At 38.0% G+C, this 50,428-nt stretch carries 38 protein-coding genes, 10 tRNA genes and 1 pseudogene; 11 read left to right on the forward strand and 38 right to left on the reverse strand.

What is annotated here, in order from left to right; all coding sequences use genetic code 11:
* From LRP83_RS10945 to pulA, 6 genes and pseudogenes are all read right to left on the reverse strand, one after another.
* A partial coding sequence (locus tag LRP83_RS10945) for a fibronectin type III domain-containing protein (protein ID WP_230496736.1) occupies positions 1 to 1,061 on the reverse strand: 1,061 nt, incomplete at its 3' end.
* 98 nt (positions 1,062 to 1,159) lie between these two features.
* The gene (locus LRP83_RS10950; RefSeq protein WP_230496737.1) at positions 1,160 to 5,620 is read right to left on the reverse strand and encodes a S8 family serine peptidase; all 4,461 of its coding nucleotides are present in this window, start codon (positions 5,618 to 5,620) and stop codon (positions 1,160 to 1,162) included.
* A gap of 476 nt (positions 5,621 to 6,096) precedes the next feature.
* The gene (locus tag LRP83_RS10955) at positions 6,097 to 7,272 is read right to left on the reverse strand and encodes a toxic anion resistance protein (protein WP_230496738.1); all 1,176 of its coding nucleotides are present in this window, start codon (positions 7,270 to 7,272) and stop codon (positions 6,097 to 6,099) included.
* Between the two features lie 37 nt (positions 7,273 to 7,309).
* Positions 7,310 to 7,924 (reverse strand): 5-bromo-4-chloroindolyl phosphate hydrolysis family protein, encoded by a 615-nt coding sequence (locus tag LRP83_RS10960; protein ID WP_230496739.1) that lies wholly within the window; start codon positions 7,922 to 7,924, stop codon positions 7,310 to 7,312.
* A gap of 737 nt (positions 7,925 to 8,661) precedes the next feature.
* A pseudogene (locus tag LRP83_RS10965) lies at positions 8,662 to 9,823 on the reverse strand (IS3 family transposase).
* A gap of 205 nt (positions 9,824 to 10,028) precedes the next feature.
* A complete protein-coding gene (gene pulA / locus LRP83_RS10970; RefSeq protein WP_230496740.1) occupies positions 10,029 to 17,654 on the reverse strand; it encodes a type I pullulanase in 7,626 nt (2,541 codons plus the stop codon).
* 318 nt (positions 17,655 to 17,972) lie between these two features.
* Here pulA and LRP83_RS10975 point away from each other — a divergent pair, with 318 nt between their 5' ends.
* A complete protein-coding gene (locus LRP83_RS10975; protein ID WP_230496741.1) occupies positions 17,973 to 18,758 on the forward strand; it encodes a metal-dependent hydrolase in 786 nt (261 codons plus the stop codon).
* 77 nt (positions 18,759 to 18,835) lie between these two features.
* On the opposite strand, the gene LRP83_RS10980 is transcribed toward LRP83_RS10975, so the two are convergent.
* Positions 18,836 to 19,312, reverse strand: a complete 477-nt coding sequence (locus tag LRP83_RS10980; RefSeq protein ID WP_230496742.1) for a VanZ family protein — start codon at positions 19,310 to 19,312, stop codon at positions 18,836 to 18,838.
* A gap of 333 nt (positions 19,313 to 19,645) precedes the next feature.
* Entirely contained in the window at positions 19,646 to 20,593 is a 948-nt protein-coding gene (trhO, locus tag LRP83_RS10985) for an oxygen-dependent tRNA uridine(34) hydroxylase TrhO (RefSeq protein WP_230496743.1), read from the reverse strand.
* 250 nt (positions 20,594 to 20,843) lie between these two features.
* Between trhO and LRP83_RS10990 the strand changes: the two genes are divergently transcribed.
* A complete protein-coding gene (locus LRP83_RS10990) occupies positions 20,844 to 21,140 on the forward strand; it encodes a DUF4359 domain-containing protein (RefSeq protein WP_230496744.1) in 297 nt (98 codons plus the stop codon).
* A 35-nt stretch (positions 21,141 to 21,175) separates the two neighbouring features.
* Here the strand turns inward: LRP83_RS10990 and LRP83_RS10995 are convergent, their stop codons facing one another.
* Positions 21,176 to 22,144, reverse strand: coding sequence for a proline dehydrogenase family protein (locus LRP83_RS10995; protein ID WP_230496745.1), 969 nt, complete (start codon positions 22,142 to 22,144; stop codon positions 21,176 to 21,178).
* 70 nt (positions 22,145 to 22,214) lie between these two features.
* Here LRP83_RS10995 and LRP83_RS11000 point away from each other — a divergent pair, with 70 nt between their 5' ends.
* Positions 22,215 to 22,364, forward strand: a complete 150-nt coding sequence (locus tag LRP83_RS11000) for a hypothetical protein (RefSeq protein ID WP_230496746.1) — start codon at positions 22,215 to 22,217, stop codon at positions 22,362 to 22,364.
* Between the two features lie 107 nt (positions 22,365 to 22,471).
* A complete protein-coding gene (locus LRP83_RS11005) occupies positions 22,472 to 23,560 on the forward strand; it encodes a helix-turn-helix domain-containing protein (RefSeq protein ID WP_230496747.1) in 1,089 nt (362 codons plus the stop codon).
* 625 nt (positions 23,561 to 24,185) lie between these two features.
* On the opposite strand, the gene LRP83_RS11010 is transcribed toward LRP83_RS11005, so the two are convergent.
* The 4 genes from LRP83_RS11010 to LRP83_RS11025 all read right to left on the reverse strand — a co-directional run bounded on the left by LRP83_RS11010 (position 24,186) and on the right by LRP83_RS11025 (position 27,316).
* Complete coding sequence (locus LRP83_RS11010; protein WP_230496748.1) at positions 24,186 to 24,653, reverse strand: hypothetical protein; 468 nt, start codon at positions 24,651 to 24,653, stop codon at positions 24,186 to 24,188.
* 212 nt (positions 24,654 to 24,865) lie between these two features.
* Positions 24,866 to 25,804, reverse strand: a complete 939-nt coding sequence (locus LRP83_RS11015; RefSeq protein WP_230496749.1) for a hypothetical protein — start codon at positions 25,802 to 25,804, stop codon at positions 24,866 to 24,868.
* Entirely contained in the window at positions 25,801 to 26,340 is a 540-nt protein-coding gene (locus LRP83_RS11020) for a sigma-70 family RNA polymerase sigma factor (RefSeq protein ID WP_230496750.1), read from the reverse strand. Before LRP83_RS11020 ends, LRP83_RS11015 begins: the two co-directional genes overlap by 4 nt.
* Before the next feature lie 187 nt (positions 26,341 to 26,527).
* On the reverse strand, positions 26,528 to 27,316 hold the full coding sequence (locus LRP83_RS11025; RefSeq protein WP_230496751.1) for an RDD family protein: 789 nt from the start codon (positions 27,314 to 27,316) through the stop codon (positions 26,528 to 26,530).
* 77 nt (positions 27,317 to 27,393) lie between these two features.
* On the opposite strand from LRP83_RS11025, the gene LRP83_RS11030 reads away from it, so the two are divergent.
* The gene (locus LRP83_RS11030) at positions 27,394 to 28,365 is read left to right on the forward strand and encodes a stage II sporulation protein M (RefSeq protein WP_230496752.1); all 972 of its coding nucleotides are present in this window, start codon (positions 27,394 to 27,396) and stop codon (positions 28,363 to 28,365) included.
* Here the strand turns inward: LRP83_RS11030 and LRP83_RS11035 are convergent.
* The 9 genes from LRP83_RS11035 to LRP83_RS11075 form a co-directional block, all read right to left on the reverse strand.
* On the reverse strand, positions 28,346 to 29,704 hold the full coding sequence (locus tag LRP83_RS11035) for a DUF58 domain-containing protein (protein WP_230496753.1): 1,359 nt from the start codon (positions 29,702 to 29,704) through the stop codon (positions 28,346 to 28,348). The genes LRP83_RS11030 and LRP83_RS11035 overlap by 20 nt on opposite strands.
* Positions 29,655 to 30,587, reverse strand: a complete 933-nt coding sequence (locus LRP83_RS11040) for an AAA family ATPase (RefSeq protein WP_230496754.1) — start codon at positions 30,585 to 30,587, stop codon at positions 29,655 to 29,657. The genes LRP83_RS11035 and LRP83_RS11040 overlap by 50 nt, the downstream gene beginning before the upstream one ends.
* A complete protein-coding gene (locus tag LRP83_RS11045) occupies positions 30,584 to 31,726 on the reverse strand; it encodes a DUF4350 domain-containing protein (RefSeq protein WP_230496755.1) in 1,143 nt (380 codons plus the stop codon). Before LRP83_RS11045 ends, LRP83_RS11040 begins: the two co-directional genes overlap by 4 nt.
* Entirely contained in the window at positions 31,723 to 32,376 is a 654-nt protein-coding gene (locus LRP83_RS11050) for a DUF4129 domain-containing protein (protein WP_230496756.1), read from the reverse strand. The genes LRP83_RS11045 and LRP83_RS11050 overlap by 4 nt, the downstream gene beginning before the upstream one ends.
* 9 nt (positions 32,377 to 32,385) lie before the next feature.
* Positions 32,386 to 33,417: a hypothetical protein gene (locus LRP83_RS11055; RefSeq protein WP_230496757.1), complete on the reverse strand. Its 1,032-nt coding sequence runs from the start codon at positions 33,415 to 33,417 to the stop codon at positions 32,386 to 32,388.
* Between the two features lie 209 nt (positions 33,418 to 33,626).
* Positions 33,627 to 34,010 carry a hypothetical protein gene (locus tag LRP83_RS11060; RefSeq protein ID WP_230496758.1) on the reverse strand — a complete coding sequence of 128 codons (384 nt, stop codon included), beginning with the start codon at positions 34,008 to 34,010 and terminating at the stop codon, positions 33,627 to 33,629.
* On the reverse strand, positions 34,007 to 35,404 hold the full coding sequence (locus tag LRP83_RS11065; RefSeq protein WP_230496759.1) for a sensor histidine kinase: 1,398 nt from the start codon (positions 35,402 to 35,404) through the stop codon (positions 34,007 to 34,009). Before LRP83_RS11065 ends, LRP83_RS11060 begins: the two co-directional genes overlap by 4 nt.
* Positions 35,401 to 36,096: a response regulator gene (locus LRP83_RS11070; RefSeq protein WP_230496760.1), complete on the reverse strand. Its 696-nt coding sequence runs from the start codon at positions 36,094 to 36,096 to the stop codon at positions 35,401 to 35,403. Before LRP83_RS11070 ends, LRP83_RS11065 begins: the two co-directional genes overlap by 4 nt.
* Before the next feature lie 119 nt (positions 36,097 to 36,215).
* On the reverse strand, positions 36,216 to 36,839 hold the full coding sequence (locus LRP83_RS11075) for a hypothetical protein (RefSeq protein ID WP_230496761.1): 624 nt from the start codon (positions 36,837 to 36,839) through the stop codon (positions 36,216 to 36,218).
* A gap of 316 nt (positions 36,840 to 37,155) precedes the next feature.
* Between LRP83_RS11075 and LRP83_RS11080 the strand changes: the two genes are divergently transcribed.
* From LRP83_RS11080 to LRP83_RS11095, 4 genes are all read left to right on the forward strand, one after another.
* Positions 37,156 to 37,713, forward strand: coding sequence for a competence protein ComK (locus LRP83_RS11080; protein ID WP_230496762.1), 558 nt, complete (start codon positions 37,156 to 37,158; stop codon positions 37,711 to 37,713).
* Between the two features lie 265 nt (positions 37,714 to 37,978).
* Positions 37,979 to 38,494, forward strand: coding sequence for a sigma-70 family RNA polymerase sigma factor (locus LRP83_RS11085; RefSeq protein WP_354002340.1), 516 nt, complete (start codon positions 37,979 to 37,981; stop codon positions 38,492 to 38,494).
* A 274-nt stretch (positions 38,495 to 38,768) separates the two neighbouring features.
* Positions 38,769 to 39,170, forward strand: coding sequence for a hypothetical protein (locus LRP83_RS11090; RefSeq protein WP_230496764.1), 402 nt, complete (start codon positions 38,769 to 38,771; stop codon positions 39,168 to 39,170).
* A gap of 206 nt (positions 39,171 to 39,376) precedes the next feature.
* Entirely contained in the window at positions 39,377 to 41,212 is a 1,836-nt protein-coding gene (locus LRP83_RS11095; RefSeq protein ID WP_230496765.1) for a sensor domain-containing diguanylate cyclase, read from the forward strand.
* 89 nt (positions 41,213 to 41,301) lie between these two features.
* Here LRP83_RS11095 and LRP83_RS11100 read toward each other — a convergent pair whose 3' ends face one another.
* The 4 genes from LRP83_RS11100 to LRP83_RS11115 form a co-directional block, all read right to left on the reverse strand.
* The gene (locus tag LRP83_RS11100) at positions 41,302 to 42,210 is read right to left on the reverse strand and encodes an HD domain-containing phosphohydrolase (protein ID WP_230496766.1); all 909 of its coding nucleotides are present in this window, start codon (positions 42,208 to 42,210) and stop codon (positions 41,302 to 41,304) included.
* Positions 42,211 to 42,319: 109 nt separating this feature from the next.
* Positions 42,320 to 43,006, reverse strand: coding sequence for a hypothetical protein (locus LRP83_RS11105; RefSeq protein WP_230496767.1), 687 nt, complete (start codon positions 43,004 to 43,006; stop codon positions 42,320 to 42,322).
* Between the two features lie 235 nt (positions 43,007 to 43,241).
* Positions 43,242 to 44,231 carry a 3'-5' exoribonuclease YhaM family protein gene (locus LRP83_RS11110; RefSeq protein ID WP_230496768.1) on the reverse strand — a complete coding sequence of 330 codons (990 nt, stop codon included), beginning with the start codon at positions 44,229 to 44,231 and terminating at the stop codon, positions 43,242 to 43,244.
* A gap of 150 nt (positions 44,232 to 44,381) precedes the next feature.
* On the reverse strand, positions 44,382 to 45,113 hold the full coding sequence (locus LRP83_RS11115; protein WP_230496769.1) for a DUF4230 domain-containing protein: 732 nt from the start codon (positions 45,111 to 45,113) through the stop codon (positions 44,382 to 44,384).
* Between the two features lie 267 nt (positions 45,114 to 45,380).
* Here LRP83_RS11115 and LRP83_RS11120 point away from each other — a divergent pair, with 267 nt between their 5' ends.
* Entirely contained in the window at positions 45,381 to 46,637 is a 1,257-nt protein-coding gene (locus tag LRP83_RS11120) for an ATP-binding protein (protein WP_230496770.1), read from the forward strand.
* A gap of 48 nt (positions 46,638 to 46,685) precedes the next feature.
* Here LRP83_RS11120 and LRP83_RS11125 read toward each other — a convergent pair whose 3' ends face one another.
* Both LRP83_RS11125 and LRP83_RS11130 read right to left on the reverse strand, forming a co-directional pair.
* On the reverse strand, positions 46,686 to 47,420 hold the full coding sequence (locus tag LRP83_RS11125; RefSeq protein ID WP_354002341.1) for a DUF2161 domain-containing phosphodiesterase: 735 nt from the start codon (positions 47,418 to 47,420) through the stop codon (positions 46,686 to 46,688).
* A gap of 130 nt (positions 47,421 to 47,550) precedes the next feature.
* Positions 47,551 to 48,393, reverse strand: a complete 843-nt coding sequence (locus LRP83_RS11130) for an aldo/keto reductase (RefSeq protein WP_230496771.1) — start codon at positions 48,391 to 48,393, stop codon at positions 47,551 to 47,553.
* A gap of 215 nt (positions 48,394 to 48,608) precedes the next feature.
* Between LRP83_RS11130 and LRP83_RS11135 the strand changes: the two genes are divergently transcribed.
* Positions 48,609 to 49,109, forward strand: a complete 501-nt coding sequence (locus LRP83_RS11135) for a DoxX family protein (protein ID WP_230496772.1) — start codon at positions 48,609 to 48,611, stop codon at positions 49,107 to 49,109.
* A gap of 86 nt (positions 49,110 to 49,195) precedes the next feature.
* Here LRP83_RS11135 and LRP83_RS11140 read toward each other — a convergent pair.
* The 10 genes from LRP83_RS11140 to LRP83_RS11185 form a co-directional block, all read right to left on the reverse strand.
* A tRNA-Asn gene (locus tag LRP83_RS11140) sits at positions 49,196 to 49,270 on the reverse strand.
* Between the two features lie 62 nt (positions 49,271 to 49,332).
* Positions 49,333 to 49,409 (reverse strand) — tRNA-Ile (locus tag LRP83_RS11145).
* Positions 49,410 to 49,412: 3 nt separating this feature from the next.
* A tRNA-Gly gene (locus LRP83_RS11150) sits at positions 49,413 to 49,486 on the reverse strand.
* A 43-nt stretch (positions 49,487 to 49,529) separates the two neighbouring features.
* Positions 49,530 to 49,604, reverse strand: a tRNA-Gln gene (locus tag LRP83_RS11155).
* Between the two features lie 29 nt (positions 49,605 to 49,633).
* Positions 49,634 to 49,709, reverse strand: a tRNA-His gene (locus tag LRP83_RS11160).
* Between the two features lie 25 nt (positions 49,710 to 49,734).
* A tRNA-Tyr gene (locus tag LRP83_RS11165) sits at positions 49,735 to 49,818 on the reverse strand.
* A gap of 34 nt (positions 49,819 to 49,852) precedes the next feature.
* A tRNA-Phe gene (locus LRP83_RS11170) sits at positions 49,853 to 49,925 on the reverse strand.
* Between the two features lie 46 nt (positions 49,926 to 49,971).
* Positions 49,972 to 50,048, reverse strand: a tRNA-Asp gene (locus tag LRP83_RS11175).
* 35 nt (positions 50,049 to 50,083) lie between these two features.
* Positions 50,084 to 50,157 (reverse strand) — tRNA-Met (locus LRP83_RS11180).
* Positions 50,158 to 50,335: 178 nt separating this feature from the next.
* Positions 50,336 to 50,428: transfer RNA gene (locus LRP83_RS11185), tRNA-Ser, on the reverse strand.

A 50,428-nucleotide genomic window follows, 5' to 3' on the forward strand; every position in this document is an offset into this window, starting at 1 on the left:
GCAAAGCTTGTTGCTGCACCAGTATAGATTACTTCACCATTTCGTCTTAGCTCATAGCTTTCTGCTCTTTCAGCCGCATCCCATGTTAAGCTGATGCTAGTTGTTGTAGCAGTAGTAGAGGTTAGATTTGTTGGTGCAGTTGGTGCTACTTTAATTGTTTTAACAGTAATGGTGGATGGAGTGGTTTCTCCACCTGCATTGCTTGCTACCAATTCATAACTATAGTTTGTATCAGGAGTTAGCCCGTTATCAGTGAAAGTTAGGGCTGATCCTTCATACACGTTCACGCCATCACGTTTTACAATATATCCAGCTGCCCGCTCAGAAGCATCCCAAGTTAATGTGACACTTGTCGTTGTTGCTGTACCAGTAAAGTTCGTGATTGCATTTGGTGGTTCTGGACTTACATTAAAGGTTGTAGTGTTCTTAATGCCCATTGCTGCAACTTCAACTGTATAAACGCCCACCTCAACAGATGTTGGAAGGAAGTACATAGAGTTATAAGTGCCATTAGCTGCAGTCTTAACTTGATCAATAGACTTAATTACTTGATTACCATCAGTAATTTTTACAGTTACATCAGTATTACCTACTGCTGCACCGTTCCAATTTACAAGACCGGAAATAGAAACTGTTTCGTTTTCATAATAAAGATTTTTATTTGTTGTTACTAAAATTTGCCCACTAGGTACAACTGTGAAACTTAATGTTGCTAATGAATCTCCTGCACGAAGGACAACTGAATAGTTTCCAGTAATTGCATTCTCCACTAAATTATAAACCGTAGTAAAAGAGCCATCGTCTCCAATATCTTGAGGCGCATTCCATTGGTAGGAATAGATATAGTTCCCTTGTGGGTCCGTAACAGTCATTGTAGGACTGACCGCTTTGGTTGGAGCACCCTCTTTAAAGATTTTACCCGAAATCGTAATTGCAGACCCCGGAACAGCAGTGCTCTTATTTAATTCAGCTTGGAGAGAAATTACTGAAGCCGCGTGTGCTGGAAGAACATTTAATATAAACAGCATGGCTACAAGTATATAAGAAAGTAATTTCTTCAATTTATTTTGCTCCTTTTTAAAGTTTATTCGAATCTGAATAAAACTTTTAGTACAAAAGGGAGGAGAAATGCCTCCTCCCTTTCATCTTGAAAAAACGATTAATTTACTGTAAAGGTAACAGCAGATTTTTTCGCTTCTGCAAGTGGAGCCATATCCCAGCCAGTCCATACGAATACGTCCACAGAGTAGGTTCCTTTTGCTAGCTTGTCTAATTGCACCTGCATACCTAATCCATTGCTATCTTCTGGATTCAGCTTCGTTAAGTTTAAGAATGATTTTTCAACAACGCGGTTGTTGCTGTCCTTCACTTGGATAATTAACATTGGCTTTTCAATGTCAGAACCAAAGTTCTTGATTGTTGCTTGAATGTTAGCAGTGCCAGTCTGAGCGAATGTCGATTTAGCATTACCTAACTGATCTGTTACTGCTACTTCTTCAACAACGATTGGGTAATTATGAACAGTGAACGTAGCTTCCTTAGACGCTACATTTACATTTAATGCATTTACACCACTGAATACAACTGTGTATACGCCATTTTCATCATATTGTCCTGGTTTGAATGTTGCATTGTAGCTTGTTCCAGTGGATGCTGGTAACATAGATTCCTTGCCGCTTGGGCTAACTACTTTTACATTCCAAGTAATTGCCTCATTAGATGTTGCGTTAATTTCAGTTGCTTTTTTATAGCTTACATAATTATTTGGAGCAACTGTTGTAGCTTGTATTTCAGCTATTACAGGAGTTTCTCCAGCTTTTAATTTGTACACATTTACTGTTTTAGTTGTAACGAAACCTGCTAGATCTACTGCACGAACAGTAAATGTATTGTTACCTTCTTTTAAAGTAACTTCAGAAGTAAATGATTTAGAGTAAGGTGTTGGCTCTACCCAAGAAGCTGGTCCAGAATTGGATAGCACTTCGTTATCGTTTACATACACACGAATCTGGTCATTATTATCTGAAACAGAAATTTCAAGATTTGTTTTTCCAACTGTATTTTCAACGTATTGCGGTGCAGCTACAGTTAATGTTGCAGCTGTTGTATCAACAAATACAGGTCTTCTTGAAATTTGAACTTCATTTCCAACGATATCTGTAGCCTTAATGATTAAGTCATGGACACCTTCAGCTAATGTTAAGTCAGTACTAAAGCGATAACGCTCTTCATTAGCCTCCATAACACGGTTAAATGCTACAGAAGTTCCATTTACGTAAATAGAAGCAATTGGAGACTCATCTTTTACATAACCTTTAACTGTTACTACATTCTTATTATGAATCGATCCATTAGATGGACTTTCTAACGTAATTACCGGAACATTCTTTTCAGTAGATGTAGTTGTTAGACTTGCTTGTGTAGTTGAGATATTATTTGCAAAGTCATAAGCAACAACTTCTACTTTCGCTCCAGCTGGTGCTGTTACATCTAACGATCTTGAAGCAGGAAGATACAATTGACCTGCAGGTAAAACACTTACCCCATCTACCTTAACTAGGAAATGCTGAATTCCAACTCCATCTCCGTCAGTTGCTGTCCAAGTTAATTTTTTCGCAGCAACATCATAAGCAGCCGTTACAACCGGTGCTTTCGTATCAACCTTAAATGGAATTAATTTACTTTGCCAATCTGCTTCTCTATGGCTCATATCTACGCGGGCTTTCACTTCATAGAAGTAGTTGCCATCAGGAACTAATTCACCATTTACTTTTCCATCCCATGCACGTGCAGTTGAGTACGTATATTGGGAGGTAGTAGTTGAATAATAATGCTTTCTTTGATATGTTTCAGTTCGAATTGTTCTAATATTGTTCTTATCCGCATCTAAAACATTGTACTGTACATCTTCTGCTCCACGAAGGAATGATAAAATTGGCACAATCGTGTCAAACATACCATCTCCGTTTGGAGAAAGTGAAAATTTACTTACTGCATTTGCATACCCGTTTACTGGGTCAAAGCCAATGTATGTTCCACGATTGTCAACAACACCAGCTTGTGGTTGTGACCCAGTTGCTAAAGTGAAATATGCCTTGCTATCTAGATTGCGCATTCCGTCTAGAATACTTGGGCGATCCCAGTCACCATAGAAACCAACATAAGGTACTACAAGGTCTGGTTCTACATCAGAAGAATCTGTTAAACGAACAAAACCTTCAACAAAAATGTCTTCTTTTAAATCAAGTTCTGTTGGGGTTTTTCCATCAGCTAAATAACCAGGGATCTTAGCATTTGTAAGATCGATTTTTACAGGAATTTCAACAGTACCACCAGCCGGAACAGTTACTGTGGCAGGAGCTGTTACTACTACATTTTTTAATGATTCTGAGCCACGTAGATGTGGGTTGTCAGCTGTTGGAGTAACAGCAGCTGTCCAATTCGTATCTATAGTGGTTGATTTTTGAATAGCGTCTGTTAATACATCAACATTTACATTGTAAGTTATTGCTTTTCTACTAGAATCATTGATTGCTTTAACTTTAAATTCAACGACTTTAGATGTAAAATCTCTTAACTCAACTTTTGCCTCGTTTGTAGTTGGATTTACAACACGTACAGGTGTCAAAGTCGCATCAGCAATTTGCATCATACCTGCACCTTGTAAACGAGGTGAGAAAGGTTGTCCATTTGTTCCGATTGTTTGTTCTGCTGTATTCATTAATAATACTTTTGCCAAATGAGCTTGATCTTTTAATGACCAGTTTTTATAGATAGCATGTTCTTTAATATATTGCATAACTAACGCAGATCCACCAGCAACGTGAGGAGCAGCCATTGATGTTCCGCTCATTAACCCGTATTGATTGTTATTTAATGTAGAAAGAATGTTTCCACCTGGAGCCATGATCTCAGGCTTAATATCTAAGCTTGGCGTTGTTCCCCAAGAAGAAAACTCTGTTGGGCGTCCAGCTTGTGGGGCCGGGATATGACCAGTCATTGTGTAAGAAAGTTTTGTTTTTCCAGCAGTGAATGCTGCATGTAATTGATCTCCGGCAGGCTTTGAGATAAAAATGATCGGAACTGCAAATCCACCAAGATCATAGTAGAAAACAGCACCTGGAGTACCTGCATCTTGAACGATAATAGCTGCAGCTCCTTGTTTTGCTGCTTCAGCAGCTTTATCGATAAATGGACCAGGAGTACCGCCACGTGTTACGGCTACAACTTTACCCGCTACGTCTAAACCTGTGTAATCAGCTGGCGCACCAGGTTTACCAATTAATGAAACAAGATCATATTCTTTATTACCTAATTTTTCAATCCAGTTATCACTTCCATAACCAAAAGGCTTATCTGGATCATTAATAACCGTTCCACCTAAAGAAAGAGTGTAATTATACCAAGTTTGCTTATTTCCAGAAGCTGCTACTTGGATAGAATCATAAGATAATCCAGGAGCTCCGACCACGCCGATATCTGGGTTTTCAGCATATGGGGTTTTATAACCTCTACCAATATGGCGAGAGTTACCTGCAGAAACGGAAGCAACTACTCCATTATCTACTGCTCTTGTAATCGCTAAGTTAGCAGGATCTTCAGGGCTATAGAAAGAAGCAACAGAACCTAAACTCATGTTAAGGACATCTGCTCCTAATTTAATAGACTCATCGATTGCTACTAAGTAGATATCTGAAAAAGTAGATGCATATCCAGGGTCATTACTAAATACCTTCATCGCTAAAAGCTGCGCTTCAGGGGCTACCCCTTTTATTCCTCCATTATCAGGGTCACCATTTGCTGCTACTGTACCTGCAACGTGCATACCATGGTTTGATCCACCTGGAACTAAATCGCGTACTTCAGTTGAATGATCAAAATAGTTGTAACCATAAGGTACTTTAGTTGTAAAGTGCTTTCCTAATAAACCTTGTTCAGCTTTTAGTGTATCTACCTTAGCTTGTGAAAGGTCAACTGCAGTATTCGGGCTTACAACCATATCACGATGAGTGTGATCAACTCCGGAATCGATGATAGCAACTACCATTCCTTCTCCTTTGTATTTGCCATCTAACCATGCTTGATAAGACTGAATAAATTCGTGGCTAGTAGCCATATTTGGTTCAGTGACTGGTCTTTCATATTCATTAGCTAAGTAAACGCCTTTTACATTTGGTAGATTTTCAATTTCTAAAATGTCACCATATTGAACTTCACCACTGAATCCGTTAAATACTGTAGTAAAGTTATATTCATAGCTCATGTCGATATTGTTTTCAGCAATATCTTGTTTTACTTCTTCCTGAGCATTCGTTGCTTTTTCTTCTAAGGCAGCTTGAGTAGACTCAGAAAGATCAGAATATTGAACTCCTTTTTCTGTTGCGAATTCAATTGCAGCCTGTTGTTCTAATTCAACAATTACCCTTACTTTTTCGTTATCTTCAAATGGTTGTTGTGAATCTATTAAACTTATAGACTCTTCACCATTTACTGCAGATGTAGCTTGCCCAAGAATCTCACTGCTAGCTTCGCTTGGTGCAGCATACGCAAAATTTGAAACTGTTAGAAGAGAAGTTAAGCCTATAGCGACACTTTTCTTCATTTTTTGCAACTTACGCATTCCAAAACCCCTTTTCAGTTAGTCTATTAAAAATAAAAAAGTTATTGCAGGTTAACTAAAAATCAACACCTCCATAAAGAATTAATAATTATTTCTAAACCAGATAATTATATCTTTATAACTATCCTTCTGATACTAATGTACCACATAAACATGCTGAAATTTCTGAATAATTCCTCAATAACTTGTTTTTTATTCACATTTTTTATAAATTCTAACATTTTTTAATATTTTGAAAGAATCGGTAGTTTCGGGAGCAAATCTTACAAAATGAATGAAAAAATGACAAAAAGTTACATTTCATATATTTTACAAGGATAATTTTGTAAAAGAAAACTATTTCTACTACAATTCCATTCTTAGCTTCATAGAATAATAATAATATTATTATGTAACAAATCGGGAGTATGTTCACATAGCTATGCCCCTGTCTAGCACAAAAAGGCGATGGAGGATTGTCCCCATCGCCATATCAGTTATTCTCCTTTGATTTCGAGCAGTTTTACTCGTAGTTGGTTTTCCATTGTTGCTAGTTCGTGTTCGGCTAGGCGGCGTTTGTTGCGGCCTTCTTCTTGAATTTTTAATGTTTCTTCTAGTGTGGAGACTAGGCTTTCTTGTGTTTTCTTTAATGTTTCGATATCCACAAGTCCTCGCTCATTTTCTCTTGCTGTTTCAATTGTGTTCGTTTTTAGTAGTTCGGCATTTTTAAGTAATAGCTCATTCGTTGTTTTAGCCACTTGCTTTTGTGCTTCTACTGCTGAACGCTGTCTTAATAAGGTTAGGGCTATCGCTACTTGGTTTTTCCATAATGGAATCGCCGTTACGATAGAGGATTGAATTTTTTCCACTAACACCTGATTCGTATTTTGAATTAATCGGATTTGTGGTGCACTTTGGATTGTGATTTCTCGGCTTAATTTCAAATCGTGAAGGCGTTTATCTAAGCGGTCGGCGAACTGGATCATATCGTTCACTTCTTGGAACTTCATTTGATCGTTAGTGTCTGCCGCTACTTTTTTCATTTCAGGTATCGTCTTCGTATGCAACTCTTCTAACTTAATCTCCCCTGCTGCAATATAGACATTTAGCGCATGGAAATAGTCTTTATTCGTTTCATAAAGCTGCTCAAGCATCGCCACATCGGATAAAAGCAGATTTTTACTGCGGTCAAGCTTCACACTAATGCGATCAATTTGCGCACCCGTTTTTTGGTATTTGGAAAGGACCTCTTGGACCGACCCGGAAATTTTTCCAAACATCCGACCGATTAAGCCTGTCTTCCCTGCCTTTAGTTCGTCAGGATTGACTTCATCTAGCTTCTTCATCAGCTCTGAAATAATTTCGCCAACCTCACCGACATCCTTCTTTTGAACATGGTCAAGCATTGCATGTGAAAAAGACAGTAGTTTCGTTTGTGCCTGTGATCCGTATAAAATCATCGACTGATGGTTTTTAGGATCGATTTGTTCGGCAAGCTGATAGGCTTTTGCTCGGTTTTCTTCTGGGATGACGTCAATGAGTCTTACTGGTTTATCATCCTGGTGTTGCACGGTGGGAACTTTCACATCTTGGGTATCTCCAAACGGATTGGCCAAGATATCGTCCATTATATTGCTTGTATTTTTTAAAACATTTGAATTATTTTCGTTCATGATTACGACCTCCTAATTGGTGGATGCTAGAAGTTCACTATTTTTTTAGAGAATTCTTAGCAACATCGATTTCAAAGTTCAAGTTATCTATATCATCCGACAGAATGTAGTATAAGTCCTGTTCAACCTTTTCAGTGAGTTCGTTTAATGTTCTTCTGGTTTCGGATAAAGAATGTTCAAGTTCAAGACTAATTTTGGGCTGGGAAGATAAGAACGTATATTTTTCGGTTAATTCCAAAACAGAATCTAAATGAGAAAAATAAAATCGCTCTGCCTTATAAAACCGCTTTGGTTCCTTTTTCGTCAAACTGTAAATCTTATTCGTGATGCGTAAAACATCAACCCGCTGTTTTAAAGAAGAGATATGACGTAAAGAAAAAAGCATTTTATTTAATCGATTTATTTTCTGTTTTGCTTCTTTTAAATTTTGCTTAATATATCGATATTCTTTTCTTGTAAGTTGATTCTTTTTAAGAAAACGCGAAGTGGTATAGACGCCTGTGAGTAAATAGGCGATGCCTCCACCTACTAGAGCCACACCAGATGAAAACCAAAATGTTTGGGCAAGGCCGAAAAAACTAACTAGCCAAACGGTTCCAGTTGCAGGGACGGCTACAAACGATCGTATAATAAATTGTAAAAACGGGTTCATCGTGCATCGACTCCTATATTTATTAGCTAAAACATGGGTATTGCAGCCCGTTAATCTGTGAAGCCACTGTACATTAAATACGAATGAATGGAAACAAAGTTTCATTTTATGCGAGAAATGGTGTGTTAGTTTTTTCCATTAAGAGTTTAAAAAGTGAAACCTACTCAATTCTCTAATTATATCCGTTCAAATGCAAGTTAAAACGCTGCGCACCCCTTAATTTAACAATACATTATGCAAGTGGAAGTTCCTATAGACCCTGAGTGTAAAATTTTCTAGGTCTTGAGGCTTAGACTTGCGAATAATATATGCTGAATATTTGATAAAGTTGTGCTTAACTGTTCCAGAAATGTAAAAGATGTCCATTCCATGCAGATTTCGACGCATAATTGTGAAGAATATGCGCAATAAGGTCCCGTTTTCGGTGTTATGAGCGAAAAAGATGGTGATTTGAGTGGAAAGTTCAATGATCTGTACGAATAACTTGGTGATATGTGCGGTAAATTCAATGTTATGTGCGGTAAACTCAATGATATGTGCGGTAATCTCAATGATATGTGCGGTAAATTCAATGATATGTGCGGTAATCTCAATGATATGTGTACCTACGTCAAGAAAACGGACAAAATAAATTGGTCATTTTTTAATCTAGATCCTACCGCGCTGTCGCTTGGTGGCCTGGACAAATGGTGAGTCAACTTACGTTCCCTCACCATTCATCCAGGAAAAGGTTAAAATCAGGAAGTGCGCTTTTTCAGGATATATACTTTTTCAAACTCCATTGGCGAAAGGTACCCGTTGGTTGAATGTATGCGCTCAGGATTGTAAAAGCAGGTGATATATTCAAAGATGTCCTTCTTCGCTTCGGCCCTTGTGGTATAAGTAGTTTGATAGATTAATTCTTTCTTGATGACACTATGAAATGACTCTATACATGCGTTGTCATAACAGTTTCCTTTACGGCTCATGCTGATTTGAATCTGTGATTCCTTCAGCTTACTTGTGTATTCCGAAGAAGCGTATTGGCTCCCCCGATCCGAATGGTGGATGAGCCCTTCCTGCGGTGGCTGATGCTTCATAGCCCGTTCTAAAGCGGTGATGACAAGCTCCTTTTTAAGCCGTTCCCCCATATGGAAACCGATGATTTTGCGTGAATATAAATCCATGACAGAAGCGAGATACAGAAAGCCTTCCTTCGTCCATACATACGTAATATCTGCAACCCAAGCCTTGCCTGGTGCTTCCGTGGTAAATTTCCGATTAAGGATGTTAGGGTACACAGGGTTATCATGTTTGGAATTGGTCGTTTCCTTGAACTTTTTGGCAGTCTTCGAAACTACGCCCTCCTCTTTCATGATCCTCTGCACGGTGTGCTCTGAAACCTCGATTCCTTCCCTATGAAGCTGCTTGGTAATCTTAGGACTACCATAGATTTTACGTGATTTTTTATGGACCCTTTTGATATCCAACGTTAGTTGTTTTCGTTTCATTTCTTGCTTGCTAGGCTCCCGTTTGAGCCAGTCATAGAACCCGCTTGGTGAAACACCAAACAGATCGCACATCTTCGCCACCTGGAACACATTTTTGTGATCCTTAATGAATTGATAGGTTACTTGGGGTTTTTGGTGAAGATGTGCAAAGCCTTTTTTAATATTTCGAGCTCCTGTTTAAGATCTGAGTTCTCTTTCTGGAGGTCCTTGTATGGCTTTTGCTCGGGAGGGGTATTTCCACTACCTACGAAAGCTGATTTCTTCTTTTCCTTGTATGCCTGTACCCAGTTGCGTATAGTTCCGACAGGAATATCTAGGTCTCTCTTGCCAGTTGCGTTGCCTTTTTGCCATCCTCAACTACCATCTGTGCAATTTGAATTTTATATTCTAAATCATGGTGTTTACTCAATATTAGACACGTCCTTAAAATTAGTCTTTGTTATTAATTATAACGAAAGTGTCCAATTTACCGTGTCCGTTTTTTAGTCTAACATCATATGTGCGGTAATCTCATTGATATGTGCGGAGTTTTGGAGTATAAATCATAAAAATAGACGCATACATAAATAAAATGCCAGGTATTCCCGAAGGATACCTGGCATTTTATCATTTGTTTACATAAACCCAACAAATTTTAGGAATTCCACAGCGATTTTTGCTGCTTGGTCGCGTTTTGTTGATGCATTTGGATTGAAGGTTTGGGCTGGAGTACCGCTGATGATTCCAGCTTGAACGACTTTTTCAAGGTCGGTTGCTCCCCATGCCTCCAAGGCTTTCGCATCTTTAAAGCTCTCGATTCCTTTTGTTGTGTTTAGCTTTGATTCATCGTAGCCAACAAATTTCATTGCCCTTGCCACGATGATCGCAGCTTGAGCTCGGGTAATGGTAGCGTCTGGTGCAAAGCTTCCATCTGGTTTTCCTTGGATAATACCAACTTCATAGGCTGCAAGAATTTCAGCATAAGCTTTATGTCCAGTAATATCCTTGAAAGGAAGAATTTCAGCACCGCTAGGTACTAAACCTATACTGCGAGAAATCAACGATACAAATTCAGCACGAGTCATAAGGTCACCTGGTGAGAATAGCTCGTTTGTTTTTCCTTCGATTAGCCCCTTTGAAGCTAATGTTTCAATATAGCCTTCTGCCCAGCTCTTGCCGTTATCAATATCACGGAACGTTTTGTTTCCTTGAACTACTACGTAAGTGCTGTTCGTGCGGCTCTTCACGATTGCCTTACCATCCTTAAACACCGCGGGAACTGGAACAAATCCATTTTCCGTAAGTTTCAAGACAGCTGCTTTCGCTGGATTAACTGTGCCAGTGAATGAGATTGTTCGTTCCACATAGCCATTGAAGTTGTTGATGTACTCCGTTTTTCCTTCGCAATGGGCACCTACTAGGAATTCAACGAGGTTTGACATTACAACAAATCCACCTTTTTTGACTGCATCAACGGATTGTGTAGTTGTTTTTACCGTAATAAAGAATTCAACATTTTTGTCGCTTGAAACACCTAGCTTTGCACGTAATGCTTCAAGGTCAATTTCTTTAACCGTAATGGTGTAAGAACCTACACTATTCACTACTTCAATAACTGCTTTATTGTTTTTGCCGAATAATGCAGCTAATACAGAAGCTGGAAGGGTAAATTCTGTTGCTGAATCCGCATTTAAGATAAATTTGTTTATTTCTTTTGTATCTTTTATTGTTTGTAAAATTACTGCTTCGTTGACGCTCGCTTTTCCGTCTTTAACCGAAATGGCGTTTCCGCTAACCAGGATTTCGTTTCCTTTAACCTCTGGTTTTACTGGCGGAGCCGGCTGTGTCGGCGGATTTGGGTTCACAGGAGGTACGGTTGTTTCTTTTTCTATAAGAATGAATGTACCGCCGTTATCGCGCGATGCTAGTTCGATTGTCACTTTCTTGTCGGCGCTAACGGTATAGGTTTTGCCACTGTATGCGTCTGTTAGGACTTTACCTGGTGCGAAGTTTACTGTGAAGGTTGCTTGTTTGGCTTCTGTTGAGGTATTTAGTCCAACAAATGCCGTTTTCCCTTCAAATTCGCGTTTGATGACGACGAATTGGTCAGTGTTTCCTCCTGCTACTTTTGTTCGTGTACCTTTTGAGAATACTTTTGAGTACTGTTCTCGAATGTTTAATAGTTTTGCATAGTGGTCGTGTAGGGCTACTGTTGTTGCGTCACCACTTTCGTATTTATTCCATGGCATGCTGTCACGGTTTTGACCGAATTCAGTAACGACTTCGCCATTTTTGCTCCAGCTAGATTTCCCTGAGTTTCCTAGTTCTTCACCATAGTAAATAACTGGTTGACCTTTGGAGGTGATTTGCAGGGCGGCAGCTACCATGAGCTTGCCTACATCTCCACCTAAGTATTCGGTTAAGAAGCCGTCTTGGTCATGGCTGCTTAGGAATTGACCTAGCATGCTAGTGTTGTTGATTCTCGCATTACGATCTTGTAAATACGTTTCGACTCCTTCAATGTTTCCGTTGACGAAGTCTCTTGCTTTTTCTTTAAAATCGAAGTCTAATAGAGAATCCATTTGACCTGATTTCAGGTAGCCGCCGTCATTGTTTATTCCTGCTCCCCAATACTCGCCGATTAGCTTGAAGTCAGGGTCAATGGCTGTTAGGGCATTTTTAAATGCTTTCCATGTGGTTTCGTCTACGTGCTTAACGGTATCTACACGGAAGTAGTCAATGGTTTCCCCTTTGTCTGTGCGTGCTTTTTCTAACCAAGCGGTTTGCCATTCGATGATTTTTGCGCGAACAGCTGGGTCTTCGGTTTTGAAATCTGGAAGGCTATCTAATTCACCGCGAACAGTTGGATCTTCCATTTCGGTACGGAGCATGCCATCGAATACGGCGCGCTCAGCATCAGTTGGCAGGTTTTGTTCGTTTTGCCAGCTAGCGTCAATGGAATCCATTCCATAGCCAGCATGGTTCAGAACGACGTCGACCATGATTTTCATGCCACGAGTGTGAGCCTTATCGATTAATTCTTTAAAATCATTTATGTTTCCTAGATGCTCATCTAAGCTTGTAAAATCTTTTGCCCAATAGCCATGGTAGCCATATTGCTTTGCTGCCAGACCATCTTTTGTTTGGAAATCTACGCCTTTGTTGAAGTCAATATTATCAACGATTGGCGAAATCCAAATGGTGTTAATTCCTAAGTTATCTAGGTAGTCTAATTTGTTGATGATACCGCGGAAGTCGCCGCCATGGTAGGCTTCGTCATGTGTTGGGTCAAAGCCTACGCCGTTATTGCTCTTGTCTCCATCGTTAAAACGGTCTGTCAACATAAAGTAAATACGTGCTTCGTCCCAATCAAAGTCTAACTCGCCTTGGTACGTTCTCGGAGCGATTTCAACTTGGACTGTTTGTTTATGTTTGTTACCGAAAACGTCAGTAACAGTAACGGTTAGTTCTTTCACTCCAGCTGCGATAGAATCCTTTGCTGCAATGGTTGCCTTCATCAGAGCTGGGTCGATGATCATTTTTGCACTGCCGCCTAGTGGTGTTAAGTCAACTGACATTTCTTTGTAAGTCACCGTTTCTGATGATGTCACTGCTAATGATAGAACAGCATTTTCATTGTGGTTGATTTTCCCAGGTGCAATATTTGCTGCGATTGATACGTTTGGAACGGTATAGGTAATCGTTGATTTTCCGTTTACCGTGTTCTTTGGATCGGTTACTTCTGTTGTTTGACCAGCTTTTGTGACGTTGAAGCTATATTCATAGGTTCCTGGCTCTAGGCTTTCTTTTGTAAAAGTAAAATATTCATTGTGCGGTTCATACGTCATTGGGTACTCTTTGCCGCCGATTTTAAGGCTTACTGCATCAATCGTGTTCATTTGATCAGCTTGATATAAAGCTTCGTCACGATAGAAGAAAGTAGCATTCCCATCTTCTAACACCGGACCTTTTATCGTTGGTACTACTGTTTGACCAGCAACTCCTGTAACCACTGTTACCTTTGTGATTACTTCATCACGATCAATGCGAACGTTGTGATCATCACTGTCAGGGGAGATTTTCGCTGTATCCCAATCAGTACCTTTACGGATTAAAAATCCGATTGATTCGGTGGTTGGAGCGATTTCAATGTTAGCAATCGCTGTATCACCATTAAACTCAGTGAAATCAATTTGGTCATTTTTTACACCTGTATTCCAAACCCAAATATTCCAATCGGTAAAATTATGGTCTGGTCGTACGTATTTAAGACGAACATAAGGTTGAACATTTTCTTTCACTGTGATGGCATAAGTCGCAGTAGCTGTACCTGCCTTCGCTTCAATTGTGGCCGTTCCTGGTTTAATTCCGGTTACCTTTCCAGTTCCGTCAACGATTGCTACTTCCGTTTTAGTAGATGTCCAAGTTACCTTCGAACCTAGCATTTCTTGATTAAATTGATCGCGTACTACCGCAGATAGCTGTGTAGAGTATGTTTCATAAACGGATTTATCTCCGCTAATCGTAATAGTCGTTGGAACAAGTGTTGCGACCGTTACTTCAACTGTTGCTTGAACGGAACCAACCTTAGCGGTGATTGTTGCGGTACCATTTCCGACTGCTGTTACCTTTCCTTTTGCAACCGTTGCTATGGTCTCATCTGAAGAGCTCCATTCAATTGCTTCTCCTAGAATCGTTCTCCCCTTTTGGTCTTTCACAAGGGCGGTCACCGTCTTAGTAGTACCTGGGTTAATGGCAAACTGTTGAACATTTGTGTCAATGCTTGTAGCGACTGGAGTGTAGGCAGCTTCTGCTTGGTCATACAGAACCATCATGGATAATGGTGCTACCGTTGCTTTGTCTCCTGTAATCGTTCGAAGCGTTTCTGTACCTGCTGATTTTTCATCTACAACGACCTTCCAGTCATTGCTTGCTGGTAGCGTTACTTCTTTGGCAGCTTGATTTGCATTGTAGATGACAACGATATTTTTCCAGGTATCGTAATTAGCAAAATTCTTTAACTCAAATGCCACGATATTATCATCTGATTTGAAAACTTGCAGGTTTTGCTCAATGGCCGCTTTTGTGTTCATTTTGAAAGCTGGGTGAGCTTTTCTAAGTTGGATTAAGCCTTGATAGTAATCAAATACTGGTTTGTATTGATCTTTAAGCTCCCAACGAATTTGGTTAATGCTATCAGGACTCTTATAGCTGTTGTGATTTCCGAATTTACTTCTTAAAAATTCTTCCCCTGCATGTATGAAAGGAATACCTTGAGAAGTAAGGACAATTCCATTGGCTAATAAGCTTCGTTTGACATGCTGATTATCCAGAGGGTCTGCTTCAGTAATGATAGCATGCGGATTTGTTGTAATATCCTGACCTGCTACCTTCATGATTTTATCCCAAAGGTTTAAATTATCATGTGCGGTTACATAGTTAATGCTTTCAGATGGACGGTTGGTAAAATCCGTGATTGCACCTTTCACACCTGTAATAATGTCATTTTCTTTCCCAGTGGAACCAGTTGCGAATCCAGTGCTAACGTCATCACTTCCACCTTTAATAGCTCCGCGCAAATTATCATTAAATACAGCGTAACCTTGATCCTTTTGAGTACCTTTAAAGTTTTGCAATGCAGTGTCTAGGCTTGTTGATCCGCCAGTCCAAGGTTCACCGTAAATTAGAATCGAAGGGTCGACTTCTTCTTTTAATTCTTTCGTTAGTTCTGTCATCGTTTGACGGTCAATTAATCCCATTAAGTCAAAACGGAATCCGTCTACTCCGTATTCGGTTGCCCAGTATTTAACCGAGTCTTTAATGTATTTACGAACCATTGGGCGTTCTGAGGCTACTTCGTTTCCTGTCCCAGAACCATTCGTGATTTTTCCAGCATCATCCGTACGGTAAAAATAACCTGGGATGATTTTATCGAAAGGTGATCCACCGGAAAGTTGAGTGCTTTCTGGGATATAAGTGTGGTTGTATACCACGTCCATGACAACACGTATTCCTTCTTCATGCATCGATTGAACCATTTCTTTAAATTCGGTTACACGTGAAGTTGGATTGTGTGGATCTACTGAGTAAGATCCTTCCGGCACGTTGAAGTGGATCGGGTCATAACCCCAGTTAAATTTCGGATCCGTTGAATTCGGGTCATTGACCGTTAATTCGTTTACGGAACCGAAGTCATAGACAGGTAATAAGTGAACATGGGTAACACCAAGTTCTTTCAGCGAGGAAACCCCTGTTTTGATTCCATTTGGTCCGGTTGTATTTTTTTCCGTAAAGGCTTTGTACTTCCCTTTATTCGCCATACCGGAGTTCTCATCGATGGAGAAATCTCGTACATGTAATTCATAAAGGATTGCGTCAGTTGGTGATACGTATGCTGGCTTCTCTTCTGGTTGGAAGTTTGCCGGATTGGTACTATTTAGGTCAATGATGGCTGTTCTTTGCCCATTTGGTGATGTTGACCTTGCATAAGGGTCAACTGCATAATTCGTAGTTCCATCAGCAAATTCTACTTTATAAAGATAGTATTTGTTTAACAGGTCTTCCTGGACATTAATCGACCAAACACCGTTTTCTGCACGAGTCATCGGCGCTTCTATACCGTCCGTGTTATCTTTAACGAATGCCCCTTCATAGGTACCTTCGTCTTCGAAAAGGGCTAAGCTTACTTGTGTTGCAGTTGGTGCCCACAGCTTAAAGCTAGTTTGGGCAGACGTATAGGTGAATCCTAAATCCGTTCCTTCATAATAGAAGGAATCGTCATTTAATACGTTACGCATCGTAACCGTTTTGCTTGCAAAACCCGTTGCTTCTACTTCATAAATTTTTCTTACATCGATTTGCGAAGGGTCTGCAATTGTTAATTTCACTTTATTGTTTGATAGTTTTGTCTTGTTTGTAATGATTTCCTGGTTTGTTTGTATATCTTTTAATTTGAAGGTTACATCATCGGTTAGCTCTCGATTTACGCGTACGTTAATCTCCTTTTTGCTATCCATTAATGCCGCTTGGATGGAAGGTGAGATATCCGGCTTGGACTTGTATACCTCTTCTACATCCTGAACAATCCAGACTTCGATGGAATTGCCTTCAGCAATTTCAATTTTTCGAGTCATTTCTTGACTTGACCAATTACCCGGTCTTGTAATGACATTTAGAACGTTGGTTGAGAATTGTAGCGTTGTTTTGGCATAGCCATCCTCTGTTGTTTCTTCGAATGGATAGGCTGCCCCCTCTTTTTCATTTTCCCAAAGCCACATATCCCATTGTGATTGTTTTCCGTCTAGACGGTAGTAGTTAATGGTATAGGTAAACAGGCTGTTGAGGATGTTGATCGATTTCTCTGCTGTTTTTCCTTCATGTGTAGCGACAACCGTTACCTTATCATTGGTTTGAACTGCATATGATGGTGCAATCGTTAATTGATTATTAGTAAGAGAAATTCCCTCGCGAGCATCCTTTAAAGACCACTCTGGTGTGATGTCTTCCTCTAGACCATTTTCATTTAATGATTTTGCAGTTAGTGAGATGGTTTTTCCTTTTTCGATGTCATTTTGTGCGTTAATGATGATTCCTGGTACATAAAGTGCAGAATTACCATCTACATGGATCGGATTACCTGGATCGGTTATCCAACCGTTCTCTCCGATGATAAATTTGTATTGGTAGCTGCCTGGTTTTAATGGTTGGGTTAACTGCCATATACCTTCTCCATTTTTGACCATATCGATGGTCCCGTCACCCCAGCTTGTGAAGCTTCCAGCCACACGCACCCGTTCAGCATTTCCTAAGAATTGAAAGGTTACGGTGTTTGTAATCGTGTCGATAATCGGACTTTGGGCTACAGGTGCTGCGGCCCCAATGCGGAAGAAAGAGTTACCACTCGATTGGTCAGGATTGAGGGGATCTGTTGCGCTCTCATCCCAGTTTCTATTATTTAATAGGTATTTATATTGATAGTCGCCTTCTGGTAAACTATCAATTGTTGCAGTAAACACGTCATTTGAAAGCGTTAATTCTGGAGCTGTATTTGTGTCCCAATCATTAAAATTACCAATTACATATACAGCTGTTACATCGGGATTAACGTAATTAAACGTAACCTTATTATCGTCGTGGATAATCGGGCTTTTTACTTCGTCCGCAGCGCTAACGGTTGTGTATGTAGCTACACCAGAAAACAGCTGGAGCAATAACGCTACTACCATTACAATCGAAAATGCCTTCATTCTGGATTTCTTCAAATGTTTCACTCCTCTTTATGTATTTTTTAAAAAATTGAGGCGATCGGTTCGCACTTGATAGTGTAGAGCCTCAGTTGTCGTTCTGTGATGTGCAAACGCTTGCATTTTTCGACAAAAAAAGATGATGAATTGAATCCCATATCTAATTACGCTTCGTGCAACCGTTTTCACAACACTACTAATCTTAAGATATCATTTTCAGAAAAATTTATCAATACAAGAAATTAATAAGTCTTTTCTATAAAACTTCTAGAATACTTTTTCATGAAATTAAGTACAATGTTATGAAGTTTTGATTATTAAGTGGGGGGTTTTGGGGTGAAGGTTTTACGTTTAGGCCATGCAATGTACGTGTTAAAAAGCGAATCGGGAAAGAATTATTTAATTGATCCTTTTTTCGATTTAAATCCAGGTTTCCCTGAGGATTTTGATAATGAGAAATTCTACAAATCGATAAATGGAGTTTTCCTTACTCATGGTCATTTTGATCACACTAGCGGGCTTTCAAAATTAATTAAGCATAACCCTGATGTATTGGTGGTGGCCCAGTATGAGTTGGCACTTCTACTTCTCGGGCAAGGAATTAAAAATGTGTTTCCGATTAATTTAGGCGGTTCGGTTTCATTGGAGGATGTTCAAGTAACGATGGTTCAAGCAAGGCACTCGTCCTCGTATCGTGAAACCGAAGGAACTCCAATATATGCAGGTGAGGCCGCTGGGTATATTTTCGATTTTAAGAACGATTATACTCTTTATCATTCAGGGGATACGGCCATTATGTCAGATATGAAGCTCATTCAAGAGGTCTATCAGCCTGAAATTGCAATTTTATCCTCATCAGGTCATTTTACGATGGGTCCTAAGGAAGCAGCTTATGCGGTGAAGAATTTACTAAACGTTAAATATGTCATTCCTAGTCACACATTCCCTACCCTCGAAACGGCACCAGCTCCCCAATCGTTAACAAATTTATTAACAGCGTTTCCAATCATAGAGTTTATGATTGATAAAGATAATGACTTAAAGGAATTACTAAAAAATTATCCACAAACGAACGTAATCACCCTTGGTTATGGTGAGGAACGGGAATTTCACAAAAAATAATTATAGGCGATGTTAGCCGCATACTTTAACGCTTTAAAGAGGTGGGGGACTGTCCCCCACCGCTTTAATGTGCTAATCTATGCCTGTGTTTTGCCCCGAGAAATGCTATAGAGTAATAGTAAGGCGATGCAGGCTCCGAATGTGTCGAAGAGGACGTCTTTGAAGGCGGATGTTCTTTCAGGTATGAAGGATTGGTGCCATTCATCAAAGATGGCATAAAGAAAGGTTAAGAGTAAAGCTAGTACATACGAATAGGAAGACCTTTTCAAACTTTGATAGATACATATCGCTAAAATACCGAAGACGATGATGTGGGCACTTTTCCTAAAAAAGACGTTAAGGTGGTGAATAATTCTTGGGTCTGCTTGTTGAGAAACGATCGGTGCAGTATCATCTGGTTTAACAATCTTCTTTTTGATTGTTTCGGTTCTATCAATCGTTTTTTCAATGGCAGTCGATGTACTTTCACCATTAAAATAAGACATCTCTGTCATACTATATATAAGGATGAGCCATATAATTGTTAATACGAGCCACCACTTATTCTTTTTCATGAATTGTATCTCCATTCCCATACGTAAATAATAGGTCAAATTTAACCTTCTGTTTTTCTTCTACTTTATCACTTCGCCTTATATGGCTACAAGATAAACTCCTTCACGAGGGTAAACAAAAAAAATAAACTTAAAGGAATTAACCTCTAAGTTTATTTTTTATGGCCAACATTGGGAGGGTGTTAATGCCATCGGGATGGTTACGGCTTACTATAAAGTATGAATATTATGCTTGTCTGCTTGGGTATTTAACACTTGTCTCAAAAAATCCACTCTTGTTAAAAGGGGATTAAAAAAGGAGCAGTGCCGAAAATTGGCACCACCCCCAATTACTTATTTTATTACCTGAAGTCTTTCCTCAACCTCTGACTCCGTCAACCCGTGCTGGGCAACATATCGGTTTCTTGGATGCGTTCTGCATTCAGGAGAACAGCTGCGTAAATATTTGTGCTCATTTTCTTCAGAGCAAAGGATTTTTCGATTACATGCAGGGTTTGCACAGTTCACATAGCGTTCGCAAGGCTCACCTGAATAGTAATCCTTCCCTACTACGACATGCTCCTTCTGATTAACAGGAACCCCAATTCTTTCATCGAATACGTAAAGCTGGCCATCCCAAAGCTCACCTTGAACCTCTGGATCTTTTCCGTAAGTGACAATTCCGCCGTGCAGCTGCGCAACATCCTTGAAGCCTTCTTTTAGCAGCCAGCCTGAGAATTTTTCACAACGAATTCCACCTGTACAATACGTGATTATCTTTTTGTCCGCAAACATTTCTTTATTTTCACGAACCCAATCTGGTAAATCGCGGAAATTTAATATATCAGGACGAACTGCTCCACGGAAATGCCCTAAATCAAATTCATAATCATTTCTCGCATCGAGAACGATGGTATCTGGATCCTGTAGTCTTTCATAAAATTCCTTTGGACTTAAATACTGCCCGGTAATTTCATGTGGATTTACATCATCTTCTAACCTAAGTGTTACTAATTCTGGTCGATGACGAACCTTCATCTTCTTGAAGGCATGTTCATCCGCTTCATCAATTTTAAAAATCATATCAGCAAAACGAGGGTCTTGCCTCATTTTTTCCATATATAGATCGGTTTGTTCCACTGTTCCAGAAACAGTACCGTTAATTCCTTCTGTTGCGACAAGAATACGGCCTTTTAGCCCGATTTCCTCGCACATGGCTTTGTGCTCGACCGCAAACTCCTCTGGATTTTCAATGGTTACATATTGATAATACAATAATACTCTATAAGGTTTTTGACTCATTTTAACTCTGCCACCTATCGATTTATATTTACAAGATATAAATGTTGGTTAGACAACTTTATTCTCATTTGACATTATAACAAAATTTTTCTTATACTTGGGCCAAAATGCTTAGGAAATACCTTCCTGCTTTCTACTCACTTTATTTTTGCCAGTTTTCAAGGAAAAATAACATAGGTTTAACGAATTGGTTATTTCCCCATAATGGTGGTAATAGAATAGTAAAAAAAGATGAAAGTGAGTACAATTCATGAAGAGAACCATTTATTTTATCGGTTTAGTAGTTTTAGTATTTTTTTTAACAGAAACAAACCCGACTCGTTCGGAATATGTAACGTGGTTAAACGATAAAACACTGAATGAAAGCAGCAATTTTTTAGAAAAAGGTGTCATTTCTTTAGTGGGGCAAACCATCTTTGATGCATCTACCACCCACTCGGACTATTATTTATTCTCTGTTTACACAACTGATTTTTCTGATTTCGGAAAAGGGAAAGTGAAATCCATCGGTATTTTCAATCAATTTATTACAATTTCGAAAAAATAAAACTGGATGGGCAACCCATCCAGTTTTTATTTTGCTTACTTCTTCTTCGTTAATCTACCTAATAAAAATGCCCCTGCTGCTAAGCCGATAACTGTATTGGTTTTCTTATTAAATACTTGTTTTGCTACAAGATTTAAATTTTGCGGTCTTTCGGCAAGACGACGCATGAAATATCCGTACCAGTCATTTCCGAACGGAACATACGTACAGAAATTGTAGCCCTCTTTTGCCAACTCTAATTGCATTTCTTTTCTAAAACCATAAAGCATTTGGAATTCGAATTTATCATTCGGAATGTCATTTCGTTTCACAAATTCTTTTACATGGTTAATCACATGATGATCATGAGTAGCAATCGAGGTAAACTTTCCGTTTAACAAATGCCATTCAATGAGCTTGATATAGTTACGATCAATTTCCTTTTTATCTTGGTAGGCTAATTCCGCAGGCTCTTTGTAAGCTCCTTTTACAATACGTAGACGGTAGTTTTGATATTTTTGAATGTCCTCCTTCGCACGGAAGAAATAGGCTTGAATAACAGTTCCAACATTATCATATTCCTTTGATAGTTCATCGAGAATTTGGAAGGAAGGGTCTAAATGGCCGTGATCTTCCATATCGAAGTTAACGAAGATATCATATTGCTTTGCTCTATCGACGATTTCTCTTAAGTTGCCTAAACAGAAATCATAATCAATATCTAATCCTAATTGGGTAGGCTTTAAAGAGATATGCGCATCCACTTTATGTTCATGAATTGCTTCGATGACAGCAAGAATATTATTCATCGCTTCAATCGCTTCTTCTTCTTTAAAGACGAACTCCCCTAAGTTATCAACTGTACATGAAATTCCATGTGAATTTAGCTCTTTAATGCTCTTGATGGTTTCTTCAATATTTGTTCCCGCTACGACACTCTGCGCTCCCAATTTCAAGCCGTACTTTTTTGCTGCACTATTAAGAAATTGGTTTTGAGATAAGCCAATAAATAGATCTTTTAACATAGCGATTACCCCTTAAATTGTTGTTTTTTTCACTGAGTCATTATAGCATGAATTTTTTATAAAAATTAAATTGCGAATCTTTGTACAATTATTATCAGATAAATTTGTAAAAATAGTTGATAGCCGTTTGTCCAGTTACAATACAATCATCCTTTATTATATGGAAGAAGAACGAACACTAAACGCAAGAAAATCCCATTTTCTACTACCAGTTGAATAACAATTTTTAATAAATTCAACTAACACTTGATAGGATGCTGAAATGGGCTATGCTATGATAATTTTGACAGGGCGCACTGTACGATTAAGCGAGTTGGGGGAATTTAGATGCTAGATACACGAAAGATTGGAGCATATATATCAAAGCTACGAAAAGAGAAAGATCAGACACAAATGGAGCTTGCTGAGCAATTAAATGTTACTCATCAGGCTGTGTCAAAATGGGAGCGAGGCGAGTCACTTCCGGATATTGGAACACTTCCGATGATTGCTCAAATTTTTGATGTTACGATAGATGATTTAATGAACGCAGGACAATTAGCCAAGAATCGTCATGTAGGAAAAATCGTGGAGAAGATTTCGGAAAACAAGACGGAGCAAGTAGCCGAGATGATTAATACTGGAGTCGTGGATATTGAAGAGCTAGTAGAGGTTGCCCCAATGGTGAAAACTAGCACATTAAATAAAGTTTCCGAACAACTAGATGTAAGTACCTTTAATTTGGATGTCATTTTGAAGCTTGCGCCATTCCTTGGTTCCGATGCTTTGGACCAATTGATCCGCGATGCTGTCGAAGGCGATGTACAATGGAAGCTCGTTTCCGGCCTTGCTCCCTTCCTTCATAGTGACACTCTCCATTACTTAGTAGACAAAACAATTGAAGGTTCTTTAGAGGTAGACCAACTGGTTAAACTTGCTCCCTTTCTCGAAGAGGATCAGTTAGACAAATTGGTGCAGCATGTTGAAAAGGGGAGCTTTAACTGGAATGTTATACAAGTATTAGCTCCGTTTCTAAGTTCGGAAACATTAGATCACATTCTAAACCAAGTGGTTGAGGGAAAACTAGAAGCAAATCGAATCGTGAGCCTTGCTCCATTTCTAAGCTCGGAGCAATTAGACAAGTTAATCCGTCAAGCAGAGGATGGTAGTTTAAATTGGAATATGGTTCAAAAGCTTGCTCCTTTTCTGGGTAGTGAAACCTTTGATCATCTCGTCAATCAAGTAGTGGTTGGAACGTTAGACGCCGAACATATTTTAAAATTGGCTCCCTTTTTAAGCATGGAGAATATGGAGAAATTAGTTTCTGAAGTGGAAACTGAAAATCTTAGTCCAGATATTTTAGCTAGTCTGGCCCCCTTTGTTGATAAAGGAACGCTGAGTAGATTACTTACTACCATATTAACAAAATCGAGATAAACATAAGATTGCCGCCAAAGCATCCTGCTTGGCGGTTTTTTTGATTTTTTATAGCTTTGGCTAGTTTTATCAGCTAGGTTGATTGGCTTGTCTTGTTTTGTTTTATCGTCCGATAGAGGCTTTCTATAGGACACTTTGATTCGTTGCTCTTGCCGTTTTGTCCGGTAGAGCTCTTTTATTGGACACTTTGATTCGTTGCTCGCGCTGTTTTGTCCGATAGAGCCCTTCTATTGGACACTTTGGTTCGGTGCTGGCGCTGTTTTGTCCGATAGAGCCCTTCTATTGGACACTTTGGTTCGGTGCTGGCATTGTTTTGTCCGATAGAGCCCTTCTATTGGACACTTTGTTTCGTTGCTGGCGCTGTTTTGTCCAATAGAGCCCTTCTATTGGACACTTTGTTTGGTTGCCCGCTCTGCATACCTGACCGGTTAAAGGAAGGAACGTATAACAACAAACGAGCTATATCCCAAATTTAGGGATACAGCTCGTTTTTTTAAACTTATATGTCATAGAGGGGAGAGGGGCCCAGGAACCAGGGGAGTGGAACTCTGAACAATCCCTCTGAAATTTTAGACGTAGGGGGGTTCAATAATGTTACATCTCTGGATAAAAAATTTTGACTTTTTTAGTATTCATACCGAACCGTACCAACTAAATGATCCAAAACAGATACTGCTTCGAGTTCTCTTTCAGGAGGAATCGGGATAGAAAATTTGACGATGTTTTTTGATTCACCAACTTGGTATTCAATATGAAAAAAAATACAAGGTGGATCATCCATTGTAATGACCAATTCGTTAAATTTAGCATATTTCTTCCAACTAAAATATAAATCTTCGCCAAGTAATATCCCGTCGTTACAAATATAAACTTCCTTCACGTTGGATAATTTCTTTTTAAATAAACGAAGCCCATTATCACTAGCTTGAAATTCAGCAAAATCAAAATCCTTATCATAGGTCCAATGAACAATATAGGATTTCTCTCCGCTCAAAAGCTGCTTTCTCACTTTTTTCGTTTTTTTCCTTTCCGCATAAATACCAAAATACCAAATAAGCCCTCCAAATAAAAGAATTCCAAGGACATAAGTCATGATGAACACCGCCCTCATATAAATAAATTGCTCATCCAAACTCACATGTGCTCAAGAAAATGATTACTACCTAATTCTATATTTATGAAAATGACAGGCTTGAAACTCAATATATCCGTCAATTTTACTATTTTTTTATTCAACAAAATTCAACAAATAATGACTTAAACACAAGAAACCACCTTACTTATCCAAGTAAGGTAGTTTCTTGTTTACTCTTCAAACTTCTTCCACTCAACCTTGACCCATTCCCCATTTACCAACTCATAGGTGACTAAATAATGATTCAACTCATCTTTGACTTGTGCATCATCATACTTGGTTTGGATACCAGCAACCATTTTCATTCTAATTTTGTTCACTTCATAAGGTGATAAGTCTGCAAGAAATTGCTGTTTCCCCTGTTTTTTGAGTTCAACTTCATTGGAAGGATACTCTTTTTCTAGGAGTCCCCAAGCTTGGTCGACCGCTTGAGCAACTTGGTTTTGATGAGAGTCAACGGATTTTACTGACCAGCCAAGCTTCGAATCCTCTACTGGTTGGAAGCTAATTAATGCTGATGGAAAATCTACTGCAAATTTTTCAAGAAGCTTGATTTCATCTTCTGAATAGCTAGAATGATTGATTCTGATATTTTGATTAATATCGCTTACATAATAAGCGTATTGGTCCGTTTCTTTAATTAGTTTTCGATTAGGTATATCTAGATTCTCGGTGGCTCCACTTTTTTGATAAATATCTAAGTGGAACAAGAGCTGCTCAGGACCGTTGTCATCGATAAAGTAAAATGTACGTCCGTTTTCTGAATCAAAGGTACGAATATGATGCTCGATATAAGCTGGCATTTCCAACTGGAAGCCGAAATCTGGATCGCGATATGTAAAGGTATCCTCTAAAGATGATTGGCTAGCTGATTTTTCAAAAATGGCTCTAGAACCACTAAGTTCGTTAACCGTAAATAGTGCTAGCAGTACAATGGCCCCTGTTAAAACCACACCGGACATTATTTTTTGAAAGAGAAAGGATGGTTTCTTTTCCTCATAGTTATAAATTTTTTCGAGGGCTTTATGTCTCACATCCTGTTCAAAATCCAACTCAGATGCCAGTTTTTTGTTCAGCTCTTCCTTAAGCCTTAAGATTTGATCACTCATATAAGTTCCTTCTCCTCTATTTTTAATTTTAAACGGTCTCTACCACGTCTTAATCTAGATTTGACGGTCGCCTCATTTACCTTTAAAACACTACTTATTTCAAGGATGGAAAAATCCTGATAATAATAGAGAAGAATGACTTCTCGGTATTTGATAGGCAGCTTTAGTACTAGTTCTGATAAGGTTTCTGCTTCATCCTTTTGTAAAATAACTTCCTCTGGTGAAAGGGTCGTATTTTTTACAAAGGGTTGGAGGATGTTAGAAACAATTGTTCGTTTAATATAACTTGAGCGAAGATAATCCTTACATTTGTTAATGGCAATTCGTGTAATCCAGGATTTTACGCTCGCCTCCTGTCTAAACGATAGCTGTTTCATATGGGCTGTGAAAAATACTTCCTGTGTTAAATCCTCTGCTATCGCCTTATCGTGAACATAACAATAAACAAGGTGATAAATATTCGTACCGTATGTGTCCATAACATCTTCAATACGAATGGTCTGGTCTTTTAAATGAATCGATTCTGATACTTGCAACCTGCAACCTCCTTTTTTTGTAATCATTAGACGGTGGTCGTTTTAGATAGGATTCAAAAAAGCTGAAATTTTTTTGAAGGATTATTTGGAGAGGGGTTCTTCGTGGCTATTTCTTACTATATCTGTTTACAAGAGAAGAGTGGAAAAATAAACATCCCCACCTTACCCAAGTGGGGAATAACCCAATTTAAAATTCCCAATCCTCCCGGAGGACCATGTATAAAGCCAATAAATCCTTTTCAACCTCTACATAAGGTTTACCTTCGAACTCAACCTGTATTAACGGAAACAGAACACTTGCAACCTTTATCGTTAATTTTTCTCTTTCTACCGTTCCAAGTGTTTGGCGTCTTTCCATGTACGTTCTCAATATGGCCCATTCTCGAGCTCCGATTTTTTTCCTTGACCAATCGTCAAGCTCCATTCGCCCAGTTTGAATATTTCTCTTCTCCATCTCTTTCTGAAAGGCATTCTTCTTCCGCTTTTTACGCTTTCTCTCATAGATTACTACAGTTCCGGCTACTAAATCCCCGACACGTTTATGTTTCGAATGAAAGAAAATCATCAGAATTCCTAGCAAATACATCCCAGGTAAAAAATCAACAATTCGTAAAAGGTTCCGAATAAACGAGGACATAAAGGTAATCAATTGACCATTATCCTGAATGACACGAATTCCAACCAACCACTTTCCAATCGTCCGACCGGAGTTGAAAAACTCAAAAAACGCAAAATACCCCCATGTTAATATAAAGAACAAGATGATAACAATTGCCCAAAAGTAATTGGTAAAACCTTCAATTTCTCCTAAAAAGCTTTTATTAACCTTTATTGAAATGAAAAATATGGTAAAATTTAATAAACCAAGGATGATCCAATCGATAATTTGGGCGGTGGCTCGGCTTCCGATTCCAGCTATTTTAAATTTCAAATGGACGTGCTCAGGTGTAGTAATATCGATTTCCTGAAGGTTCATTTTTAATAAAATCCTTCCTATCATAAATTCTTCTATATAATGGGAAAACTAAATATAAAAGTAGGTGAAACTAATTCATGGAGCTAAAACTCTTTATTAAGCAGCATCGTAACGACTGGGATATGCTCGAACAGAGCTTAAAACAAATGGCAAAACGCAAGAAGTATTTGACTCCAGAAACGATTGATCAATTTCAGCTTCTTTATCAAAAAGTGTCGCATCAGCTTTCTGTTAGTCAAACATATTTCCCCCAAGAAGAGGTAACACAGTATTTAAATAATCTTGTTTCTAAGGCTCATAATATTCTGTATCGTGATCAAGCAACAAGCCTTTATCAAATAAAACGGTTTTTAGGGTCTACATTCATCCATTTGTTTCTGGAACAAAGAAAGTTTGTCTTGATTGCTATGCTTCTATTTACGATTGGGGCAGTTGGTGGGTATATGTCTGTGATTAATGACCCGCTTCATCTTTATACCCTTCTCGGACCAGAATTTGTGGAAGGAATTGATCCCGACAGCCTTGGCGAATCAGACGGAGAAATCAACTCTCCCCTCATGTCAACAACGATTATGACCAATAATATTCAAGTCGCGATTCTGGCATTTGCTGGTGGAATAACACTTGGACTATTCACTATTTATGTACTAATTTCAAACGGGATTCTCGTCGGTGCATTGGCAGCTGTTTTTTGGCAGCACGGAAAGTTTTACGAATTTTGGGCTTATATTGTTCCTCATGGCATGATTGAGCTAACGGCGATTTTTATTGCCGGAGGCGCCGGTTTGTTAATGGGCTATAAGATTCTGGTGCCAGGACCCTATCCACGTTCCTTTCAATTGAAACGGCATGGATTAAGGTCTGTACAGCTATTGCTCGGAACCGTTCCCCTATTTGTGATTGCAGGGATCATTGAAGGATATATAACCCCTGCCGATATATCGTTAGAAGCAAAATATGCGTTTGCATTTATCACTGTTATTGCTTTAATTTTGTATATTTTAATTGGAAAAAGAAAAGTTATTCACTCTACAGTTGCCCCCGATTAATAATATCGATATACCGGCTGACTGCTTTTGTGGCTAAATGTTCTTCGGGAACTTCTATCATTTCAATTCCTAATCGATGCATTCGTTTCATTTCTATATTTTTGCGCAGTACCTCTCGTTGGGCTGCGCTTTTTATCATGATTGTTCTTGTATCTACTGGCTCTTCTTTAATCCACTTGTTAACCATTGGATCAGCTAATCCTAGCAAAAGAAATAGATGTCTTCTCTTAACCCTTTTAATCGAAAAGAGCGAGGTTTCCTCAAATAAGAATGGGCTTAAATCGCTAAATAATAGGATAAAGCTTCTGCGTTTTTGGACCCTCTCTAAGTAATCGAATACATGTATATAGTTCGACTCATTGGAATCCGCATGTATCGCATAAATCGATCGAATGATTGTTTGTAAATGAGCCATTCCCTTACCAGATGGTATATAGGCACTTACTTTATTGGAAAACGCGATGACAGATACATAATCTCCTTGTCGTAAAGCGACTGCAGCAACAGTTAAAGCAGCTTCCACAGAACGCTCCAACCGATTTACTTTTGTTAACTCCACTCCCATCGGCCGCCCACAGTCTATCAAAATGGTAATATATTTACCATGCTCCGGTTGGTACACATTGGTCATCAATTCCGCTTGCTTACCTGTCTGTCGCCAATTTATTTTACGCGGATCATCCCCAATTACATAATTGCGAATTTGCGCAAATTCTCCGCCACCAATTCGGCTTCTTCGGATCTTTGTTCCTTCATGTAATAACAGCTTTTGCAATGTAGCCAAATGACCGCGAACTTCACTCATATCTGGTATTACACTGATTTTATTGTTTTGTTCAAATGACATTTGTTTTTCCCATAGGCCAACAGGAGATTGATAACGCAAGAAAATAAGACTTAATTCGAAATCTCCCCTCATTTGAGGCGTTGATTCATAAGAAATAACCTTTTCTTGCCTTCCGCCCACCTCTCCTCCAATTGGAAATGGTCTTAAAAAAGAAGTGGGAAGCTCATCAATTAACCGAAACCGAATCGGAACAGTGGATTGATTTTTCAAATAAAAACGAACTTGAAAGGCTTCTCCTCTTTCTACCTCTTCTTGAACCATTCGTTTGCCTATAACTTGCTTTCGGCGTGGCAACATCATGAAATCAAGTAAGCTTAATAGGAAAAGCAAGCTGTTTAAAATGAAAAACGCACGCCAACCGTAATCCCATCTCGATGCAATGGTTATGGGTACAAGTAAGAGCAGAAACAGACCCATCAATCTTTTCGTTGGTAAAATCCCTTTAGCGTGGGACGGGCGTTTGAGCCACCACGTCTTGGATGATTTGGTCACTTGTTCCTCCCTCCAGTTCTATATGTGGTGATGGAATGATTCGATGTCTTAAAGCTGGTCGAACAACTACCTTCACATCATCTGGTGTAACATAATCGCGACCATCCAAAAACGCCCAGGCTTTGCTTGCTTCGACAATTCCCATCCCTGCACGAGGACTTGCTCCTAATGTAATCATATCGGTCTCACGAGTTTTGCGAACAATATTGGCAATGTAGTCGATGATTTCATCCTTCACCTTCACAGCTCGAACCTGTTCTCTTAACTCGTTAAATTGTTCTAGACTTAAAACAGCACGATGGTCAGTAGACTTTTGAGACTGTTGTGAGGTGGCTTGCTTTAACACCTCTTTTTCGGCTTCCAAGTTAGGGTATCCGACTAAAATTTTGAATAAAAATCGATCCTGCTGCGCTTCGGGCAATGGATATGTACCTTCAAATTCAACTGGATTTTGAGTAGCTGCAACAAAAAAAGGTTCGGGAAGTTTATAGGTTTCGCCATGAATCGTCACTTGTTTTTCTTCCATCGCTTCTAAAAGAGCTGCCTGTGTCTTAGCAGGAGTACGATTTATTTCATCTGCTAAAAGAATGTTTGTAAAAATCGGACCCTTTAACGTTTGAAACTGCCCTTCCTTTAGATTGAAAATTGCACTACCCGTAATATCACTTGGAAGTAAATCTGGTGTGAATTGGACTCTACCAAATTCGCCACCAATGAGCCCCGCTAACGTTCGGATCATTTTTGTTTTTCCGGTTCCAGGTACTCCCTCGAGCAAAACATTTCCACCCGCTAAAATTGCCGTAAGCAGTAATTTAATATTTTGACGTTGGCCAAATATATGCGACTCATAGGAATCTATCAATTCTTCAAGAGCTGGATTCATTCTTGTACCTCTTTTCTCATGTCGTCTATAAGCTTCGAACATCTTAAAAATTGTTTATGTGAGACTTTTTCAGTTGAGGAAATGGCGTCTATTTCTAACCAATTTTGCTCCCATTGGCTTTGTTTACTTTGGGGTAAACGCCGCTTTATTAAGTCGATAAAATCCTGAGACACTGTATTTGCAGCGATCCCCCAGTGATCTTGGATGATGAGCCTCAGGTATTCCATTTGGTGTTGAAGTGTTTCTTGATAAAATTCACCCTTTTGATACCAAACGGCTTGCGCCCTTATTCGTTCATCCCCAAATCGGACTACCCATTCTCTCGGTGTTTCAACTGGACCAAATCGTTTACCTTTAGACCAGATAAAAAGCAACATAAATAAACAAACTTGAGCAAAAATGACAATAAACCACTCTGGATAAGCTTCGATGATTGCCAACTTACTCTTTAAGCCATGGATGTAATCATTAAACCAAACGACTTCAGGATTCATATGCTCCAGTAAAGGTAGAATTAGCTGAAGATGGTCGTTCTCTAAAATATTCTTATTTTGAAACCATTCCGGTGTAAGTAGAACGGTTAATTCACCTTTTCCATAAGTACGGCTGATTGCGATTGGGCCAGTAGAGTCCTCAAAGATTGTTTCATCTCCCGCTTTTGGTACAAGGCGCAAATTTGTCTCAACTAAAGCTTTATATGTACCCTCATTAGTTTGAATTTGTTTAATGGGAATCTCGTCGTTCAACTCGACCTTATTTGTTTTTGCATCGAAAAATCCTTCTGGATAGTGAGCGACGAGCCAGAGGTCATTTCCACGCTCCATCCATTTAATCCACTTTTCCTGCTCTTCCTCATTAAACATTTGATTTGGTTCAATCAAGAGCATGAATTGCTCAGAAGAACTAGGTAGCTGTTCAACTGGTCTTTCCCAAACTTGAACTTGTGTTTGTTGATTTTTAATAAATGTATAAATCGCTTTGACTCCTGTAGGGGAAGGTGACTTACTTATAAATTCAGGATAATCTGTCTGCTTAGTTGGAATAAGTAATGTACCTAGACCAAAAAACAAGATAAGCAGGATGGCAATACTAATCCAGGTCCATGTTGGTTGATTTGAATTTTTCCATTTCCTTATCATCCTTGTTCACCCTTCATATACCTATCCTCGTTTATCACAAAGCCTATCACTTGTTGACGAAACTCCATATAATCCTCTCTAGGGATGTGACGGCCACCATACCAAGTCGCCTCAAACCTATGAGCTAAAGCACGAAACGTCTTAGCAATTTCTGGCTGTGTGCCTTGTAGCTCATCCATATACTCACCATTTGTTTTCCATGCCCGAGCCTCAATCCATTGTTTTTGATCGAGATTTAGAAGATACGCCAAAAACAGATGGCGTTGTGCCGAACGCAAATCCCCTTCCTCCCATCGTTTTTCCGCTTCAAGGAGATGAGATTGAGGAGACTGAACTAATTCACTTTCTGACCCAATTGGCTTCGAGTAAAAGCGATTCTCCCTGACAACCTTTGAGGAAAACAGAAATAAGAGCAGCAAGACAATCGCTATTCCAAGTCCTACTAACCCGTAGGAAATCCATTCAGAAGTAGTTTCTCTTACTTCTTGTTGAGGGAGTAATTTGGTTAAATAACGACTCAACCAGTCCTGAAGCCGTTCCAACAAGTCTGCTAACGTATTCTTGTCTTCCCGATAGTAAGCTTGATACTCTTTTTGTGAAAGAATGGTTTCGAGCTCGTCTCTAGCTTTTAGTGGATCAATATTTTTCAAAATGAACCCCTACTTTTCTGTTTCTTTTGTATCTAAGGTACTGTGATGATCCACTTTCCCATCTTCAAATGGAGCATCTTCAACCATTTCATCCTCTGCTTTTTCTACGTCCTCAGGCTGAGCGTAGCTATTAAGCATCTCCTGTATATCTGCCCCTTCGTTTCGGACACGAAGATCAAAATAAACTACCGCAAAAGCAACGTTCATAATGACATAGGATAAAGCTGTAAAGAGAGTATCCAATAAATAGCCTAAAATACTTCCACTTAAAAAGATGGTAGATACAAACTGTAAAGCAAACGTAATCATAGTAACGATAATGTTAAGGACAATATACAAACCAACAAGGCGCCAAAACTGCCCCTTCGTTAGCCTCCAGCTTTTTCCTATCCCTGGGGAAACTTTTTCAAAAACAATCGCCGTAAAATAAAAGCCCCAGCGTGTTAATAAATAAACTACTCCGAATAGATAGGCCAATCCAGCAACAACGCTGACCATGATTAGGAGTGGACCTACATCAAGATTTCCAGCTAGAAACAAGAAGGGGAAGCCCAGGGACGGCACGAGTATGAGCCCAAACAAAATTAATAAATAGACGATTGATCCACCTAATAAAGCCCCAAATCGAGAAAAAGCCTGTTTAATAATGGGTCCGATTTCAACTGATTCACCATTTTTCACTTTATCAGTAAGGATGATAATTGCTGCCATTGCCACTGGCAAAAGGACAATGGTTAACAAGGCTAGAGTAATAATCAAGATAGCTAACTCGATACCACCAACATTCGCTATAGCTTGATCAATTCCGCTGGATTCAAATGATAGCAAAAAACTATCTATTGTTGAAAAACTCTCTCCTGTAGAGCCTGGTAAGACAGGCATTCCTCCAGAATACATCGCCATCGCTTGTACTAATAAAATTGGACCTCCTAAAATCATCATGATTAAAAAGATCTTTGCAAACTGTTTTCTTATAACCAAGAAGGTTAAATCTAGTATTTCTCCGAACTCCCTCGGTTTTTCAATCCACTTTTCCATCATATTTCCCCCTACCTGAACGTTTTCTATAGTATTCTCTTTTTGCAATTTTCCAATAAAATTGGATATTTACCTAATTTTATCAATTTTCTTACTCATATGTCACTGATTTACTTTTTTTTCAATTAAAAAGGGATTTATAGGTTTGCCAAATTAAGAAAAAAACAGAGAGCCAGATTAAACTGACTCTCTGTTTCTATTTTTCCTTAATATTATTCCTTCAACAATTTCTCTAACTCTGCTAAGTCTTGATCTAAATCGGTTAGTTCCTCTAATTCCTTTATGAGGTCATCAAGTTCCTGAAGATTTTTCTCAATTTCGTCGAATTCGACTAACGTTTTATTGACTTCTTTTTCTAGCTCTTCTATATCAGACAAGTTTTGTTCAATTTCCGCCTTTTCCTTTAAATGCTCCTCGTCCTCTTCTACTACTGATTCATTTAGGATTTTTTCTTCATTCGTGAGGTGTGTCTCGTTCTGATTCTCTTCATTAATAATGTTAACGGATAGCTCTTTTTCAGCATCACTTTCCATATTTTCCGTACAGCCGGCTAGTAGCAGAATGGATAAAGCTAAGCTCCAATAGACTTTTTTCATCCTATTCTCCTTATAGTTAGTAGTTCCTGCGGAATTTTTACGGTGAACCTTATTTTTCCCTCACTTGATTGAACGGATATGTCCCCACCATGAAGTTCAACAATTCGTTTTGCAATGGTTAAACCGAGTCCATTGCCCTTTTGCGTTCGGCTTTGGTCAGTTTTAAAAAAGCGGTCAAATAAAAATGGGAGTATATGAGATGGGATTTCGTCCCCACTATTTTCAAAGTTAATCATGATAAAATCGTTTTCTTGTATGAGATTAATTTTCACAGTTGCCCTTGGACTAGAATGTTTGATGGCATTTTCAAGTAGATTTATACATACTTGCCTTATACGGTCAATATCCACATTGGCTAGGACCTCTGCTTCAATCTCTTTTTCAATGATAATCTCTTTTTGTTTTGCTTGTAAACTTAGCTGTAAAATACAGGCTTCAACTAAGTCTGTCATCGATGTTTTTTGCTTGTATAAAATAACAGCCTTTTCTTCCAGTGCGGAAAGGTCTGCTAAATCATCAATTAATTGGCTAATTCGTTTAATCTCATTAATAGAAATTTGAATGAGTTCTTCTTCTTCGTCCACAGTTAATATTTCATCTGAAATTCCTTGAAGGGTGGACCTAATGGTCGTTAATGGCGTTCTTAGTTCATGAGAAATTTCACCTATGAATCTCTTTCTGCTTTGTTCAATGATCGCAAGCCTATCTGCCATGGAATTGATGGCCGCTCCTAGTGAGGCGAACTCATCCTTCCCCTTTAGTTGAACTTGTTTTTCAAAATTCCCCTTCGAGATATTTCTTACTGTTTCACTCATTGAAACAATCGGTGAAGTGACTTTTTTTGATAGAAAAAAGGATATGAGTACAATTGGCAAAAATAGCAAAAGGACAGCTAGTCCAATCATTTGATTAATTTCTTGTACTAACCCTTCCGCTTCTTTCATTGGGGTATATAAAAAGATAGCTCCCTTGTTTTCGTTTCCGACTAAGATTGGAACCCCAACAATAAACATTTTGATTTCATCGTTTTTATAAAAAGTAACCTCTGCAAAATGGGCTTTCTGATTTAAAACATCGCCAATCCAACTTTGTACAGCTGCATTTTCCTCTACAAAAAGAGAGTCTCTTCCTGCTGTCATAATACTGACTTGAATATGATCCCGCTCTTGGACTAAAAGAATCGTTTGCTTCAGCGTTTCTTTACTTATTTCACCATTTAGAAATAACTCTACTTCTTTATTTAATTCGCCTGCTTTTGTCACTAATGTATCCTGTGTTCGATCATAGATTTTTTTTTCTAATAAAAATCCAATGATAAGGGAGCTACATAGTAGACTTCCTAAACTAAAGGCTAACGCAAATACGAGCATTTTTTTAAACGTCGAGTTCATCATGAGGAGGATGCCTCCAGCTGATAACCAACACCCCATACCGTTTTAATGGAAATCGATTGATTTTCAGCTTTTGACAGCTTTGATCGTAACCGTTTAATGTATAAATCGACAACCCGGTCTTCCCCTTCAAAGTCCCAACCCCAGATCATTTCGATGAGCTCATCTCGACTAAATACTCGATTAGGATGTTTGGCGAGAAATAAGAGCAGTTCATACTCTTTTTTGGGTAGCTTTATTTCATGACTATTAAGTGCAACTGTATGATTCATTGTATTGATTTCCAATTCCCCAATCGATATCAAATCTGCACTACTAATCTTCTTGTCAATTTGAGTGCGCCTTAAAACGGCTTGTAGCCGGGCAATTAATTCATTAGGATCAAATGGCTTGACGATATAATCATCTGCTCCTAATTGTAAGCCTTCAATTTTATCAGTTTGTTGGCCCTTTGCTGTTAGCATAATAATGGGGACTGTTGATGCTCGTCTTATTGTTTCACAAACCTTCATACCATCAATAATCGGCAACATTAAATCTAAAATAATCGCATCAACCTTTATTTGCTCAAATAACTTTAAGGCTTGCTCCCCATCATAGGCGAATACAACCTCATAACCAGCCTTTTGCAAATAAATACTAGTAACCTTGCATATATTAAGGTCGTCATCTACCATCATTATTTTTATTGTCATGTATGTTACACCTCAAAAGGTTTATCTAATTAGATTATACTTGGAAATGAAAAATAAAAAAGCCGTAGCCATAAAAAAATGGTCTACGGCTTTATATAAGATGGTAGCCCAGAAAACCATTATTTAGCTAATAGTTCTCCGATAAGTGTTTTTTGTGATAGAATTTCGTTTTTCAGTTCACTAATCTGCTCAGCCAGACTAGCAACCTCTTCTAAATTTGCTGTAGCTTCATCAACAGTCACTTGCTGCTTGCTTTCTTTTGCTTGCAGTTTAGTAGATAGTGTATTCTGCTTCACTTGTTTATTTTGCACATTTTCCACTTTATTTTGTTGTTCGTTTTGTTTGATTTGTTCTTGGATTTTCTTTAATTCTATTTGCAATTCTTTCAGTCGATTTAAATCTGGCTGAATCGATGTCATTTTCGTTTTAACGGTTTGTTGCTTTTTAGTAATCGTTTCTTTTACTATTTTTATTTGTTCTTTATCCTTTTTCTCTTTTGCTACTTTAAGTTTTGCGATTAACTCTTTGATGCTATTTTGTACCGGCTTCACTTCAGCAAGCACATTTTGCACACGTGTTTTAATCAGTTTAATTTCCGCAAATAATACTTTAAGTCGCTGTTTGTTTTTTTGTTCAGTTAACTCAATCTTGCTAGAAGTACCGCTAATTTCTGCAGCCCCTACGGAAATACCACCAAACAACAAACTTCCGACAAAAATAGATGCTGCTATTTTTTTCTTCACCCAGTTGACCTCCTCTACCCATAGTACCTTTCCATTCTAGTGTACATAGGAAATATGTCATAATTATGTCACTTTTCAGATTTTAATAGAAAAAGTATTTAATAATAGTATAAACTCATTTGAACCAAACATCTAAGCCAAAAATATTCCATCATAGACTACTAACAACAGATGAATAGAGGGAAGTAAGAGAATTGCGAATTTTGTCACAAATTACGCTATTACCGAATATATTCCATAATTAACTAAATGTATAATTCAAATAAAGGGAGTGTTAAAAAAACAAATTTAAAGGTAGATTTAGGGGTTGATAAGGTTGTTTACAGTAAATTATTATATTATTAATCTACAGATGGTTTTAATGATGGGTGAGTATAATCATTATGGAAAACTTTGTACAAGAATAATGGAGTTAGATAAAACCTTTTTAGTTGATAAAGAACCATTAGCAGTTTTAAATGATACCATCAATTACATAGACTTCGATTTAAAAGGAGCCCAGCCTGAGACTAAATTAATTAAAGAAAATGTTAATATATGTCCCATTCTAGGTAACCCTCTTCATAGTATTTGCGCCTTTCCTAGTCAAGCCTATAAAAGTGACGACACAATTTGGTTTAATCCAATTCATATTGTCAAAACCAGTGCACATGGTAGACATACACTGGTCGATTTAAGCAATGGTTATTCCATCGAAGTTCATTCGAGACTTTCTAGCTTCAACCAAAAATGGCAAAATGCACAGTTTTTAAGAAGAATGACCACTAAAAGAGAAAAAAGTCCGTTTACCCTTATCGTGGATCAGAAAAAGAAAAATTTATTAAAGAAAGATTCCTCTGGAAGGTACAATTTTGAAATTTTTTTAAGGAAGTAGTAATCAATATATTAAGCATCTGCCATCTGGTAGGTGCTTTTTTTATTTGATTTATAAAAATCATACTCAAATCACACTAACTACCAAAAACAGACCGCAAATTTAATTTTTGAAGCGGTTTTTAGTGTTTAAACGGCAAAAACCGCTTCAAAAAGTGAATTTATGCGATTCGATTAAAACATATTATCCCGATAAGGTAGAAGTACCCGGGAATACAAAGAAAAGCGCGCTTTCTAAAAGGAAGACTCCATTGGAAAGCTTTGAAATGTTAGTAACTAAATATGAACCAATGATCTATAAAATTATTCATTCTCTTCACATTTATAAAAATCGGGAGGAATATTACCAGATTGGGCTGATTGGCTTATGGGAAGCAAGTACACGGTTCGACCCTACGAAGGGAAATTTCATGAATTATGCTTACTCGATTGTAAAAGGTAAGATACAAACAGAAATGACAAAATCTAGGTTGCATGAAGAACGAAATATCTATGCGAAAGAGGAATTCTGGGAAGGTATCGAGGATTCAAACTCTGACATGGCTTTAGAAGAAAAGCTACTACTCTCCTACTGCGAAACATTATCGAAAAAACAATTAACATGGCTAATGTATACTCTTAGATCCAACTTAACGGTAAAAGAAATAGCTGAAAAGGAAGGTGTTTCGATATCAGCAGTCAAGGCTTGGCGCACCGGGGCTAGGGAGAAAATGAAAAGTAGGATGGATGTAGAAAAAAGCGTAGGCGCCCGTTTAGCGGCGTATGGACTGGAGCCCTCTTGACCGAGATAAAGGAATCACGAATCGCGTTTTTGGCGATTCGATGTTGACTTATCGTAGGGAGGGAGAGTGAAGTCCACTAGACGCTGGGCGCTGGAGCTGGACAATTCTCGAAGTCAAAAAAGTTATACTTTCTTGCTTAGAAAAGAAAAATATCATTCCTTATACTTTAATGCCTACTGTTACAAATGCCTAATAATTTTTGAAAAAGTAAGACCCTTCTTGAAAACTGGTCATATGATAAATGGATTAGAAATGTAAAAGAAGGGTGATACAATTGAATAATCAAATGGGACAATTTAGACCAGTTCATGGCGGAGGTCATGGTGGACATGGTGGACACGGCAGTCATGGTGAACACGGCGGTCACGGTGGATACGGCAGTCACGGTGGATACGGCGGTCATGGTGGATACGGCGGTCATGGTGGATACGGCGGTCACGGTGGGCATGGCGGGCATGGTGGGCACGGCGGTGGTCATGGTGGATACGGAGGGAATTTTGGATACGGTTCAGGTTTGGTAGGGGCTGGGTTAGGCTTAGCACTAGGAACAGCGGCTGGATTGGCTGGTTCATCAAATCAATATCCATATCCGTACCCGTACCCAACTTACCAACCATATCCTGTTAGTCCGTATTCGCCTTATACGCCTTATACGCCTTATACTCCCTACTATTAAAATACACACATGAATATCTATCACCATTGAAATGAAGAAATGGCGTACAAGGCAGATATGCTTTTACGCCATTTTTTTCACAAATTGTCGAACGCTTCAAATTTACCTGAAATCTTTTTACATATATGATATATTTATTGGTTAAAAATATGGTATATCTTAATAGACTCGTAATCCATTTGAATTAATAGGTGTGATAGATTCATATGAAAATAAAAATGATTAATATAGTGACTCTTATCCTACTTACATTCTGTTTGACAGGTTGGATTATTCAACCCATTCCAGTTGCTAAAGAAGGGATTGTCTCGCTTAAAGAGTGGGATGGTGGAAAAGATGGTCCCGTTTCTCTTGAAGGGGAATGGAATTTTTACTGGAAAACAGATGGGCCAGACAAGCTTACAGCAGGAGAACGATCCCTGATTGAAGTCCCTTCTGGTTGGGACGACGAAAACCTATTTCCATCTTCTGGATATGGCTTATATCATATTCAATTAAGGGGCCTCAAGGTTGGCAATAACTATGGTCTTAAAATCCCGATCATGTCTAATTCCTACCGATTATGGCTTGACGACGAATTAATGATTACGAACGGTAATCCAGGCAAAACAAAAGAAACAACCATTCCGTTTTACAAACCACAAGTAGTATTTTTCGATGCTCACAGTGATACCATCGACATCTATATGAACATTGCCAATTTCCATTACCGAAGCGGCGGTATGTGGAGTAGTTTGAAATTTGGTACGGCTCAACAAATTACTGAATTAACAAAAAGAAACCTTGTATTCGAAGCAATCATTATTGGGAGTTTACTGCTATCCGGCTTATATCATATTGTTCTGTTTCTACATCGGAGAAAAGAAAGCATCTTACTGATGTTTGGTGCTACATGTCTTGTTATAGCAGCACGCACGATTGTCATCGGAGAACAAGTCCTTACAATCCTTTTTAAAAGTGTTCCATGGGAGTTTATTGTCAAAACCGAGTTTTTAACTTTTTACACGGTCGTTCCACTATTCGTATGGTTTATGCACAATTTATACAAACAGGAAGTTTCAATACTATTTTGTAAAATAATATCTGTCATTAGTTTGCTTTTTTCATTATTAGTAGTATTTACACCTGCTATCATCTATACAAAAAGCCTTTTCCTTTTCCAAGCCTTAACTATTGTCACAATCGTTTATATCATTTTCGCGCTCATCTTAGCTACAGCAAGAAAGCGTGAAGGAGCAAAGGTCGTCCTTAGTTGTTCCTTCATTTATGCATTAACTGTTATCAATGATATTCTCTATACTAATGGCAACATAGATTCTACTAATCTATCTAGTATGGGGCAATTTATCTTTATCTTCTCACAAAGTTATATTATCGCCAAAAACTTATCCAAAGCATTCCAAAAAGTTGAAGACTTTTCCAATCAATTAACGGAGTTAAATCAAACGCTAGAAGAAAAAATATATGACCGAACAAAATCGTTAGAAGACTCTAAGCTAGAATTACAACGTGTCAATGAAGTATTAAAAGAAATGTCCTATCTTGATCCACTTACAAACCTTCCGAACCGTCGCTACTTTGATGATTTATACGAAAAGGAATGGGATATAGCTACCACAAATCAGACCATGATTTCGATTCTTTATATGGATATCGATCACTTTAAATTTTACAATGATTCCTACGGACATCAACAAGGGGATATGACCCTTCAACTAGTAGCAGCTTGTTTACAAAAATCTATCCAAAAGTATCATGGAACTGTCGCAAGAATTGGTGGAGAGGAATTCGTAGCCCTCATTCCAAATATTAGTCCAAATCAAGTTAGTATGATTGCGGAAGAATGTAGAATGAAAGTGAAGCAATTAGAAATCATCCATCAAAACTCTTCTACCTCACCTTTTGTGACCATTAGTATAGGAGTTGCCTCAACTGTACCAGACGCAACCATATCCAAAAGAAAACTTATCCGAATGGCAGACGAAGCACTTTATTACGCAAAGGAAGATGGTAGAAATCAAGTAGTACTCTCCACCACCTAAATAAAACAAAAAGGGCTAACCGAAATAAAACGGTTAGCCCTTTTAACGCTTTAAAGCATCGGGGGACAGTCCCCACACACTTTACTGTGTTAAACTATTTTTCCTTCTTCTTTTAATACCTTTTCAAATGCTTCTACGACTTCTCTGTCATATAGCGTTCCAATGGAGCCTTTTATGACGTCGAAGGCTTCTTGTGCATTTGATGCTTTACGATATACACGGTCCTCTGTCATGGCATCAAATGTATCACTTACGGCAATAATTCGGGCTTCTAATAGAATATCATCACCCTTTAGCCCTTTTGGGTATCCACTACCATTTAATCGTTCGTGGTGCTGTTCAATGATGGGAGCTAGCTCTTCATAAAAGGTTCCTTTTATCATTTTAGCTCCATCGGAAGGATGCTTTTTTATGATTTCGAATTCCTCGACGGTTAATCGGCTAGGTTTATTTAAAATTTCTTCTGGGACATTAACCTTTCCAATATCATGAATGTAACTTGCCGTATTAAGATTTTCAATTTGAACTCTATTTAATTTCATTTTTTTTGCAATTTTTATAGAATAATTGGCAACACGGTCGCTATGCAAATAAGTATAACGATCTTTTGCTTCAACCTTTTTAACTATGTCCATAAGTGCTGACATTTCATTACTCAAATGAATAAAGGTTTGTTCTGTTGTTACCCATAAAAAGGTCACATTAGTTAAGGCAGTAAAGTGGATATGGTCAGTTAATCCCTTTGCTGAAAAGTAATCTCCAGTACCCAAAATAGTCTTCTCATCATTTATTTCACAAAGTATTTCCCCTGATTGTATTAAATAAAATTCTAAAACATTGGGATTATCGCTTGGATATACATAGAACAGCTTATCTTTTTCAATTGTATGTAGGAGAACTTCAACACCATCACCACGTGTTAGTAAACTAAATTCACTTCTATTATATACAACAGTTTCTAACGCCGATCCTTTTTTACCAATTTTAAACCCTTCCAAATCGTATTCCCCCTATACTAATCTGAGAATATATAAAAACGAGTCCCATAGTGCAGAACCCGTTGATGTTTAACTATTTTAGTTTATCAGAAAATGTTTATATATAACATTAGATTTCACCAACAATTCGAATTGGGTCTATCCAAACAATTAGGTGACCAAATTCAACTGGTACCCAACTGCATTCAGCAATATATCCTACTTCCTTGACTTTTGATATCGTCTCAGTAGACATTTTAAGTGTTTCATAGTATACATTAGTTATTACTTTTTCGAGTTCTGAATTATATTTATCATCAAGTTCTTTATAATTACTATTAAATGGCTCTCCATTTTTGATTCTACAAATACCATTCTCTTCAGTAGTTCCAACAATGTCATCGCATTTAAATTGCTCCTTACTTACTAATGTTGTCATTTTATCATTTACTACAACCATTTCATCAGAAATATCTCCAGTTTTAGCCACATTTGATACTTCCTCTTCAATTAAAGAAAATATTTCATCAACTTCTTTAATAATGTTTTGATCCTGTACATTATTAACAGTAGTCTTACTCCTTAAGTCTTTATCTTTACTTTGCAGTTTCTCAATATCTGTATAATAATCAGCCTGAAGCTTCTCAGCCTTTTTTACACCCTTTTCTATTTCTTTTCTAATCTTTTCATTTGTTTTATTAACAAGCTCAATGGCTTTCAGTTTCTCTTTAACAACTTTGTCTTCACCGGCAAATGCATTCGTCCCTATCCCTAAGATTAAAGAAAACACAAATAAAATAGATAATAATTTTTTCATGATTGTATCCCCCATATGATTATTATGCTCGTACAACAAATGGTCCAAAGCCACTATTAACATTGAATTAATTAAGAGTAATTAAATAGTTTCCAACTTAATAGTTTTTATTGAGTTTACTGTTTCATATAATTTAAATATAACGTCTCTAACCAAATAATGCTATAAAAATATTTGCAATATTTTGTCTCCTTAACTCAATTTTGGTAATTTCAGGCTTTAAACTTTCTTGCTGCTATTTATCGAGGCCTTTTGCTTTATAAATTTTTCCAAGTCCCCAAATCTTTTGAACTTCTCCTTCTTTCATATCCACCGTTGCCTTTGAAATCATGTTTATTTTCGCATCGATGTTATCAATCATGTGGCAAAGGTGTGCTTCAAGTGTGATGGGCTCAGCGGTGCTTCCCCATCCATTGCTTAGAGGACCATGGTGACTAGAGATAATATTCATTAATTCATACACTACTGTTACTTCTTCTAATGAGACTGTGCGCTGGCTACGGATGAAAACTAATTTTCGGTCAATCATCTGGTTAACAATTTGAATATGGCCTAAAAACTGGCCAAATAATGTATATTCAGGAGCAGCAGTATCTTTTGTCATTTCGATAATTTTCCCCATGTCATGTAGCGTGAGAGCTGCGTACATTTTGCTGCGATTTACTGCTTCACCATATTGATCGCAAATATTCTTTGCTATCCGAAGAAGTGATAAAGTATGAAACGCGAGGCCTGAACGGAAATTATGATGCATTTTCACAGCAGCAACATGGTACATAAAATACTTATTGTTCTCCTCAAATAATTCAGAGGTTATTTGATGTAAAATAGGTATCTTAATTTCGTCTATGAAGGCTCTAATTTCCACTTCCATGCTTTCAACTGATTCAGGAGCACTTTCGATAAATTCGCTCATTTCAACCTCTCCCTGTACAGCTTGACGAAAAGCAGAAATGGTCATTTGGACTTGTCCATTATATTCAGAGGCATCTCCTGCAATATGTAACATCGCACCATTGGAAAAAATTGATAAAATTTCTTCAACATCCTTTCCCCCAAACCCGTTATTCCATAGCTTGCAGGCTACCATCTTATGCTTTTTGGCTACTGTAACATTTAAGTACGGATCTCCCTTTTTCGTCTTTTCTTGTTTAACTTCTTTCACTAAACAAAAACCTTCGAACGTTTCTCCTGGTACAACTTCAAGCAAACATGTTACAGCCATTTCAATAGCCTCCCTATTTTGTGGAAAATTTTTTTATACTTTCATTCATAGATTAATTATAAGACTATTTACTTGTTACAACAAATAATCACTTAATTCTTATTCCCAAAAATAGAAAGGACAGTAGTCCGAAGACTGCTGCCCTTTAAACTATTTAAACTGAATTTTTGCCGTATATCCTAAATGACTAAAGAAAGAGCTAAGAACTTTTTCAGCACTTTCTTCCGCTTTTGTTAATAAACCCATTTGAATAGCTTCATTCTTAATCTCAATCGTAGCTTTTGCTGCAAGATCATAGCCTTCATCCCAATGAACCTCACTTCGAAAGAGTCCTTCTTCAGAGTAAGTCTGCACTTTATCCATTTGAATTGAAGGCTCTTGAATAAGGGTTGCTCGTGGAATCGTAAGGGTTATTTCTTTTCTATCCTCATTAATCTTTATGTTTTCATCCGTTACTGATGTTAAGTCGACCCCAGCAATGACTGTAGCAGGAACAATTAATAGCAGAGTGCGTTTTGTACCTGGCAGGTTCATACTAATCTCTTGATTAAAAAGCTTATTATCTTCTTCCTTCACAATCGTAGTCACAACAGCTTCTGCCGTTGCGAGTGTCGCTAGTTCTTGAACGCTCTCAACTATACTAAATGTTTCATTTTTATAGGTATTATCCGAAAAAAATTTAAAATAGAAAAAAGTGCTAAAACTAACGATAAACGCTAGTAAAATAACAAACATAAACACTCGTAATTTAAATAATCTTACGAAAACTGGAAAAACTAGACCAGTCCTCTTATTAGAACCTAATGCTAATGCCGCAGCTGTTTCTTTATCTCTGGAAAAGGCTTCTTTCTTTGCCATTTCATAGTTTTCTATATTCATCATTAATCCCCCCTACTCTTACAATGGAAAGAAATATTATTGTCTTAATATGTCGAATCATAACATAAAAGGAATAAGCTAGTATAGCAGATTGGAGGGATTAACAATAGCTACCATTGTTAATCATAGACAACTAACTCATAGAATGGGTCCAGTCCAAGATCATTTTTTTTAACTAATCGATACTTTATACCTATAATATTTAGAGGTTTTTTTGTTTTTTAGTAGAATTTAACTAGTAATATACTCTTACAAATAGGGGACATTTATATGTTTAATTATTTCGGTCAATTCCTTTATCATGTTTTAATCGTTCTTTTTCCCATCTTTTTTTATCATTTATATTTACAAGAGAATCATAATGGTCGAAAAAAAACTAATGCGAAATTTGCCTTGATTGTTTTATTCATGTTATTTTGTACGATGTCTTACCCAATCGAATACAAAAATGGTTATATTTATGACTTCAGGGTTATCCCGATTATGATTTCGTTTTTATATGCCGGGCTCTTACAAGGCACTATTACATTGTCAGCTATGTTGATTTATAGGTTAATCATTGGAGGACCAGGTTTTTATATTACTTTTATTAATTATTTCATCTTAGCATTTCTACTAATACTCATTTATCGTAAGTTTGATAGCTTTAAGTTTAGAACGAAGATGATCCTTGTTAGCTCCCTTTATTGGTTCATCGCTTGTACGAGGGGAATTACCTTGTTAAAAACAGGACAGTTTGATCAGATTCCTTTTATGCTAACATTTGGACTTATCACTTGGTTCACGTTAATAACTATATTTTTTATTATAGAAAATTTAGATCAACAAATGAGGATTCAAAGCCAATTACAACGGGCTGACAAACTTAATGTGATTAGTCAACTTGCAGCGTCTGTTGCACATGAAGTAAGAAACCCAATGACTTCTGTCCGAGGCTTTCTACAGCTAATAAGAACAGATGAAAATTTGGATAGCAAACAAAGAAAATACATCGACATCTCCTTAAAGGAATTAGAGCACGCACAGTATATTATTAACGACTACCTTTCTCTAGCGAAACCTAATGATAAAAATCCAGCGATTATTAATTTAGCAGAAGAAATTAAGAGTACCATTGAATTAATGACCTCCTATACAAATATCAATAACGTAACCATTGAATCTTCGATTGAGAATTCGTTATATATTAAAGGATTAAAAGATGAAATCAAGCAAGTACTTGTCAATATTTTGAAAAATGGAATTGAAGCCGTTGACCAAGGCGGCATCATTATCGTAAATGCTTATACAACGGAAGATGAAATAGTAATTGACATTTCGGATAATGGACATGGGATGACTAAAACACAGTTAAAATATATAGGTACACCGTTCTATTCAACGAAAGATAAAGGTACAGGGGTAGGTCTTACGGTTTCTTACCAAATTATCCATTCGATGAAAGGTAAAATACAAGTGGAAAGTTTGGAAGGAAAGGGTACTAAATTCATCATTAAATTTCCTTTAGGAAACTATTATATTAACTAAAAAAGAGATGTAGCATCCCTGCTCTATCTCTTTTTTTCTTTAGAATTGTTACTCGTCAGATTCAAGCTTTACTTCCGAAAAGTACTGTATGATCTCAGGGAAATCAGTAATTTCCTTTTTCCCCTTTTCGCTGATTGCATATATCCCTCGTTCAATTTTCTCATACCAGCCGTAATAATTTTTTGTAAGGATTGATAGAGTCTTGTCACCCGTGCCAATTTGGCGGAGTGCTTTTGGGGATGATGGACCATTAATCTCGAGGAGGTAGGCAATTTGAATACAATTCTCTTTATAAGCTGTCATAATCTTAGTCTTATTACTGCCACCAACATTGTGGTCACCATTTCTTCCCTTTATTTCGGCTAAAAGCCTTTCTCGTTTTTTCTTATTTCGTTGCATAATTCTCTTTCTATCAAAGGGAGATGGTTCAATGACTATTTCCATTTTAGCGCCACTTTTTAGAAAGTTGACTAGAATTAAGCCAAGCTCTAAGGTTTTTACTAAATGACAGAGATCGTACCATTTTTTAGAGGTTAGTCGTTTAGGCTTAGGTATGGCAATGTAGACCTGGTCGGTTAAGCGCTGGCGTTTGGTCGCTTGGATTAGAAGGTCCACCGTCAAACTAAGCTTCATTTCAATCAATATCAGCTCATTTTCTTTCACAGCTGCGATATCACAATGGTGTACTTCACCATGTACTTCATAGCCGTTTTTTGAAAAATATCTCCGAATAGGCTCATATAAATCAGTTTCGTATCGTTTTTCTTTGATATTTTTCATCATTTCCCCTCTACTCTTTAAAACTCATAATTAGTTAACACAATTATATCACTTTATCCCATTTATCACCCACCCTTTAACGCAGTAAAGCGCTAGGGGACTGTCCCCCAGCGCTTTACTGTGTTAAAGTTTTTTAGTTATTAAATCCAGCAACCATTGTGTCTGGATCAGATCCTACTCGTTCATTTTTATTAAGACCATCGATTTTTTCCAAGTCTTCTACTGATAGTTCGAAATCAAAGATGTTTGCATTTTCAACGATTCGTTGTTCTTTGATTGATTTTGGAATAGTGACGACTCCATTTTGTAAATCCCAACGCAAAATGATCTGTGCAGCTGATTTTTGATACTTTGCGGCAATTTCATTAATGGTCGGGTCACTTAATAATTCACCCTGTTTTAACGGTGACCATGCTTCCAGCTGTATTCCTTCTCTTTGGCAAAAAGCTAGCAGTTCCTTTTGAGTTAAGTGCGGATGGAATTCCACTTGATTTACCATTGGTTTAATCTCTGCCGAACTTATTAAATCTTCTAAATGATGAATTTTAAAATTGCTTACTCCGATAGCTCGAACACGCCCATCTTTGTATAACTTTTCAAGCGCCTTCCAAGTTTCTTTGTATTTGGTTTTACCTGGCCAATGAATTAAATACAAATCCAGATAATCTAAACCAAGTTTATTTAAACTAGTTTCAAAAGCTTGTAGTGTTGATTCATACCCTTGATCAGAATTCCATACTTTAGAGGTAATAAATAATTCTTCTCTTGGAACTCCAGATTCCCTAATCCCCTGTCCAACACCTTCTTCATTTCTATAAATCGCTGCAGTATCGATGCTTTTATATCCATGTTGGATAGCAACCTTGACAGATTCAATCACTTCCGAGCCCTCTTGAACCTTAAATACACCTAACCCAAACCACGGCATCTTTACGCCGTTATGTAATGTGGTTGTAGCTTGTAAACTATTCGTCATTTTGCTTTCCTCCTTTAAACTCTATTACAAATAATTCTTCCAAAAATAAATGATAATGTCAATGAAAGGATATCACCTAAAATATGTTAGTTCAAAATTTTGACAATATGTTTTTACAAATTGGTGAAATTTACCAATACACCAGCAATATTTACTACATTTCTAGTATATTGATAGTGTAATCAATCTTTATTATTTGAAAGGAAGCGATTAAAATGTTAGTTAAATTTTTGAGAGAAAACACTATTTCAGCCGCTCTATTCGCAGCTATTCGCATATTTTTAGGTTACCAATGGATGACAGCAGGCTTTCACAAAATTACCGGTGGCTTTGATGCAAGTGGGTTTTTAAAAGGAGCGATCGCAAACCCTGTAAAAGGTCCTGATGGTGTGGTGTATGGTGGTTGGGTATCTTTTCTTGATAACTTTGCAATTCCAAATGCAGATTTATTCAATGTATTAGTTCCTTGGGGTGAATTTTTAGTAGGGTTAGGACTTATTCTTGGTTGCTTAACAACAGCTGCTGCTTTCTTCGGAGTAGTAATGAACTTTGCTTTCATGTTATCTGGAACCATTTCTCACAACCCAACTGATATTATCATGGGTGTTCTGATTATGGTGGCTGGCTACAACGCTGGAAAATTCGGGCTTGACCGATACGTTGTTCCTTTTTTCCATAAGCGCTTGGGTAAAGAAGTTAATAAGAGTTTAGTATAGTGGTAGATTTAAAAAAAGAGGTTGATTCAATTAGAATCAACCTCTTTTTTTGTTTTTATATAATATGTACATTGATTATAAAAAAATGGCTCCGCAGGTAGGACTCGAACCTACGACCGTTCGGTTAACAGCCGAATGCTCTACCACTGAGCTACTGCGGAACATAAGGAAAGTTATTTTGCATTCGCAAAAAACTTTAATTATTTTGCTTTGCAAAAAATTCTGGTGGGCCTAAATGGACTCGAACCATCGACCTCACGCTTATCAGGCGTGCGCTCTAACCAGCTGAGCTATAGGCCCATATGGAGCGGGTGATGAGAATCGAACTCACAACATCAGCTTGGAAGGCTGAGGTTTTACCACTAAACTACACCCGCATGTTTAACTATTACCTGATTACTTAGCTATGCTTTAAAAAAGTGGCTGGGCTAGCTGGATTTGAACCAACGCATGTCGCAGTCAAAGTGCGATGCCTTACCGCTTGGCTATAGCCCAATTATAGGTTATTTGGTTAAAAATAAAAATGGGGCGACCGAGGGGAATCGAACCCCCGAATGTCGGAACCACAATCCGATGCGTTAACCACTTCGCCACGACCGCCATAATAGTATATGTTTGAAGTAAATGGTGGAGGGGGACGGATTCGAACCGCCGAACCCAAGGGAACGGATTTACAGTCCGTCGCGTTTAGCCACTTCGCTACCCCTCCATATTATAAAAAACTAAATTGAATAGAAAAAAGGTGGCTCAGGACGGAATCGAACCGCCGACACAAGGATTTTCAGTCCTTTGCTCTACCGACTGAGCTACTGAGCCACATAATATAGATAGATAAACAGTAGAAGTCTACTGAGATAAAAAATGGCGGTCCGGACGGGACTCGAACCCGCGACCTCCTGCGTGACAGGCAGGCATTCTAACCAACTGAACTACCGGACCAAGTATTTTCAAGAGGTTTTCTTGAAAATACATAATTGCGGGGGCAGGATTTGAACCTGCGACCTTCGGGTTATGAGCCCGACGAGCTACCGGGCTGCTCCACCCCGCGACGATAATAACATATAAAGTTGTCACATGCCCCATGTTTCCTATGGGCCGTCCCGATTTCGGGAAGATTATTCAAGATGTTGCTCAATCGGTACGCTGATGATTATTCATCGAAGCATATTCGATCGTGCTCCACCCCGCGACGATAATAACATATAAAGTTGTCACTAAAAAAATAATGGAGGAGGAAGAGGGATTCGAACCCCCGCGCGGTATGACCCGCCTGTCGGTTTTCAAGACCGATCCCTTCAGCCGAACTTGGGTATTCCTCC

Source organism: Pseudoneobacillus rhizosphaerae, from assembly GCF_917563885.1.
GTDB lineage: Bacteria > Bacillota > Bacilli > Bacillales > Cytobacillaceae > Pseudoneobacillus > Pseudoneobacillus rhizosphaerae.

Excerpts from the sequence above, each read along its gene's own strand:
- LRP83_RS10950 (WP_230496737.1), bottom strand. The coding sequence starts at position 5,620 with ATGCGTAAGTTGCAAAAAATGAAGAAAAGTGTCGCTATAGGCTTAACT.
- LRP83_RS10955 (WP_230496738.1), bottom strand. The coding sequence starts at position 7,272 with ATGAACGAAAATAATTCAAATGTTTTAAAAAATACAAGCAATATAATG.
- LRP83_RS10960 (WP_230496739.1), bottom strand. The coding sequence starts at position 7,924 with ATGAACCCGTTTTTACAATTTATTATACGATCGTTTGTAGCCGTCCCT.
- LRP83_RS10980 (WP_230496742.1), bottom strand. The coding sequence starts at position 19,312 with ATGAAAAAGAATAAGTGGTGGCTCGTATTAACAATTATATGGCTCATC.
- trhO (WP_230496743.1), bottom strand. The coding sequence starts at position 20,593 with ATGAGTCAAAAACCTTATAGAGTATTATTGTATTATCAATATGTAACC.
- LRP83_RS10990 (WP_230496744.1), top strand. The coding sequence starts at position 20,844 with ATGAAGAGAACCATTTATTTTATCGGTTTAGTAGTTTTAGTATTTTTT.
- LRP83_RS10995 (WP_230496745.1), bottom strand. The coding sequence starts at position 22,144 with ATGTTAAAAGATCTATTTATTGGCTTATCTCAAAACCAATTTCTTAAT.
- LRP83_RS11005 (WP_230496747.1), top strand. The coding sequence starts at position 22,472 with ATGCTAGATACACGAAAGATTGGAGCATATATATCAAAGCTACGAAAA.
- LRP83_RS11010 (WP_230496748.1), bottom strand. The coding sequence starts at position 24,653 with ATGACTTATGTCCTTGGAATTCTTTTATTTGGAGGGCTTATTTGGTAT.
- LRP83_RS11015 (WP_230496749.1), bottom strand. The coding sequence starts at position 25,804 with ATGAGTGATCAAATCTTAAGGCTTAAGGAAGAGCTGAACAAAAAACTG.
- LRP83_RS11025 (WP_230496751.1), bottom strand. The coding sequence starts at position 27,316 with ATGAACCTTCAGGAAATCGATATTACTACACCTGAGCACGTCCATTTG.
- LRP83_RS11030 (WP_230496752.1), top strand. The coding sequence starts at position 27,394 with ATGGAGCTAAAACTCTTTATTAAGCAGCATCGTAACGACTGGGATATG.
- LRP83_RS11040 (WP_230496754.1), bottom strand. The coding sequence starts at position 30,587 with ATGAATCCAGCTCTTGAAGAATTGATAGATTCCTATGAGTCGCATATA.
- LRP83_RS11045 (WP_230496755.1), bottom strand. The coding sequence starts at position 31,726 with ATGATAAGGAAATGGAAAAATTCAAATCAACCAACATGGACCTGGATT.
- LRP83_RS11055 (WP_230496757.1), bottom strand. The coding sequence starts at position 33,417 with ATGATGGAAAAGTGGATTGAAAAACCGAGGGAGTTCGGAGAAATACTA.
- LRP83_RS11060 (WP_230496758.1), bottom strand. The coding sequence starts at position 34,010 with ATGAAAAAAGTCTATTGGAGCTTAGCTTTATCCATTCTGCTACTAGCC.
- LRP83_RS11065 (WP_230496759.1), bottom strand. The coding sequence starts at position 35,404 with ATGATGAACTCGACGTTTAAAAAAATGCTCGTATTTGCGTTAGCCTTT.
- LRP83_RS11070 (WP_230496760.1), bottom strand. The coding sequence starts at position 36,096 with ATGACAATAAAAATAATGATGGTAGATGACGACCTTAATATATGCAAG.
- LRP83_RS11085 (WP_354002340.1), top strand. The coding sequence starts at position 37,979 with ATGTTAGTAACTAAATATGAACCAATGATCTATAAAATTATTCATTCT.
- LRP83_RS11095 (WP_230496765.1), top strand. The coding sequence starts at position 39,377 with ATGAAAATAAAAATGATTAATATAGTGACTCTTATCCTACTTACATTC.
- LRP83_RS11105 (WP_230496767.1), bottom strand. The coding sequence starts at position 43,006 with ATGAAAAAATTATTATCTATTTTATTTGTGTTTTCTTTAATCTTAGGG.
- LRP83_RS11110 (WP_230496768.1), bottom strand. The coding sequence starts at position 44,231 with ATGGCTGTAACATGTTTGCTTGAAGTTGTACCAGGAGAAACGTTCGAA.
- LRP83_RS11115 (WP_230496769.1), bottom strand. The coding sequence starts at position 45,113 with ATGATGAATATAGAAAACTATGAAATGGCAAAGAAAGAAGCCTTTTCC.
- LRP83_RS11120 (WP_230496770.1), top strand. The coding sequence starts at position 45,381 with ATGTTTAATTATTTCGGTCAATTCCTTTATCATGTTTTAATCGTTCTT.
- LRP83_RS11125 (WP_354002341.1), bottom strand. The coding sequence starts at position 47,420 with ATGATGAAAAATATCAAAGAAAAACGATACGAAACTGATTTATATGAG.
- LRP83_RS11130 (WP_230496771.1), bottom strand. The coding sequence starts at position 48,393 with ATGACGAATAGTTTACAAGCTACAACCACATTACATAACGGCGTAAAG.
- LRP83_RS11135 (WP_230496772.1), top strand. The coding sequence starts at position 48,609 with ATGTTAGTTAAATTTTTGAGAGAAAACACTATTTCAGCCGCTCTATTC.